The organism is Mycobacterium paraffinicum, assembly GCF_025822865.1.
Taxonomy (GTDB): Bacteria; Actinomycetota; Actinomycetes; order Mycobacteriales; family Mycobacteriaceae; genus Mycobacterium; species Mycobacterium paraffinicum.
This window is the reverse complement of record NZ_JACKUR010000024.1, coordinates 1-56,098: the sequence shown is the minus strand read 5'-3', so window position 1 is coordinate 56,098 and position 56,098 is coordinate 1. Positions and strand designations below refer to the sequence as shown.

At 68.7% G+C, this 56,098-nt stretch carries 56 protein-coding genes and 2 pseudogenes (1 of these 58 cut by a window edge); 38 read left to right on the top strand and 20 right to left on the bottom strand.

From position 1 onward, the window contains the following. Window positions 1-490, bottom strand: partial view of a class I SAM-dependent methyltransferase gene (locus tag H7J89_RS14165; RefSeq protein WP_264044336.1) — the 5' portion only. 332 nt of this gene lie to the left of the window's left edge; the window shows 490 of its 822 coding nt (coding positions 1-490); its start codon is at window positions 488-490; its stop codon lies off the left edge, out of view. Between the two features lie 94 nt (window positions 491-584). On the opposite strand from H7J89_RS14165, the gene fdxA reads away from it, so the two are divergent. The 5 genes from fdxA to H7J89_RS14140 are packed head-to-tail and all read left to right on the top strand — an operon-like array spanning window position 585 to window position 3,373. After that, the gene (fdxA, locus tag H7J89_RS14160; protein ID WP_264044335.1) at window positions 585-941 is read left to right on the top strand and encodes a ferredoxin; all 357 of its coding nucleotides are present in this window, start codon (window positions 585-587) and stop codon (window positions 939-941) included. A 7-nt stretch (window positions 942-948) separates the two neighbouring features. After that, entirely contained in the window at window positions 949-1,629 is a 681-nt protein-coding gene (locus H7J89_RS14155; protein WP_264044334.1) for a helix-turn-helix transcriptional regulator, read from the top strand. Beyond that, window positions 1,626-2,051 (top strand): hypothetical protein, encoded by a 426-nt coding sequence (locus tag H7J89_RS14150; protein WP_264044333.1) that lies wholly within the window; start codon window positions 1,626-1,628, stop codon window positions 2,049-2,051. Before H7J89_RS14155 ends, H7J89_RS14150 begins: the two co-directional genes overlap by 4 nt. A 31-nt stretch (window positions 2,052-2,082) precedes the next feature. Then, the gene (locus tag H7J89_RS14145; protein WP_264044332.1) at window positions 2,083-2,427 is read left to right on the top strand and encodes a cupin domain-containing protein; all 345 of its coding nucleotides are present in this window, start codon (window positions 2,083-2,085) and stop codon (window positions 2,425-2,427) included. A gap of 4 nt (window positions 2,428-2,431) precedes the next feature. Further along, window positions 2,432-3,373, top strand: coding sequence for an NAD(P)H-dependent flavin oxidoreductase (locus tag H7J89_RS14140; protein ID WP_264044331.1), 942 nt, complete (start codon window positions 2,432-2,434; stop codon window positions 3,371-3,373). A gap of 7 nt (window positions 3,374-3,380) precedes the next feature. Here H7J89_RS14140 and H7J89_RS14135 read toward each other — a convergent pair whose 3' ends face one another. Continuing rightward, entirely contained in the window at window positions 3,381-4,088 is a 708-nt protein-coding gene (locus H7J89_RS14135; RefSeq protein ID WP_264044330.1) for a helix-turn-helix transcriptional regulator, read from the bottom strand. 69 nt (window positions 4,089-4,157) lie between these two features. Here H7J89_RS14135 and H7J89_RS14130 point away from each other — a divergent pair, with 69 nt between their 5' ends. Further along, window positions 4,158-4,595 (top strand): Rv2617c family stress response/phage resistance protein, encoded by a 438-nt coding sequence (locus H7J89_RS14130; protein WP_264044329.1) that lies wholly within the window; start codon window positions 4,158-4,160, stop codon window positions 4,593-4,595. 9 nt (window positions 4,596-4,604) lie between these two features. On the opposite strand, the gene H7J89_RS14125 is transcribed toward H7J89_RS14130, so the two are convergent. Next, a complete protein-coding gene (locus H7J89_RS14125) occupies window positions 4,605-5,105 on the bottom strand; it encodes a DUF1990 domain-containing protein (protein WP_264044328.1) in 501 nt (166 codons plus the stop codon). A 57-nt stretch (window positions 5,106-5,162) separates the two neighbouring features. On the opposite strand from H7J89_RS14125, the gene H7J89_RS14120 reads away from it, so the two are divergent. Together H7J89_RS14120 and H7J89_RS14115 are read left to right on the top strand one after the other, a co-directional pair. Further along, on the top strand, window positions 5,163-6,047 hold the full coding sequence (locus H7J89_RS14120) for an aldo/keto reductase (RefSeq protein ID WP_264044327.1): 885 nt from the start codon (window positions 5,163-5,165) through the stop codon (window positions 6,045-6,047). A gap of 31 nt (window positions 6,048-6,078) precedes the next feature. Continuing rightward, entirely contained in the window at window positions 6,079-6,705 is a 627-nt protein-coding gene (locus H7J89_RS14115; protein WP_264044326.1) for a PaaI family thioesterase, read from the top strand. On the opposite strand, the gene H7J89_RS14110 is transcribed toward H7J89_RS14115, so the two are convergent. Further along, window positions 6,696-8,276, bottom strand: coding sequence for an MmgE/PrpD family protein (locus H7J89_RS14110; protein ID WP_264044325.1), 1,581 nt, complete (start codon window positions 8,274-8,276; stop codon window positions 6,696-6,698). The genes H7J89_RS14115 and H7J89_RS14110 overlap by 10 nt on opposite strands. 130 nt (window positions 8,277-8,406) lie before the next feature. On the opposite strand from H7J89_RS14110, the gene thrS reads away from it, so the two are divergent. The 6 genes from thrS to H7J89_RS14080 are packed head-to-tail and all read left to right on the top strand — an operon-like array spanning window position 8,407 to window position 14,878. Beyond that, window positions 8,407-10,569 (top strand): threonine--tRNA ligase, encoded by a 2,163-nt coding sequence (gene thrS / locus H7J89_RS14105; RefSeq protein ID WP_264044324.1) that lies wholly within the window; start codon window positions 8,407-8,409, stop codon window positions 10,567-10,569. Window positions 10,570-10,572: 3 nt separating this feature from the next. Then, window positions 10,573-11,145: an ATP adenylyltransferase gene (locus H7J89_RS14100; RefSeq protein WP_264044323.1), complete on the top strand. Its 573-nt coding sequence runs from the start codon at window positions 10,573-10,575 to the stop codon at window positions 11,143-11,145. 13 nt (window positions 11,146-11,158) lie between these two features. After that, window positions 11,159-11,791 carry a phosphatidylinositol phosphate synthase gene (gene pgsA / locus H7J89_RS14095; protein ID WP_264044322.1) on the top strand — a complete coding sequence of 211 codons (633 nt, stop codon included), beginning with the start codon at window positions 11,159-11,161 and terminating at the stop codon, window positions 11,789-11,791. After that, window positions 11,788-12,729 carry a phosphatidylinositol mannoside acyltransferase gene (locus H7J89_RS14090; RefSeq protein WP_264044321.1) on the top strand — a complete coding sequence of 314 codons (942 nt, stop codon included), beginning with the start codon at window positions 11,788-11,790 and terminating at the stop codon, window positions 12,727-12,729. Before pgsA ends, H7J89_RS14090 begins: the two co-directional genes overlap by 4 nt. Further along, on the top strand, window positions 12,729-13,853 hold the full coding sequence (locus H7J89_RS14085) for a glycosyltransferase family 4 protein (protein WP_264044320.1): 1,125 nt from the start codon (window positions 12,729-12,731) through the stop codon (window positions 13,851-13,853). Before H7J89_RS14090 ends, H7J89_RS14085 begins: the two co-directional genes overlap by 1 nt. After that, complete coding sequence (locus H7J89_RS14080; RefSeq protein WP_264044319.1) at window positions 13,853-14,878, top strand: NUDIX hydrolase; 1,026 nt, start codon at window positions 13,853-13,855, stop codon at window positions 14,876-14,878. Before H7J89_RS14085 ends, H7J89_RS14080 begins: the two co-directional genes overlap by 1 nt. Window positions 14,879-14,883: 5 nt before the next feature. Here H7J89_RS14080 and H7J89_RS14075 read toward each other — a convergent pair whose 3' ends face one another. Then, window positions 14,884-16,083, bottom strand: a complete 1,200-nt coding sequence (locus tag H7J89_RS14075; protein ID WP_276042113.1) for a PE family protein — start codon at window positions 16,081-16,083, stop codon at window positions 14,884-14,886. A 15-nt stretch (window positions 16,084-16,098) separates the two neighbouring features. Further along, window positions 16,099-17,175 carry a PPE family protein gene (locus H7J89_RS14065; protein WP_264044318.1) on the bottom strand — a complete coding sequence of 359 codons (1,077 nt, stop codon included), beginning with the start codon at window positions 17,173-17,175 and terminating at the stop codon, window positions 16,099-16,101. 225 nt (window positions 17,176-17,400) lie between these two features. Between H7J89_RS14065 and pdxS the strand changes: the two genes are divergently transcribed. The 4 genes from pdxS (at window position 17,401) to H7J89_RS14045 (ending at window position 20,724) form a co-directional block, all read left to right on the top strand. Further along, window positions 17,401-18,312, top strand: coding sequence for a pyridoxal 5'-phosphate synthase lyase subunit PdxS (gene pdxS, locus H7J89_RS14060; RefSeq protein ID WP_264044317.1), 912 nt, complete (start codon window positions 17,401-17,403; stop codon window positions 18,310-18,312). 13 nt (window positions 18,313-18,325) lie between these two features. Next, window positions 18,326-19,162, top strand: coding sequence for an acyl-CoA thioesterase II (gene tesB / locus H7J89_RS14055; RefSeq protein ID WP_264044316.1), 837 nt, complete (start codon window positions 18,326-18,328; stop codon window positions 19,160-19,162). Beyond that, window positions 19,159-19,755, top strand: coding sequence for a pyridoxal 5'-phosphate synthase glutaminase subunit PdxT (gene pdxT / locus H7J89_RS14050; protein ID WP_264044315.1), 597 nt, complete (start codon window positions 19,159-19,161; stop codon window positions 19,753-19,755). The genes tesB and pdxT overlap by 4 nt, the downstream gene beginning before the upstream one ends. A gap of 213 nt (window positions 19,756-19,968) precedes the next feature. Beyond that, window positions 19,969-20,724, top strand: a complete 756-nt coding sequence (locus H7J89_RS14045) for a YebC/PmpR family DNA-binding transcriptional regulator (protein WP_067205682.1) — start codon at window positions 19,969-19,971, stop codon at window positions 20,722-20,724. Window positions 20,725-20,731: 7 nt separating this feature from the next. Here H7J89_RS14045 and H7J89_RS14040 read toward each other — a convergent pair whose 3' ends face one another. From H7J89_RS14040 to H7J89_RS14020, 5 genes are read right to left on the bottom strand one after another with little or no spacing between them, the layout of a single operon-like run. Beyond that, a complete protein-coding gene (locus tag H7J89_RS14040; protein ID WP_264044314.1) occupies window positions 20,732-22,318 on the bottom strand; it encodes a polyamine aminopropyltransferase in 1,587 nt (528 codons plus the stop codon). Beyond that, window positions 22,315-22,770 carry a DUF350 domain-containing protein gene (locus H7J89_RS14035; protein ID WP_264044313.1) on the bottom strand — a complete coding sequence of 152 codons (456 nt, stop codon included), beginning with the start codon at window positions 22,768-22,770 and terminating at the stop codon, window positions 22,315-22,317. Before H7J89_RS14035 ends, H7J89_RS14040 begins: the two co-directional genes overlap by 4 nt. A 27-nt stretch (window positions 22,771-22,797) precedes the next feature. Further along, a complete protein-coding gene (locus tag H7J89_RS14030) occupies window positions 22,798-23,229 on the bottom strand; it encodes a DUF4247 domain-containing protein (RefSeq protein WP_264044312.1) in 432 nt (143 codons plus the stop codon). After that, window positions 23,226-23,738: a DUF2617 family protein gene (locus H7J89_RS14025; protein WP_264044311.1), complete on the bottom strand. Its 513-nt coding sequence runs from the start codon at window positions 23,736-23,738 to the stop codon at window positions 23,226-23,228. Before H7J89_RS14025 ends, H7J89_RS14030 begins: the two co-directional genes overlap by 4 nt. 9 nt (window positions 23,739-23,747) lie before the next feature. Beyond that, window positions 23,748-24,359 (bottom strand): DUF4178 domain-containing protein, encoded by a 612-nt coding sequence (locus H7J89_RS14020; RefSeq protein ID WP_264044310.1) that lies wholly within the window; start codon window positions 24,357-24,359, stop codon window positions 23,748-23,750. A 181-nt stretch (window positions 24,360-24,540) separates the two neighbouring features. On the opposite strand from H7J89_RS14020, the gene ruvC reads away from it, so the two are divergent. The 7 genes and pseudogenes from ruvC to H7J89_RS13985 all read left to right on the top strand — a co-directional run bounded on the left by ruvC (window position 24,541) and on the right by H7J89_RS13985 (window position 29,080). Continuing rightward, entirely contained in the window at window positions 24,541-25,095 is a 555-nt protein-coding gene (gene ruvC, locus H7J89_RS14015) for a crossover junction endodeoxyribonuclease RuvC (protein WP_264044309.1), read from the top strand. Beyond that, window positions 25,092-25,691 (top strand): Holliday junction branch migration protein RuvA, encoded by a 600-nt coding sequence (ruvA, locus tag H7J89_RS14010; RefSeq protein ID WP_264044308.1) that lies wholly within the window; start codon window positions 25,092-25,094, stop codon window positions 25,689-25,691. The genes ruvC and ruvA overlap by 4 nt, the downstream gene beginning before the upstream one ends. A 2-nt stretch (window positions 25,692-25,693) precedes the next feature. Then, window positions 25,694-25,768, top strand: a pseudogene (locus H7J89_RS14005) (16S rRNA (guanine(966)-N(2))-methyltransferase RsmD); the annotation flags it as partial. After that, window positions 25,765-26,811, top strand: a complete 1,047-nt coding sequence (gene ruvB / locus H7J89_RS14000) for a Holliday junction branch migration DNA helicase RuvB (RefSeq protein ID WP_264044307.1) — start codon at window positions 25,765-25,767, stop codon at window positions 26,809-26,811. The pseudogene H7J89_RS14005 and the gene ruvB, both read left to right, overlap by 4 nt. 251 nt (window positions 26,812-27,062) lie before the next feature. Continuing rightward, window positions 27,063-27,716: a hypothetical protein gene (locus tag H7J89_RS13995; protein ID WP_264044306.1), complete on the top strand. Its 654-nt coding sequence runs from the start codon at window positions 27,063-27,065 to the stop codon at window positions 27,714-27,716. Between the two features lie 161 nt (window positions 27,717-27,877). Further along, window positions 27,878-28,264: a DUF1304 domain-containing protein gene (locus tag H7J89_RS13990; protein ID WP_067205648.1), complete on the top strand. Its 387-nt coding sequence runs from the start codon at window positions 27,878-27,880 to the stop codon at window positions 28,262-28,264. A 129-nt stretch (window positions 28,265-28,393) separates the two neighbouring features. Continuing rightward, window positions 28,394-29,080: a hypothetical protein gene (locus H7J89_RS13985; protein ID WP_264044305.1), complete on the top strand. Its 687-nt coding sequence runs from the start codon at window positions 28,394-28,396 to the stop codon at window positions 29,078-29,080. A gap of 60 nt (window positions 29,081-29,140) precedes the next feature. Here the strand turns inward: H7J89_RS13985 and car are convergent, their stop codons facing one another. Then, window positions 29,141-32,653 (bottom strand): carboxylic acid reductase, encoded by a 3,513-nt coding sequence (gene car / locus H7J89_RS13980; RefSeq protein WP_264044304.1) that lies wholly within the window; start codon window positions 32,651-32,653, stop codon window positions 29,141-29,143. A gap of 151 nt (window positions 32,654-32,804) precedes the next feature. Then, window positions 32,805-34,145 carry a 4-aminobutyrate--2-oxoglutarate transaminase gene (gene gabT, locus H7J89_RS13975; protein WP_264044303.1) on the bottom strand — a complete coding sequence of 447 codons (1,341 nt, stop codon included), beginning with the start codon at window positions 34,143-34,145 and terminating at the stop codon, window positions 32,805-32,807. 206 nt (window positions 34,146-34,351) lie between these two features. On the opposite strand from gabT, the gene yajC reads away from it, so the two are divergent. The 6 genes from yajC (at window position 34,352) to H7J89_RS13945 (ending at window position 42,528) form a co-directional block, all read left to right on the top strand. Further along, window positions 34,352-34,693, top strand: a complete 342-nt coding sequence (yajC, locus tag H7J89_RS13970) for a preprotein translocase subunit YajC (RefSeq protein ID WP_264044302.1) — start codon at window positions 34,352-34,354, stop codon at window positions 34,691-34,693. A gap of 116 nt (window positions 34,694-34,809) precedes the next feature. Then, a complete protein-coding gene (gene secD / locus H7J89_RS13965; RefSeq protein WP_264044301.1) occupies window positions 34,810-36,612 on the top strand; it encodes a protein translocase subunit SecD in 1,803 nt (600 codons plus the stop codon). 4 nt (window positions 36,613-36,616) lie between these two features. Then, window positions 36,617-37,900, top strand: coding sequence for a protein translocase subunit SecF (gene secF, locus H7J89_RS13960; RefSeq protein ID WP_264044300.1), 1,284 nt, complete (start codon window positions 36,617-36,619; stop codon window positions 37,898-37,900). Between the two features lie 5 nt (window positions 37,901-37,905). Continuing rightward, on the top strand, window positions 37,906-39,555 hold the full coding sequence (locus H7J89_RS13955) for an ABC transporter substrate-binding protein (RefSeq protein WP_264044299.1): 1,650 nt from the start codon (window positions 37,906-37,908) through the stop codon (window positions 39,553-39,555). Further along, window positions 39,537-40,094, top strand: coding sequence for an adenine phosphoribosyltransferase (locus H7J89_RS13950; protein ID WP_264044298.1), 558 nt, complete (start codon window positions 39,537-39,539; stop codon window positions 40,092-40,094). Before H7J89_RS13955 ends, H7J89_RS13950 begins: the two co-directional genes overlap by 19 nt. 43 nt (window positions 40,095-40,137) lie before the next feature. Beyond that, window positions 40,138-42,528 (top strand): RelA/SpoT family protein, encoded by a 2,391-nt coding sequence (locus H7J89_RS13945; protein ID WP_264044297.1) that lies wholly within the window; start codon window positions 40,138-40,140, stop codon window positions 42,526-42,528. 16 nt (window positions 42,529-42,544) lie between these two features. Here H7J89_RS13945 and H7J89_RS13940 read toward each other — a convergent pair. Further along, a pseudogene (locus tag H7J89_RS13940) lies at window positions 42,545-44,268 on the bottom strand (protein kinase domain-containing protein). A gap of 132 nt (window positions 44,269-44,400) precedes the next feature. After that, a complete protein-coding gene (locus H7J89_RS13935) occupies window positions 44,401-45,300 on the bottom strand; it encodes a peptidylprolyl isomerase (RefSeq protein WP_264044296.1) in 900 nt (299 codons plus the stop codon). A gap of 118 nt (window positions 45,301-45,418) precedes the next feature. Here H7J89_RS13935 and H7J89_RS13930 point away from each other — a divergent pair, with 118 nt between their 5' ends. Together H7J89_RS13930 and hisS are read left to right on the top strand one after the other, a co-directional pair. Then, entirely contained in the window at window positions 45,419-46,081 is a 663-nt protein-coding gene (locus H7J89_RS13930; protein ID WP_264044295.1) for an MBL fold metallo-hydrolase, read from the top strand. Then, window positions 46,078-47,340, top strand: a complete 1,263-nt coding sequence (gene hisS / locus H7J89_RS13925) for a histidine--tRNA ligase (protein ID WP_264044294.1) — start codon at window positions 46,078-46,080, stop codon at window positions 47,338-47,340. Before H7J89_RS13930 ends, hisS begins: the two co-directional genes overlap by 4 nt. An 18-nt stretch (window positions 47,341-47,358) precedes the next feature. On the opposite strand, the gene H7J89_RS13920 is transcribed toward hisS, so the two are convergent. Continuing rightward, window positions 47,359-47,583, bottom strand: a complete 225-nt coding sequence (locus tag H7J89_RS13920; RefSeq protein WP_264044293.1) for a deoxyribodipyrimidine photolyase — start codon at window positions 47,581-47,583, stop codon at window positions 47,359-47,361. Window positions 47,584-47,673: 90 nt separating this feature from the next. After that, a complete protein-coding gene (locus H7J89_RS13915; RefSeq protein ID WP_264044292.1) occupies window positions 47,674-48,159 on the bottom strand; it encodes an SRPBCC family protein in 486 nt (161 codons plus the stop codon). Between the two features lie 155 nt (window positions 48,160-48,314). On the opposite strand from H7J89_RS13915, the gene H7J89_RS13910 reads away from it, so the two are divergent. Further along, window positions 48,315-48,734 (top strand): hypothetical protein, encoded by a 420-nt coding sequence (locus H7J89_RS13910; protein WP_264044291.1) that lies wholly within the window; start codon window positions 48,315-48,317, stop codon window positions 48,732-48,734. A gap of 56 nt (window positions 48,735-48,790) precedes the next feature. Beyond that, a complete protein-coding gene (locus tag H7J89_RS13905) occupies window positions 48,791-49,822 on the top strand; it encodes an Rv2578c family radical SAM protein (protein ID WP_264044290.1) in 1,032 nt (343 codons plus the stop codon). Window position 49,823: 1 nt separating this feature from the next. Here H7J89_RS13905 and H7J89_RS13900 read toward each other — a convergent pair whose 3' ends face one another. Then, on the bottom strand, window positions 49,824-51,419 hold the full coding sequence (locus H7J89_RS13900; protein ID WP_264044289.1) for a purple acid phosphatase family protein: 1,596 nt from the start codon (window positions 51,417-51,419) through the stop codon (window positions 49,824-49,826). Between the two features lie 121 nt (window positions 51,420-51,540). Between H7J89_RS13900 and H7J89_RS13895 the strand changes: the two genes are divergently transcribed. After that, on the top strand, window positions 51,541-51,984 hold the full coding sequence (locus H7J89_RS13895; protein WP_067209713.1) for an Rv2576c family protein: 444 nt from the start codon (window positions 51,541-51,543) through the stop codon (window positions 51,982-51,984). Between the two features lie 18 nt (window positions 51,985-52,002). Here the strand turns inward: H7J89_RS13895 and H7J89_RS13890 are convergent, their stop codons facing one another. Both H7J89_RS13890 and H7J89_RS13885 read right to left on the bottom strand, forming a co-directional pair. Further along, window positions 52,003-53,616 (bottom strand): MFS transporter, encoded by a 1,614-nt coding sequence (locus H7J89_RS13890; RefSeq protein WP_264044288.1) that lies wholly within the window; start codon window positions 53,614-53,616, stop codon window positions 52,003-52,005. A 72-nt stretch (window positions 53,617-53,688) separates the two neighbouring features. Beyond that, on the bottom strand, window positions 53,689-54,222 hold the full coding sequence (locus H7J89_RS13885) for a helix-turn-helix domain-containing protein (RefSeq protein ID WP_264044287.1): 534 nt from the start codon (window positions 54,220-54,222) through the stop codon (window positions 53,689-53,691). 51 nt (window positions 54,223-54,273) lie between these two features. Here H7J89_RS13885 and H7J89_RS13880 point away from each other — a divergent pair, with 51 nt between their 5' ends. Continuing rightward, window positions 54,274-55,062, top strand: a complete 789-nt coding sequence (locus H7J89_RS13880; protein WP_264044286.1) for an aldolase — start codon at window positions 54,274-54,276, stop codon at window positions 55,060-55,062. A 33-nt stretch (window positions 55,063-55,095) separates the two neighbouring features. Then, window positions 55,096-55,980, top strand: coding sequence for a dihydrodipicolinate synthase family protein (locus H7J89_RS13875; RefSeq protein ID WP_264044285.1), 885 nt, complete (start codon window positions 55,096-55,098; stop codon window positions 55,978-55,980). Window positions 55,981-56,098 lie beyond the last annotated feature (118 nt).

The window sequence follows — 56,098 nt, the reverse complement described above, 5'->3', positions numbered from 1 at the left end:
TGAGGGCCAATTCGTGGATCGCATACCGGCCCCGCGGCCGGAGCACTCGCGACGCCTCGGCGACGATGGCGTGCTTGGTCGCGTCACCCTGCATGCTCAGCATCGCCTCCCCGATGACGACATCCGTGCTCGCATCCGGTAATCCGGTGGCCGCCGCGTCGGCGACCCGGACGGCGCCGTTCTCGACGCCGAGTTCGGTGAGCACGCCGCGTACCACCGTGGCCGCGTCGGGATCCCCCTCGGCGCCGACGTACGACCGTGGGTGGCGGGCCAGGATCTCGGTGGCGGTGCGGCCCAGGCCGGGGGCCAACTCGACCACGTCGGCGCCGGCCACCTCGGCGCGGGCCAGCAGGGCGCGGGTGAGCTCGACGCCGCCGGGGCGCAGGACGCGCTTACCGAGCCGGGCCAGCAGCCAGTGGCCCGCAACGGCGTCGTCGGCGCGGCCCGCCGCGGGCAGGGGAGCCCGGGAATCGGGTTGCGGCTTGATCATCAGACCGCTGGCCGCGCAGAGTTTTTCAGAGGTGGCATACCCGGTTCTCCCAATCGTCTCGTTTTTACAAGCAATGTTGTGTAAACTCTAGCCCATGACGTACGTGATCGGGAAGCCATGCATCGACGTGATGGATCGCGCCTGTGTGGACGAGTGTCCCGTCGATTGCATCTACGAAGGCGGCCGCGCGCTCTACATACATCCCGACGAATGCGTGGACTGCGGCGCGTGCGAGCCGGTGTGCCCGGTCGACGCCATCTATTACGAAGACGACCTGCCCGAGGAGCTCAGACCGTATCTGGCCGACAACGAGGCGTTCTTCGCCGAAACTCTGCCGGGCCGCGACGCGCCCTTGGGATCCCCGGGTGGGGCGGCCAAGATGGGTCCGCTCGGTGTAGACACGCGTCTGGTGGCCGCTCAGCCGAGGGCCGACCAATCGGAAGGAGCGTGAGGGTCGCGTGAAGTTGTCGCCGACGTCGATCGGGGAATCCGCCAGCCGCCGCCACGCGGTCCTGCGGGTGTTGCGGGCGTCGCCCGATCCCATGAGCATCGCTGCCATCGCCGAGGTGCTGGGCGTGCACCCGAATACCGTCCGCTTCCACCTCGACAGCCTGGTCGGTGACGGGCAGGTGGAGCACGTCGAGCTGGATCGCAAGGGGCCGGGCCGCCCGCCGCTGATGTTCCGCGCGGTCCGGCAGATGGACCGCGGCGGGACGCGGCACTATCGCCTGCTCGCCGAGATCTTGGCCGTGGCGTTCGCCGGCGAGCGCGATGCCGGTGCCAAGGCGTTGGCCGCGGGCCGGGCCTGGGGGCAAAAGCTGGATGCCAGCCTGGAGGCGGTTCCCACGGAATCCGCCAGCGCCGACGACGCCATCGACCACTTGGTCAACATGCTCGACGAGCTCGGCTTTGCGCCCGAGCGCCGGGCGGCCGACGGGGAGCAACAGGTCGGTCTGCGGCACTGCCCGTTCCTGGAGTTGGCCGAAAATCGGACCGCCGTCGTGTGCCCGGTGCACCTGGGCCTCATGCAAGGCGCCATGGAGGCCTGGGGGGCGCCGGTGTCGGTCGATCGGCTCGACGCGTTCGTCGAACCGGATCTGTGCGTGGCGCACCTGGCGCCGCGGGCTGCGGCCAAATGAGCACCGGCCCGGCGATCGCGGTTGCGGTCACCTTCGTGTGGCTCGGCATGGTGCTGGCGATCTCGTTCCTGGAAGCTCCGCTGAAATTCCGCGCGCCCAACGTGACGTTGCAGATCGGGCTCGGCATCGGGCGGCTGGTGTTCCGGGCCCTCAACACCGTCGAGGTCTGCTTCGCCCTGGTCCTGGTGGCGATCGTGGCCGGGGGCCCGACGACAAGGGGCGTCACCGTCGCGATTTTCGTCGCAGCCGGTGCGCTGGCCGGGCAGTTGATCGCGGTGCGCCCCAGACTGACCCGCCGCTCGGACAGGGTGCTCGCCGGGTCGGACGGTCCGCGCTCCCGAGCCCACTACGTGTACGTCGGCTTCGAGGTAGTCAAAGTAATCGCGTTGGTCGTGGCGGGGATACTGCTACTGACGGCCTGATCGTGTCCGTTCAACCGCAAAGGACTCAGCTATGGAATCGATCTCGTTGACCAGCCTCGCGTCCGAAAAACTGGCCGAGGCCAAGGAATCGCACAGCGGGCGGGCCGCCCACACCATCCACGGTGGCCACAGCCACGAACTTCGGCAGACCGTGCTGGCTTTGCTTGGCGGCCATGAGCTTTCCGAACACGACGGCCCCGCGGAGGCAACGCTGCAGGTGCTGCAGGGCCACGTGCGCCTGACCACCGGCGGTGACGCCTGGGAGGGCAAAACCGGCGACTATGTCGCGATCCCGACCGAACGGCACGCCCTGCAGGCGGTCGAGGATTCGGTGGTCATGCTGACCGTGCTGAAGACCATTCCGTCGGTTCACTAGCCGGATGCTTTCCACGCCCTGGTCAAAGGAATTCGGGCTGCGGGTACCGATCGTCAACGCGCCCATGGGCGGCGTCGCCGGAGGTCGGCTGGCGGCGGCGGTGACCGCGGCCGGCGGCCTGGGCATGGTCGGCATGGGCAGCGTCGCCACCAGGGAACTGCTGCGAACCCAGCTGCAGCACGTGCGGGGACCGTTCGGCATCGGCCTGGTCGATTGGGTGATGCGCACCGAGGCGGGCCTGCTCGAGGATGCCCTGGCCGCGGGGCCGGCCCTGCTGTCGGTCAGTTTCGGGACCGACTGGTCGTGGGTCGCCAAGGCGCACGACGCCGGGATCCCCACCGCCACACAGGTATACGACGGTGTCGGGGCGCGTCAGGCGGCCGACGCCGGCGTCGACATTCTGGTCGCCCGGGGGTCCGAGGGCGGCGGTCACGGTGAAACGAAGCTCGCGACGCTGCCGTTGCTCGATACCGTGCTGGACGCCGTCTCGGTGCCGGTCCTCGCGGGCGGCGGTGTCGCCTCGGCGCGCAGCCTGGCCGCCGTGCTGGCCGCCGGCGCGAGCGGGGCATGGGTGGGCACCCGCCTGGCCGCGTGCCCGGAGGCGCTCTCCGGCGACGGCAGCCGCCGCGCGCTGATCGCGGCCCTGGCCACCGACACAGCGGTCACCCGGGCCTTCGACGTCGCCCAGGCCCGGCCGTGGCCCGCGCGATTCCCGTCCCGGGTGCTGACCAACGACTTCGTCGAGCGCTGGACCGGTAAAGAGGACACACTCAATCCGCAGGCCTGCGACGACCTGGCGGCCTCCATCGCCGCCGATGACCGCCGGGTGGCGCCCGTGGACGCCGGTCAGGGCGTCGGGATGATCCGTGACGATGCGTCGGTGGCCGAGGTTATTGACGAAATGTGTTCGGGTGCAAAGCGTTTGCTGAACGCGTGGGGCTCCTAGCGGCCGCCTAGCGGTCGCCGGGGGTGAGCACGACACAACAGCGGTCCGGCCCCGGACACAGGTGGGCGTCGGGACCGTGCGGCGCCAGGGCATCTGCGACGCCGGTGATGAGCGCGTGGTTCATGTTGCAGGCCAGTTCGGTCTGCTCCTGCGCGAGCGCGTGGAACGGGCAGTTGGCGAGTTCGATCCTGCGGCCGACGGCGCGGGGTTCGTAGCCGTATCTGCTCAAGACCTTGACCGCAAGCTTGAGTCCGGCGGCCGGGCTGGTGGGCCGGCGCGGCGTGGCGGCGATGGTCTGCCCGTAGTCGTGCGCGACCCCGTTGAGGAGCTCGACAACGGGCGCACCCGTGGCGGACGATTCGGCGATGGCTTTCGCCATCAAGCGTCCCGCCAATTCGTACTCGCGCTGGGGGAGGCTGACGGCGATGTCGCGGCCCGCCCGGCGATACAGCTTGGACGTCCGCCCCGCGCCCGGTCCGGATCGGCCGGTCACGCGCGCGTAGTCGCTTTCCAGCAGGCCCTCGGCGGTCAGCCGATCCAAGTGAAACTTGGCCTGGTGGTGCGCAATCCCGACCGCGTCGGCCGCCTGGTCGCGGCTCACCGGCGCCGACTGGGCGCACACGAACCGGTAGAGCTCGCGGCGCACCGGGTCGGCGAGCGCCCCGATGCCGGCGGCGTCGCGTTCCAGGAAGTCGTCGTCCACGTCAACAGCCATTTCTAACGGATAAAACTCTTGACGCTTGGTTCTAACGTTCAGATCAATATCTGTTAGAAGGAGGAATCCATGAGCACCACCAACGCCACCCCACCGCTCACCGCCCAATTGAAGGACCCGGCGCTGTCGGCGTACTACGCCCTGCGCACCGTTTTCACCATCGCGCCCATCGTTTTCGGGCTGGACAAGTTCTTCAACGTGCTGACCCACCCGCATCACTGGAGCATGTACCTGGCCGGCTGGATCAACGACCTGGTGCCCGGGACCGCCGATCAATGCATGTACGTGGTGGGCGTCATCGAGATCGTGGCCGGCGTGTTGGTCGCCGTCGTGCCGCGGTTCGGCGCATGGGTGGTCGCGGCGTGGCTGGCCGGGATCATCGTCGACCTGGCCACCGGGCCGGGCTTCTACGACGTGGCGCTGCGCGACTTCGGTCTGCTGGTTGGCGCTATCGCACTCGCCCGGCTGGCGCAGGGCGTGCACACCGGCAGCATCGGGCGCCGGTAATCGGCCGGCTCAGACCCCGCGCAGATAGCGTTTGGCGATGACGCGCTGGGCCACCGAGACAACTGGCCTCGCGGCCTTACTCCACCAGGTCGCGGGCCGCGAGAATGCCGTCACCTCCGCGAACACCGCGGAGGTGACGGGATCGCGCCGGACGACGAAGCGCTCCTCGCCGGACTCCGGATGCCCCGGCAACGTGCCGTAGGCGAATCCACGGATGTCGGGCTCGTCGACGACGTACACCACCCGGCATGGCGCGGGCAGAAAACCCATGCGCACCACCACAACTGTGCCGACCTCCGCGACGTCAGAGCTGGCCCGCACCCGCAGCCCGGCCCCGTGCTGCATGCCCCAGCGCATGACGGCGTCGGCGGCTCGCTCGAAGCGCTGCTGACCCGTGCCGATCTGAGTCTCCGTGCGCAGGTGGCCGTATCCCGCGGGCAAGTTGCCGGATGCGGTCGCCCCCACCTCGGGATAGGTCAGCGGGAGTTCCTCAAGCGCTGCTAAGTCCACCCGCTCAGCTTGCCACGCCGAGATGCACGGCGACATTTCCGGCGTACGGTCGTAAAAGTGACCGCACAAAACTCGAAAACTGTTGCAGAAGCGTCCGGAACGTTCACCCTCGGCGGCGACCTGACCGTCAACCGGCTCGGGTTCGGCGCCATGCGCCTCACCGGCAAGGGTGTCTGGGGCCCGCCGGCCGACCGCGACGAATGCATCCGGGTGTTGCGCCGCGCCGTCGAACTCGGCGTGAACTTGATCGACACCGCGGACTCCTACGGCCCCTACATATCCGAAGACATCATTCGGGAGGCGCTGCATCCCTACGAGGGCCTGGTCATCGCGACCAAGGCGGGGCTGCTGCGCACCGGACCGGACGTCTGGATCCCGCTGGGCAACCCGACGTATCTGCGCCAGGAATGCGAGATGAGCCTGCGGCGCCTGGGCGTCGACACCATCGACCTGTTCCAGCTGCACCGCATCGACCCCGACTTCCCCCTCGCCGACCAGGTGGGCGAGCTGCTGACGCTGAAGAACGAGGGCAAGATCCGCCACATCGGCCTGTCCGAGATCAACGTCGACCAACTCACGGAAGCGCAGCGGACCACCGAGATCGTGTCGGTGCAGAACATGTACAACCTGTCCGCCCGGGGCGCCGAGCCGCTGCTGGACGCCGCCACCCGCCAGGGCATCGGCTTCATCCCGTGGTTCCCGCTGGCCGCCGGGCCGCTGGCCGCGCCCGACGGCCCGCTGCAGCGCATCGCCGGCGAGCACCACGCGAGCCCGTCGCAACTGGCGCTGGCCTGGTTGCTGAAACGGTCGCCGGTGATGCTGCCGATTCCGGGCACCTCGAAGGTGGCGCACCTGGAGGAGAACGTGGCCGCCGCCGAGATCACGCTGACCGACGACGAGTTCGAAACCCTCTCGGCGGCCGGGGCCCAACAGACGGTCTGAGCGCGCCGCGCCTTCTGCCGCGCAATACGGTGTGCGGGTGGCGGAACATCAGCAGCACCGCGGCGGCGGGTTCAACCCGCCGGAGCCGACGGCCAAGGGCGGGCCCGACTACGGCAGGTTTATTGATGCGGTGCGCACTCTGCAGGACCATGCCCGCGCCGTCGACGCGCCCGACGCGGTGATCACCGAGGCCGCCAACCTGCTGGACAAGGTGTCGGCCCTGCTGGCTCCGTTCGACGCCGACGAATGGAACTCCCCGTCGGGGCGCCGGATGGACCTGCCGATGCGCGGCAACATCCTGTCCGTGCCCATGAAGGCCCGCAAGACCGAGGATGGCCGCATCCAGGGCTCGGCCCGGTTCGCCCGGTTTCACCTGGGCCGCAACGGCGCCGTGCACGGCGGCTGCCTGGGCATGCTGTTCGACAGCGTGCTCGGGTTGACGTCGTCGGTGCTCACCGGCGGTCCCTACCAGCGCACGGCCTACCTGAAGATCGACTACCGCCACATCGTGCCGATCGAGAAGGAATTGCAGTTCGACGCCGGCATCGACCGGGTGGACGGGCGCAAGATCTTCGTGTCCGGCCGGTTGACCGACGGCGACACGCTGCTGACCGAAGCCGACGCCCTGTTCGTGCGGCTCAAGCCCGGTCAGCCCTGACGGCCCAGCAGGCGCCACAGGTCGTCGGCGTCGGCGTCGATCGCCTCGAAGATCTCGTGGGTCCGCTCTTGGCCCCACACCGCAGGTCCACTCCCCAAGAGCTTTTCGCGGCTGACGGCGTCGGGACTGGTTTTCACATTGCCGGCTCCGCCGTGGGGAACACCGCATTCGGCCGCTAACTCCTGGCCGTCGCGCAACCTCACCCGCACCCGCGCCGGGAAAGTCATGGTGAATGCGTCAAGCGCTGCCGGCGCCCACAACTGTCCTGTCGCCGCTCGTCCGGCCGCGCCGATTCGGCCATCTCGCAGGGCGCGGAGCAGAGCGATGCCGTCGCCGAGGGCGAAGCGAACGCCCTTGTGTTCCCGGCGAGTTCGCCGGACGGCGCCGAGCAGCCGGCGGGTTGGCGTGCCGACCGTCATGGCGCGGACGGGAAGAAGCGGTGCCATCGCTTCGGCCGTGCGCAGGGTGAGCGACCAGTCGTGCCGCAACGACACCCGGGCGGCGACCTCGGCGAGCTCGCGGTGGTGGCCGGGCAGCCATTCCTCGTTGACTTCGTCCGGCGTGAGCCGGCCGGCGACAAGCGTGGCGGCAACGGTCCACGGGATCGAGAAGTTGATAGTCACCGGTGTGGGCACGCGCTCGGCCGTGTACCCGTGCGACATGGCATCCATCCCGCACGTCAGCACGCCCGCATCGACGACCACCGAGGCGACCTCGTCGGGTGGCGGCGGCCCGAGTTCGTGCAGCGCGTCGACGGTCGTGTCGACATAAGCGCAGCCCGGATACCGCTTGACGCTCAGAGTCCGTGTCGCCCAACCGGTGCCGAGCCCACCGAGAAGTGCGGGCAGCGGCGCGTAGGAGAACGCATCGAAGAAGCCTTGCGGGTGGTCGAGGGCATCCAGGGGACCGGTGACGCCGTTGGCGGCCAGGCGGGCGGCCCGGACGCCGGCCAGAGTCGGTTCCGCTGCCGTCAGCAGCTTCGAATCGGGGGCCATGAACCCCGGCACGGTGGCGCGCGGAGCCTGGTAGAGAGCAAGGGCCAGGGCATGCGCCAGCCGGCCCGCATCGAGTCCAAGCAGCCGCCCGGCGCCGACGGCCGCTCCGGCCGCGTGCACGAACGACCACAACTGACCGTTGAGCGGCCCCAGCAGGCAGGCGCCGCCCAAGCGGGCCTCGAGCTCGTTGGCCGCCACCTGGGCGGTTAGTTGCTCGGCCGCCGAGGCGCCGGTCTCGGCGGCGAGGAGTACCGGTACCCATACGGCGGAGTGGCCGGCGTGCGCGAAGCACATGTAGTCGTCGAAGTCGAGCGCGATCGACAACGCGGCCGCGGCGTAGAGGGCGTCGTCGACGGCAACGGACCGGTGCAGTCCCGGCACCACTGCGGGGCCATCGCCGGCCCAGCTTTCGACACCGGCGAGCACGCGCCGCGACGCGACGTCGCGGGCCGATGCCGCCGTGGCCGCGAACACGGATCGGCGTTGGGAACGGCACAGGTCGACCACCGCGTCGGGGACATCGTCGAGACGCAGGTCAGCGGCCCACCCCGCCAACCGTTCGATGGTGGTGACCACGCTGGCACGGTAGGCGCACTTCGACCGAGGGGTCAATCAGTGGTGGCCCGGCGGTGTGGGGTGGTGGTCGGCCACACGGATAGCATGGTCGCGATCGTTCCGACATGTCCAAGCCTGGAGAATTGACCCGATGAGTGCCGCCGCAAAGCCCACCCCGCAGGCCGATGGCGGCGACCCGCAGCGCCCGGGCGAGCCGGGCTCGCGATCGCCGCGGGCCGATGGCGGCGACCCGCAGCGCCCGGGCGAGCCGGGCTCGCGATCGCCGCGGGCCGAGCTCCGGGTTCCTGCCGGCACCACCGCGGCCGCCGCAGTGCGGGAGGCGGGGCTGCCGGGCCGGGGTTCCCCGGACGCGATCGTCGTCGTGCGCGACGCCGACGGCAAGTTGCGCGACCTGAGTTGGGTACCCGAAGCCGACGTCGAGGTCGCCCCGGTCGCCGCCAACACCGACGAGGGCCGCAGCGTCATCCGGCATTCCGCCGCGCACGTGCTGGCCCAGGCCGTCCAGGGCCTGTTCCCGCACGCCAAGTTGGGCATCGGGCCGCCCATCACCGACGGCTTCTATTACGACTTCGATGTGGCGGAGCCGTTCACCCCCGAGGACCTGGCGGCGCTGGAAAAACGGATGCGCCAGATCGTCAAAGAGGGACAGCTGTTCGAACGCCGCGTCTACGAGTCCAAAGACGAGGCCCGCTCGGAGTTGGCCAACGAGCCATACAAGCTCGAGCTCGTCGACGACAAGTCCGGCGACCCCGACATCATGGAGGTCGGCGGCGACGAGCTCACCGCCTACGACAACCTCAATCCCCGCACCCGGGAAAGGGTTTGGGGCGACCTGTGCCGCGGGCCGCACATCCCGACCACCAAGCACATCCCGGCGTTCAAGCTGACCCGAAGCTCCGCCGCCTACTGGCGGGGCGACCAGAAAAACGCCAGCCTGCAACGCATCTACGGCACCGCGTGGGAGTCCCAGGAGGCGCTGGACCACCATCTCGAGCTGCTCGCGGAAGCCCAGCGCCGCGATCACCGCAAGCTCGGCAGCGAGCTGGACCTGTTCAGCTTCCCCGACGAAATCGGTTCCGGGCTGGCGGTTTTCCACCCCAAGGGCGGCGTCGTGCGCAGGGAGCTGGAGGAGTATTCGCGGCGCAAGCACATCGAGGCCGGGTACGAGTTCGTCAACACGCCGCACATCACCAAGGCCCAGCTGTACGTCACGTCGGGGCACCTGGAGTGGTACGCCGACGGAATGTACCCGCCGATGCATCTCGACGCCGAGTTCAACGAGGACGGCACGGTGCGCAAGCCGGGCCAGGACTACTACCTCAAGCCGATGAACTGCCCGATGCACCACCTGATCTACCGGTCGCGCGGACGGTCGTATCGCGAACTTCCGTTGCGGCTCTTCGAGTTCGGCAGCGTGTACCGCTACGAGAAATCCGGCGTGGTGCACGGCCTGACCCGGGTGCGCGGCATGACTCAGGACGATGCGCACATCTACTGCACGCGCGAGCAGATGCGCGACGAGCTGGCTTCGGTGCTGCATTTCGTGCTCGACCTGCTGGCCGACTACGGGCTCAACGACTTCTACCTCGAGCTGTCCACCAAGGACCCGGAGAAGTACTCCGGGTCTGACGAGATATGGGACGAGGCCACCGAGGTCCTGCGCGACGTCGGCGTGGCCTCCGGGCTGGAGCTGATTCCCGACCCCGGCGGCGCGGCGTTTTACGGCCCGAAAATCTCGGTGCAGGTCAAGGACGCGCTGGGCCGGAGCTGGCAGATGTCGACTATCCAGCTCGACTTCAACATGCCGGAACGCTTCGAACTCGAATACACCGCCGCCGACGGCTCGCGTCAGCGGCCGGTGCTGATCCACCGCGCGTTGTTCGGGTCCATCGAGCGGTTCTTCGGCATCCTCACCGAGCACTACGCCGGCGCGTTCCCGACGTGGCTGGCGCCCGTGCAGGTGGTCGGCATCCCCGTCGCCGACGAACACGTGCCCTACCTGGAAAGCATTGCCGCGCAGCTCAAATCGCACGGTGTGCGGGTGGAGGTGGATGCCAGCGACGACCGGATGGCCAAGAAGATCGTGCAGCAAACCAACCAGCGCGTCCCGTTCATGTTGCTGGCCGGCGACCGCGACGTCGAGGCCGATGCCGTCAGCTTCCGCTTCGGTGACCGCACGCAGATCAACGGTGTGCCACGGGACAGCGCCGTCGACGCCATCGTGGCTTGGATCGCCGATCGCCAAAATGCCGTCCCCACAGCCGAACTCGTAAAAGTGACCGGCGGTGAGTAGACAGTGACCGAAGAGGAACGCGCCGACGACACCATCCTGGACACGGGCGTCGGCCAAACCGACCACCTGCAACGCCTCTGGACGCCGTACCGGATGAACTATCTGGCCGAGGCGCCGATGAAGCGTGACCCCAACTCGTCGGGCAAGACCGAGCAGCCGTTCACCGACATCCCGCGGCTGTCCGACGAGGAAGGCCTGGTGGTCGCCCGCGGCGAGCTCGTCTACGCCGTCCTCAACCTTTACCCGTACAACCCCGGGCACCTGATGGTGGTGCCGTACCGGCGGGTGTCCGAGCTCGAGGACCTCACCGAAGACGAGAGCGCGGAGTTGATGGCCTTCATGCAGAAGGCAATTCGCGTCATCAAGAACGTGTCGCGGCCACACGGCTTCAACGTCGGGCTGAACCTGGGGACCTCGGCGGGCGGGTCACTTGCCGAACACCTGCACGTGCACGTCGTGCCGCGCTGGGGCGGCGACGCGAACTTCATCACCATCATCGGCGGCTCGAAGGTGATCCCGCAGTTGCTGCGCGAAACCCGGCGGTTGCTGGCCACGGAGTGGGCAAGGCAGCCATGAGGCTCGGGCGCTCATGAGTAAGGTGCCGTTCCTGTCGCGGGCGGCGTTCGCGCGGCTCACCACTCCGACCGCCAGGGCGTGTCTGCGGCTGGGTTTGACCCCCGACGTGGTCACCATCCTGGGCACAGCCGGATCTGTGGCGGGGGCGCTCACGCTTTTTCCGATGGGCAAGCTGTTCGCCGGTGGCTGCGTGGTCTGGTTCTTCGTGCTGTTCGACATGCTCGACGGCGCGATGGCCCGGGAGCGCGGGGGCGGCACCCGTTTCGGCGCCGTGCTGGACGCCACGTGCGACCGGATCAGCGACGGCGCGGTGTTCTGTGGACTGCTGTGGTGGGTCGCCTTCGGCCTGCACGACAAGCTGCTGACGGTGGCGACGTTGATCTGCCTCGTCACGTCGCAGGTCATCTCCTACATCAAGGCGCGGGCCGAAGCCAGCGGACTGCGCGGCGACGGCGGCATCATCGAAAGACCGGAAAGGTTGATCATCGTGTTGGTAGGTGCCGGGGTGTCGGACTTCCCCTTCGTTGCCTGGCCGCCCGCCCTGCCGGTGGCGATGTGGCTGCTGGCGGCGGCCAGCGTGGTCACCTGCGTCCAGCGGTTGCGCACGGTGTGGACCTCGCCCGGCGCGACGGAGCGGATGCCGTGATCCCCGGCACGAGTTTGCTCACCACCCCCCGCCGCCTGGCCTCTCACACCGCAAGCGACTGGGGGTACGCGGCCGGCTGGATGGCCGTGCGGGCGATGCCGGAGTTCGCCGCGCGCACCGTGTTCGGGGCGGGAGCGCGCTACGCGGCCCGCGGTGGCGGCCCGGACCAACTGCGCAAGAACCTGGCTCGCGTCGTCGGCGTGCCGCCGGCCGAGGTGCCCGACGCGCTGATGCGGGCCTCGGTGGCCTCCTACGCCCGCTACTGGCGGGAGGCGTTCCGGCTGCCGACGATGGACCTGCGCTCGGTGGCCCGCGAGCTCGACGAGACGTTCCGGGGCGCCGACAATCTGGACGCCGCGCTGGCGAACGGTCGCGGGGCGGTGTGCGCACTGCCGCACAGCGGCAACTGGGACATGGCCGGGGTGTGGCTGGCGCAGACGCGCGGCACCTTCACCACCGTCGCGGAGCGCCTCAAGCCGGAGTCGCTCTACCGGCGCTTCATCGCCTACCGCGAAAGCCTCGGCTTCGAGGTGCTGCCGTCCTCCGGTGGCGACCGACCGCCCTTCGAGGTGCTGTGCGAGCGGCTGCGGGACAACCGGGTGGTCTGCCTGATGGCCGAGCGCGACCTCACCCGCACCGGGGTCGAAGTCGACTTCTTCGGCGAACCCACCCGGATGCCCGCGGGCCCGGCGAAGCTGGCGATCGAGACCGGGGCGGCGCTGCTGCCCTCGCATTGCTGGTTCGCCGACGGCGGCTCGCGGGTGTGGATACAGCCGCCGCTGGACTGCAGCAGCGGCGACGTCCGCGTCATCACCCAGGCGCTGGCCGACCGGTTCGCCGAGAACATCGCCCGCCACCCCGAGGACTGGCACATGCTGCAGCCCCAGTGGCTGGCCGACCTGTCGGATGCCAAGCAGGCGCGGCTCAGGGAGACCTGATGCGGATCGGGATGGTCTGCCCATACTCGTTCGACGTGCCGGGCGGGGTGCAGTCGCATGTCCTGCAGCTGGCCGAGGTGATGCGCCGGCGCGGGCAGGAGGTGAGCGTCCTCGCGCCCGCTTCGCCGCACGCGGTGTTGCCCGACTACGTCGTGTCCGCCGGCAAGGCCGTCCCCATTCCCTACAACGGCTCGGTGGCTCGCCTGCGGTTCGGCCCGGCCACCCACCGCAAGGTCAAAAAGTGGCTTGCCGAAGGCGATTTCGACGTCCTTCACCTGCACGAGCCGAACGCGCCGAGCCTGTCGATGCTGGCGCTGAACATCGCCGCGGGGCCGATCGTTGCGACGTTTCACACCTCAACCACCAAGTCGCTGACGCTGACGGTGTTTCAGGGCATCCTGCGCCCGATGCACGAGAAGATCGTCGGCCGGATCGCCGTGTCCGACCTGGCCCGCCGCTGGCAGATGGAGGCGCTGGGCACCGACGCGGTCGAGATCCCCAACGGGGTGGACGTCGACTCGTTCGCCTCGGCGCCGCCGCTGGACGGCTACCCGAGGTCGGGCAAGACGGTGCTGTTCCTGGGCCGCTACGACGAGCCCCGCAAGGGTATGTCGGTCCTGCTCGACGCGCTGCCCGGGGTGGTCCAGCGCTTGCCGGATGTGCAGCTGCTCGTCGTCGGCCGCGGTGACGAGGACGACTTGCGCGGCCAGGCAGGCGAATTGGTGAAGCACATTCGCTTTTTGGGTCAGGTCGACGACGCCGGGAAGGCCTCGGCGATGCGCAGCGCCGACGTGTACTGCGCGCCGCACCTCGGCGGCGAGAGCTTCGGCATCGTCCTGGTCGAGGCGATGGCCGCCGGCACCGCGGTGGTGGCCAGCGACCTGGACGCCTTCCGGCGCGTGTTGTGTGACGGCGAAGTCGGGTGCCTGGTGCCGGTCGGCGACGGCGTAGCGCTCGCGGACGCCCTTGTGTCGGTGCTAGAAAACGATGTGCTGCGCGAACGCTATGTGGCGGCCGGTTCGGCCGCGGTCCAGCGCTACGACTGGTCGGTGGTGGCCAGCCAGATCATGCGGGTGTACGAGACGGTCGCCGCGGCCGGCGCCAAGGTCGAGGTGGCGAGCTGATGACGTGGCTGATCGTCCCCATCGCGATACTCGTGGGGCTCCTGGCGATATTGGGCGCCTGGGCCTATCAGACGGCCAACCGGCTGGACCGGTTGCACGTCCGCTACGACCTGTCGTGGCAGGCGCTCGACGGTGCGCTGGCGCGCCGCGCGGTTGTCGCGCGTGCGGTCGCCATCGACGCCTACGGCGGTGCCTCGGAGGGCAGGCGGCTGGCCGCCCTGGCCGACGCCGCCGAGGCCGCGCCGCGGCAGGCGCGTGAGTCGTGCGAGAACGAGCTCTCGGCCGCGCTGGCGATCGTCGATCCGGCGTCGCTGCCGGCTGGGCTGATCGCCGAGCTGGCCGACGCCGAGGCCAGGGTGGTGCTGGCCCGCCGCTTCCACAACGACGCGGTCCGAGACACCTTGGCGCTGCGCGAACGATTCCTGGTGCGGACCCTTCGTCTCGGCGGAACCGCCGCGCTGCCCAGCTATTTCGAGATCGTCGAGCGGCCGCATGCGCTGGCCCACGGCGACCACGGGGTGCTCAGCCACCGTACGTCCGCGCGTGTGGTGCTGCTCGACGAGACCGGCGCGGTGCTGCTGCTGCGCGGTTCGGATCCCGCCATCGCCCGCGATCACGCGCCGAGGTGGTGGATCACCGTGGGCGGCGAGGTGCGCAAGGGGGAGCGGCTTGCCGAGGCCGCCGCCCGGGAGTTGGCCGAAGAGACCGGCTTACGAGTGGCGCCGGCGGAGATGATCGGCCCCGTGTGGCGGCGCGACGAGGTGTTCGAGTTCAACGGCGCTTTGATCGACAGCGAAGAGTTCTACTTCGTACACCGCACCCACCGGTTCGAGCCGTCCGCCGCGGACCGAACGGACCTGGAACGCAGCTACATCCACGGCCACCGGTGGTGCGATGCCGCCGAGATCGCCCGACTGGCCGCGGCCGGTGAGACGGTGTACCCGATGCAGCTGTCCGAACTGCTCACCGACGCGGCCGCCCTGGCCGGTGGCCGGGCGCCGGGCCCGCTGCAATCGATCCGCTGAGGCGGTCAGAACCCGCTCGGGAGTCCGTTGGAGACCAGCGGCGGCAATCCCGCAAACAGCGGGTTCCCGACTCCGGACGCAACACCTGGGCCGAGATACCCCGCAATGCTCACCGGACCCGGGAAGAACCCGGGCGCATAGCCCAGGTCGACGATCGGCTTGAGGAACGGTTGCAGCAAGTCTGCCAACGGATTTCCGATGATGGGCAGGAACATGCGCAGCGGATCGAGCAGCGGCAACTGCGTGGTGGGCATGAAATAGAAAGACAGGTTGCCGATCTGCTCGTGGAGGGCGCTGGCGACTTGTGCCGCGGAGAGGAAGGGGACCGTGTGGTGCAGATCCAGGAACCCGAAAAGGGCGTTGAGGTCCGACGGAAGCCACAGCGGATGCAGCGGGAAGTCGGCGATCGCGTCGTATTGCAGCGTGAAAATGGAGGTCGCGTAGGACGTCGTCAGCGGGGTGGCGAAGTGAAACGCCCCGAAGCCCGGAATGAAGTGCGTCAAGATGCCGCCCATCGGATTGTTCGGGTCGGCGAGCAACACGAAGTTCAGCAGGTCCTGACTCGGCCGTAGGGCGGCCGGCAGAGCTTGCAGGTAGCGCATTTCCAGGCTGGCAATGGTCGCGCTCTGCGAATAACCAACGACGACAACGTGATTGCCCGCGGCGGTCTGGGTCAGGATCGCACTGTTCAGCGTTGCCACACCCTGGTAGACCGACTTGCCAAAGGTTTCGCTGCCGAGCCCGGTGATCGGCCAAAATTGTTCAGGCGTACGCAAACTCACCAGGGTGTACCCGGAGTAATTCTGGGCGAGATACGCCTGTTCGATGGACGTCATGTACCTGAGGTCCGGCGACGGGTTCCCGGTGCCGCCCATGATCAGCGCGATCTTGTCCGAACCCGTCGACGACTGCATGGCCGCCGCGTTCGTGGCCTCCGTTTCGGCGTACGCGTTCTTTGCCGTGATCAGGGTCTGCACGAACTGGTTGTGAAACAGTTCCGCCTGCGCGCTGAGCGCCTGATACTGCTGGGCATGCGTGTCCAGCATCGTTGCCACGCGCACCGACACCGAATCCGTTGCCGGCGGTAGCACTCCCGTGGTCGGGGCGGCCACGGCCGCGTTCGTGGCCTCCATGGACGAGCCGATCGATTGCAGCTCGTCGGCGGCCGCGGCCATGGCGTCGGGGTCGGTGATCACGAACGACATCGGCGTTCCGCCTGACTAACTCGGCACCGCGCGCGATGCCAGACCTTCGCGCGTTCCGGCGATCGAATGTGTGGCCGTGGCCGTCCCCCGCCCGGGGATGCCCGTGGAGGGCAGGTGCGGCGTGGTGGGCAGGCTCGCCGAAATGGGGCTGACCGGGGCACTGGGTGCCACCGTGGCCGCGGGAGTTGGGGCCACCGCCGGCGCCGCGTCGGCCCAGGTCGACGGGACGGATAGCGCCCCAATCGAACCGGCCCGGCCCGCACTGGCCGAGACCACGCGCCCGGCGAGCTGCGCGGTCATGGGGCCGCCGGTGCCCGGGCTGACCGTCGACGCCATGACCGGATCCATCGCGGGGACGCTGCCGGCGCCGCTCAGCAACGGATTGGTGCCGGACATCAGCTGGCCCACCATCATGTTCATCGGCTCCATCGCGAACTGGGCGGGCGTCGAGAGCATCTGCAGCTGCGACATCGGGTTCATCAGCTGCTGGGTCAACATCTGGGTCAGGGCCTGAAACAGCTGCTCCCCGAAGGAGGTAAACGTCGGGGTGGGCAGGCTCGTCAGGGTGAGGGGCGGGTTGCTGAACGGCGTCCACGTCGCCTCGGCCGCCTGGGTGCTGGCATCGTAGGCGGTCATCGCCGTCACGTCCTGGGCCCACATCTCGGCGTACTGGGCTTCGGTCGCCGCGATAGCCGCGGTGTTCTGGCCCAGGAGGTTGGTCGCGATCAGCGACATCAGCAGCGCCCGGTTGGCCGCGACGACTTCCGGGGGAACCGTCGCGGTGAACGCCGCCTCGAACGCGGCCGCCGACAACCGGGTTTGGTTGGCCACCAGCTCTGCCTGCGCCGACGTCGCGGTCATCCACTGCACGTACGGGGCGGCGGCCGTCGCCATCGTCATCGAGGCGGGACCCTGCCATGCCCCACCCGTCAGGGTCGACACCGTCGACTGGAAGGCACTTGCCGCAGAGCCCAACTGGGCGGCCAACGCGTCCCACGCCGCCGCCGCTGCCCACATCGAACCCGAGCGCGGTCCGGCATACATCCGCGCGGAGTTGATCTCCGGCGGCAAGAGCACGAAATCCGGCAACATCCTGACTCCTCCTCAGCCAGGTCGGCGGCCGCCATCCCCGTTACCAGGTGGCCCGCTATCCGTCGCGTTCGAAGACCCGATGTGAGCAAACTAACCATGAAGTGTGTAGCAAGGGGTCGATTTCCGGGCCTAGGGCCAATCGGCCCCTTTTATGGGTCCCACAGTGGAAAAACTCGTCTCCCGCCCCCACTAGACTGGGGCGACAACGGTTGAAGGAGATCAGCAGTGGACACCGCCGCGTCACCCAACGGCAGCGGACGAACCGGCACCGCGCGCGTCAAGCGCGGCATGGCCGAGATGCTCAAGGGCGGCGTCATCATGGACGTCGTCACCCCGGAGCAGGCCCGCATCGCGGAGGGCGCGGGCGCCGTCGCCGTGATGGCGCTGGAGCGGGTGCCCGCCGACATCCGCGCCCAGGGCGGCGTGTCGCGGATGAGCGACCCCGACATGATCGAGGGCATCATCGCCGCGGTGACGATCCCGGTGATGGCCAAGGCGCGCATCGGGCACTTCGTCGAGGCGCAGATCCTGCAGAGCCTCGGCGTCGACTACGTCGACGAGTCCGAGGTGCTGACCCCCGCGGACTACACCCACCACATCGACAAGTGGAAGTTCACCGTGCCGTTCGTGTGCGGGGCCACGAATCTGGGCGAGGCCCTGCGCCGCATCAGCGAGGGCGCGGCGATGATCCGGTCCAAGGGCGAGGCCGGCACCGGAGACGTCTCCAATGCGACCACGCACATGCGGGCGATCGGCGGCGAGATCCGGCGGCTGACGTCGATGTCGGAAGACGAATTGTATGTGGCCGCAAAGGAATTGCAGGCGCCTTACGACCTCGTCGTAGAGGTGGCCCGGGCCGGCAAGCTGCCCGTCACCCTGTTCACCGCGGGCGGCATCGCCACCCCCGCGGACGCCGCGATGATGATGCAGCTCGGAGCCGAGGGCGTCTTCGTCGGCTCGGGGATTTTCAAGTCGGGGGACCCCGCGCAGCGCGCCGCCGCCATCGTCAAGGCCACCACGTTCTACGACGACCCGGACGTGCTGGCCAAGGTGTCGCGCGGCCTGGGCGAGCCGATGGTGGGCATCAACGTCGAGCAGATCGCTCAGCCCCATCGGCTGGCCGAACGCGGCTGGTAAGCCGAGGCTATTGGTGGCGATCGAAGAGATCCTTGATCTCGAGCAACTCGAGGTCAACATCTACCGCGGTCGGGTGTTCAGCCCTGAGTCGGGATATTTCCAGCGCACGTTCGGTGGCCACGTGGCCGGGCAGTCATTGGTCTCGGCGGTGCGCACGGTCGACCCGCGCTACCAGGTGCACTCGCTGCACGGTTACTTCCTGCGGCCCGGGGACGCCAACGAGCCCACGGTCTTCATCGTCGAGCGCACCCGCGACGGCGGCTCGTTTGCCACCCGGCGCGTCAACGCCATCCAGCACGGCGAAATCATCTTCAGCATGGGGGCGTCCTTCCAGACCGACCAGGAGGGCATCCACCACCAGGACGTCATGCCGGCCGCGCCGCCGCCCGACGGGCTGCCCGGCCTGGACTCGATCAAGGTGTTCGACGACGCCGGCTTCAAGCAGTTCGAGGAGTGGGACGTCTGCATCGTGCCGCGCGAGCGCCTGCAGCTGTCGCCCGGCAAGGCCTCCCAGCAGCAGGTGTGGTTTCGCCACCGCGACCCGCTGCCGGACGACCCGGTCCTGCACATCTGCGCGCTGGCCTACATGAGCGACCTCACTCTCCTGGGGTCGGCGCAGGTCAACCACCTCGACGTCCGCCAGCACCTGCAGGTGGCGTCGCTGGATCACGCGATGTGGTTCATGCGGGCGTTCCGGGCCGACGAGTGGCTGCTCTACGACCAGTCGTCGCCGTCGGCCAGCGGCGGTCGCTCGCTGTGCCAGGGCAAGATCTTCACCCAGTCCGGCGAGATGGTGGCGGCGGTCATGCAGGAGGGGCTGACCCGCTTCCAGCGCGGATTCCGGCCGTGAGCCGTCCCCTGATCGGGGTGCTGGCGCTGCAGGGCGATACCCGCGAGCACCTGGCGGCGCTGCGCGAAGCCGGGGCCGAGTCGATGCCGGTGCGGCGCCGCGCGGAGCTGGACAAGGTCGACGGGCTGGTCCTTCCCGGTGGCGAATCCACCACCATGAGCCACCTGCTGCTCGACCTCGACCTGTTGGAGCCGCTGCGCGGGCTGCTGGCAGACGGGCTGCCGGCCTATGGAGCGTGCGCCGGGATGATCCTGCTGGCCAGCGAAATTCTCGACGCCGGCGCGGGCGGCCGGGAGGCGCTGCCGCTGCGTGCGATCGATATGACCGTGCGGCGCAACGCCTTTGGGCGGCAGGTTGACTCGTTCGAGGGCGACATACCGTTCGCCGGTTTGGACGGTCCGGTGCGCGCGGTGTTCATCCGCGCCCCCTGGGTGGAGCGGGCCGGCGACGACGTGCAGGCGCTGGCCGAAGCGTCGGGGCACACGGTCGCGGTGCGGCAAGGCGCGAAGCTGGCGACGGCGTTTCACCCCGAGATGACCGGCGACCGGCGCGTCCACCAGCTCTTCGTGGACATCGTCAACGGCAACGCCTGACGCGCCAGTCACAGTGGCACCAACTTCGGGGGATGATGCGATCCCCGAAATTGATAGCGCATGCGATATCAAGTCTGGGAAGAGGCATATCGTCCGGATCTTGTGACTGCTGGGGCGGCTGGGCCGCCAGGGGAGCGGCCGGGCAATCGCCGCCAGCCGTCCACGTAGACTCGTCTGGCGAACTTTCGAAGACAGAAGAGGTAAGAGACACCAATGAGCGGCCATTCCAAGTGGGCCACCACCAAGCACCAGAAGGCCGTCAAAGACGCGCGCCGAGGCAAGGAGTTCGCCCGGCTCATCAAGAACATCGAGGTCGCCGCGCGGACCGGCGGCGGGGACCCGGCGGGCAATCCGACGCTTTACGACGCCATCCAGAAGGCCAAGAAGACCTCGGTGCCCAACGACAACATCGAGCGTGCCCGCAAGCGCGGCGCCGGCGAGGAAGCCGGCGGCGCCGACTATCAGACGATCATGTACGAGGGCTACGGGCCCAACGGCGTGGCGGTGCTGATCGAATGCCTGACCGACAACCGCAACCGCGCGGCCGGCGAGGTCCGGGTGGCGGTGACCCGCAACGGCGGCACCATGGCCGATCCGGGCTCGGTCTCGTATCTGTTCACCCGCAAGGGCGTCGTCACGCTGGAGAAGAACGGGCTCACCGAAGACGACGTGCTGACGGCGGTTCTCGACGCCGGCGCCGAGGACGTCAACGACCTCGGTGAGAGCTTCGAGATCATCTCGGAGCCAACCGATCTGGTCGCGGTGCGCACCGCCTTGCAGGACGCCGGGATCGACTACGAGTCCGCCGAGGCCAGCTTCCAGCCTTCGGTCAGCGTGCCGGTGGACGTCGACGGCGCCCGGAAGGTGTTCAAGCTCGTGGACGCCCTAGAGGACAGCGACGACGTGCAGAACGTCTGGACCAACGTCGATTTGTCGGACGAGGTGCTCGCCGCTCTCGACGAGGAGTGAGCCAGATCTAGTCGTAACCGTGCCGCATGTCGTCGACGATCCGCGGATTGTCCAGCGTCGAGGGTTCGAGCGGGCGGGGGCGGGTGTCGTCGGGAAACACCGTGGCGGCGTCGAGGACGTGCTGGTTCAGGAAACGCAGCGGAGGCGCGTTGGGCGGCACGGTGGGCGTGGGCGCGTTGCCCCCCCGGCGCGCCAGCGCGAAACCCCAGTCACCGAACGTCGGCACGTACACGTGGTAGGGCGTCACGGCGTACCCGGCCGCGCGGATGGACGAGGCGGTGCGCCAGAACGCGGTCTGCGTCGAGAACGGGCTGCCCGCCTGCACGACCATCAGGCCATTCTCGGCGAGCGCGTGCCCGACAAGTGCGTAGAACTCGGTCGAATACAGCCGGCCCAGGACCGGGGTGTCGGGGTCGGGCAGGTCGACGATGACCGCGTCGAAGCCGCCGGGCGGGACGACGTCCGGGTGCGGCGAGCGCAACCAGCGCATCGCGTCGTCGATCACCACCTTGACCCGCGGGCTGTCCAGCGACCCGCCGTTGGCCCTGCGCATCGTGGTGCGGGCCAACTGGATCACCGCGGGGTCGAGCTCCACCTGCACGATCCTCGTGAGGCCCGGCTGACGCAGTAACTCGCGGGCCACCAGCCCGTCGCCGCCCCCGAGGACGAGGACCGATCGCGCGCTCGCCCCGAGCGCGGGGTAGACCAGGCTTTCGGTGTAGCGGTACTCGTCCCGGGTGGAGAATTGCAGGCCCCCGTCGAGGTAAAGGCGCATGTCGTTACCGCGCTGGGTGACGACGATCTCCTGGTAGGCCGAGTGTTGGTAGGCGATGATCGGGTCGGCGTAGAGGCGCTGCCTGCTCGTGGTCTCGATGTCGGCCGAACGCGCCAGCAGCGTGACGAGCAGGGCGAGCGCGGCGGCGAGCGCGCACAGCGCCGTCGCCAGTTGGCGGGCCGAAACCACCCGGCGCAGCACGAAGATCGCCACGACGGCCGCCGCCAGGAGATTGACGATGCCGGTGGCCGCCGCGCCGCGGATCATGCCCAGCTGCGGCAGCAGCAGGAACGGCCACACCAGCCCGCCCAGCAGCGCGCCGAGGTAATCGGCGGCGTTGAGGTTGGCCAGCGTCCGGCCGGTGTCGGGCGCCTCGCCACTGCGGCCGCGCTGCAGCATCGTCATCAGCAGCGGCACCTCGGCGCCGACCAGCCCACCGATCAACGCGGTGCCCACCGCCAGCATCCACATCGACTCGTCGTCGATGAAGGCGAACACCATGTACAGCGCCGCGGCCGACAACCCGCCGACGATGCTCAGCAGCACCTCCACCGCGATGAACGCGATCGCCGCGTGCGCCAGCAGCGGCTTGACCACCAGGGCGCCCACGCCGAGCGCGGCGATGTAGCCCGCGACGATCAGTGACGTGGCGACGATGCCGCCGCCGTTGAGGCTCGCCGCCAGCGTGAGCAGCGCGAGCTCGTAGACGATGCCGGACGCCGCACATGCCGCAACGGCGGCCAGCAGCACGGCGCGCCAGCGCACCGAAGGCTCCGCGGGCCGGCTCACCTCTGGCACCGGCAGATCAACGGACGTCATGACACCGCAGCGGCCGTGACCCCTCCCACGGCGAGCAATATCAGCGCCACCGCGAACGATCCCGGATGCAGCTGCGGCTCGTCGATGTGCTCGTGGAAACTGCCCGGAATCAGCAGGTGCATCGTGAGCAGCGCTATCCCCAGCAGGATCACGCCCATCAGCCCGTACACCGCCACGCCGACGAGCCCCTGGCCCAGCTGGCTATAGCTGTTCGCGATGGCGGTGATGATGACCATGGTCAACGCGATATACATCGCACCCGCGACCATGACGGCGTTGGGGCGGCGGTCGATGAACACCAGTCGGCGCAGATTGCCCGGGGTCAACACGTCGACCGCGTAGAACCCGATAAGCAGCACGGCCATACCGACCAGGAAGTACAAAATCGTTGCGACCGCGCCCTTGAGGACGGGGTTGAGGTCGACGGTGCCGATCTCGACGGCGAGGTACATGGTTTTCTCCTTTGTGGTGGTGAGCCGTCACTTGGTTCCGCCGGGGCCGCCGGGCGTACCTCCGGCGCCGCCCGAGGGTGAGCCGGGGGTGAATCCGGGGCCCAGGAAGATGAAGGCGCCGTGGCTGTATCCGGCGTTCAGGCCTTCCAGGCGGATGCTGCACGGGCGATTGCCGTCGGGGCCGACGATCACGATGTTGTTGCTGTAGCGCAGGTACTCGCTGTCGCCGTTGGCGGCCCGCGCCTCGGGGGCCTGGTACTCGGCGAGCGTGTCGGCCACGTCGTCGGGAGGCCCGCTGCATTCGTAGCGCTTCCCGTTGGCGTCGTGGGAGTACTCGTGATAGTGGCTCGCGATGTAGGAAGCAATGTTCTTCTGCGACAAGATGATTCCGGGCACCAGGAAGGCGACGGCGGCGACGGCCAGCGCACCGGCGATGACGAACAGGCGATTGCGGCTCACGGGTGCCACCGGCTCACCGTGTGGACCACGTCGCCGCCGGATCCAAAAGGGCTGCGCGGGTAGAGGTGCCAGGTCTGCCAATACCAGCCGGTGCCGTCGGGTTCGGCGGCCAAGGCAGTCAGCGCGGCGTCGTCGCCGGGGAAAGTGCCACCGAGCCAACCCTTTTCCCGCGCACACCGGTCACGAAGGTCGCGCGCCATCCGGCGGAAGGCCGCCTCGTCGTAGGAGTCGGTGCGGGATCGCAGGAAGTAGCCGGGCGCGGCCGTGTGCTCCGGCAGGTCGACGCCGAGGCCGCGTGCCGTGCAGGAGACCTCTTCGGAGAACCGGCCCGCGCCGTGCTCGACGGTGACGACGTGCGATGCGCCCAGGACCCCCAGCCGCAGGGCGCCGCCGCCGGGGTGGTGCAGAAGGCAGGTCGCCAGCGGCGGCGGTGCGGGCGCGTTGAGGGCGAGCCCGAGCTTCTGCCCGGAGACGTCCGAAGGGGCCACGGCGAGTTGATGGAGGGGCACCGACGCGCCCTAGGGGGAGGAGGGCGGGGGCGCCGGATACACGGTCAGCTCGCCCGTCAGCACGGGCTTGCCGGTCGAAACCTCCCACGGCATGCCCGGCGCCCAGCGCTCGAACGAGAGCAGCGCGGACTCGTCGGAGTTGGCGCAGTCGACGAACTCCATCTCGCCGCCCGCCGGCAGGCCCGTGGTGCCCTCGGTGGTGAACGAGGCGCGACCGCGTTCGGACTCGTGAAACGTCACCCCGTCGACGACGTAGGAGTCACCCGGCTGCAGCTGGATGTCCTTGCGGCTGACCCACATCGCCAGCTCGAGGCGCCCGTCGTCCTCTTCGACGCTGAACCAGATCGGCTGGTCGCCGCCCTCCAGCAGATGCTCCCACCACACGAACGGGCCTTCGCGATACGTCACCGATCCGCGGACCACGTAGTCGACGCCGCCGTAGCTGACGATCGCGCCGGGGCCGAGTTGCCGAGGGCCGAACTCCGGCATCGCGTTGAACGAGAGGGGATCCTGGCGTCCGCGCGGCGGGGCCGATTGCCTGGGACGCCGCAAAGCGATGACCAACACCACGATTGACGCGATGAACAGCACGATCGCGATAATGACCAGCAGTGATCCCACGCAAACCCTTCCGTTGCCACATTGCTTGAGCGAACGTGGGGTAAAGCTAACAGCTTTTACGCGGGTTCGGCGCTGTAACGTCCCGAGCCGGGAATCGGCGGCGCCGCCGCGTGTCCTCCGCCGAGCCGTCGCCCCCGGCCGCTAGGGTATCGAACAGCTGTTCTACAGGTGGGAGCGGGCAATGCGCGTGATGGGCGTCGACCCCGGACTGACCCGATGCGGACTGTCGGTGGTGGAAACAGGGCGCGGGCGCAGCGTGGTCGCGCTCGACGTCGACGTGGTGCGGACCCCGTCTGATGCGCCGCTGGCCCACCGGCTGCTGGCCATCAGCGATGCCGTCGAGCACTGGCTGGCCACCCATCAACCGGATGTCGTGGCCATCGAGCGGGTCTTCTCCCAGCTGAACGTCTCGACGGTGATGGGCACCGCGCAGGCCGGCGGGGTCGTCGCGCTGGCGGCCGCCAAACGCGGCATCGACGTGCACTTTCACACCCCCAGCGAGGTAAAGGCCGCGGTCACCGGCAACGGCGCCGCGGACAAGGCCCAGGTCACCGCGATGGTCACCAAAATCCTTGCGCTGCAAGCCAAACCGACCCCGGCCGACGCCGCCGACGCGCTGGCGCTGGCGATCTGTCACTGCTGGCGGGCGCCGATGATGGCCCGGATGGCCGCGGCCGAGGCGCTGGCCGAGCAACAGCGGCATAAGTATCTGGCCAAGCTCAAGGCCGCGCGATGATCGCCTCGGTGCGCGGCGAGGTGCTCGAGGTGGCGCTCGACCATGCGGTGATCGAGGCCGCCGGCGTCGGCTACCGGGTGAACGCGACCCCCTCGACGTTGGCGACCCTGCGCACCGGGACCGAGGCCCGGCTGATCACCGCGATGGTGGTCCGCGAGGACTCGATGACGCTGTACGGATTTCCAGACTCCGACACCCGCGACCTCTTCCTGACGCTGCTGACGGTGTCGGGCGTGGGTCCGCGGCTGGCCATGGCGACGCTGGCGGTTCACGACGCCGCGGCGCTGCGGCAGGTGCTGCACGACAGCGACGTCACCGCGCTGACCCGGGTGCCCGGGATCGGGAAACGCGGCGCCGAGCGGATGGTGCTCGAGCTGCGGGACAAGGTCGGCGCCGTCGCTGCGGGCGCACCGGGTGGCGCATCCGTGGTGAACGGTCACGCGGTCCGGGGGCCGGTGGTGGAGGCCCTGGTCGGTCTGGGCTTCGCCGTCAAGCAGGCCGAAGAGGCGACCGACAAGGTGCTGGCCAGCGAGCAGGACGCGACGACGTCCGGCGCCCTGCGCGCCGCCCTGTCGCTGCTGGGTAAGTCGCGATGACCCGTGCCGGCGACGATGCAGCGGGGGTACCGCCCGCTTGCGGGGGACGGAGCGATGAGGAGGAGCGGCGCAAATGACCGACGACTTCGCCGACCGCGAGCTGTCCCCGGCGCTGGCCGTCGGGGAGGGCGACATCGACGTCAGCCTGCGGCCACGATCGCTGCAAGAGTTCATCGGCCAGCCGCGGGTGCGCGAACAGCTCCAGCTGGTGATCGAGGGAGCCAAGAACCGCGGCGGCACACCGGATCACATCCTGCTGTCGGGTCCGCCCGGGCTCGGCAAGACGTCGCTGGCCATGATCATCGCCGCCGAACTCGGGACGTCGTTGCGGGTGACGTCGGGACCCGCGCTGGAACGCGCCGGCGACCTCGCCGCCATGCTGTCCAACCTGGTCGAGCACGACGTGCTGTTCATCGACGAGATCCACCGCATCGCGCGCCCCGCGGAGGAAATGCTGTACCTGGCCATGGAGGATTTCCGGGTCGACGTGGTGGTGGGTAAGGGTCCCGGCGCGACGTCGATCCCCCTGGAAGTGGCGCCCTTCACCCTGGTCGGCGCGACCACCCGGTCCGGCGCGCTGACCGGCCCGCTGCGCGACCGGTTCGGCTTCACCGCGCACATGGACTTCTACGAGCCCGCCGAGCTGGAGCGGGTGCTGGCCCGCTCCGCCGGCATTCTGGGTATCGAGCTGGGCGCCGAGGCGGCCGAGGAGATCGCCCGGCGCTCGCGCGGCACACCGCGCATCGCCAACCGGCTGCTGCGCCGGGTCCGGGACTTCGCCGAGGTCCGCGCCGACGGGGTGATCACCCGCGACGTCGCCAAGTCCGCGCTGGCGGTCTACGACGTCGACGAACTCGGCCTGGACCGGTTGGACCGGGCGGTGTTGTCGGCGCTGACTCGCAGTTTCGGCGGCGGGCCGGTCGGGGTTTCGACGCTGGCGGTGGCCGTTGGCGAAGAGGCCACCACCGTCGAGGAGGTGTGCGAGCCGTTCCTGGTTCGCGCCGGGATGGTGGCCCGCACCCCCCGGGGCCGGGTGGCCACTGCTCAGGCGTGGACCCACCTGGGCATGAGCCCGCCGGCGGGGGCGGCCGGTTTGGGCCAACCCGGTCTGTTCGACTAGCGGCGCAGGCGGGCGAAGCGGGCCGGCCCCGTCGGCGGCCTGGCCCTCGCGGCCAAATCGTGACCTTTCCGCCAGGCCGCTGCGCGCACGCGCGCCGGCGGGATCCGGCCAGCTCAAAGGGCCGCCGCCAGCGCCGCGCGCACCTAGGTGACGGGTCGCAGCAAACCACATGCGCGGCCCGCGGCAGGTTATACGTAGGCGCCGCCGGGTAACCAGGCTCACAACAGCAATACCTGTTGAAGGAGATTCTGATGAGGACCACGCGCTACGACTATGAACGCCCTCGCGCGCTGTACATGCCGCGCACCCGCGGCGCGCTGACCGGCCTGCTCCTGATTCTGTTGGGCGCCTGGGGCGCATTGGTGCCGTTCTTCGGACCCAACATCGATTGGGCGTACATGTCCGACCCGGCCTGGACGTGGACGACGACAAAGGGCTGGCTCGAGGTGCTTCCCGGGGCGGCTACGGCATTGGGTGGCCTGCTCGTGCTGTCGTCCGGTAACCGGGCCAGCGCCGTGTTCGGCGGCTGGCTGGCGGTCGCCGGCGGCGCCTGGTTCGTGGTGGGCCGCGCGTTCGCGTCGACGCTGGGCATCGGGGGCCTCGGTCAACCCGTGGCGTCGACGGACCTGAAGCGAGCCCTGCTCGAGATCACCTACTTCACCGGGTTGGGCGCCCTGATCGTGTTCCTGGGCGGGGCGGCCGTGGCGCGCCTGGCGGTTCGGCACGCACGCGACGTCGTGGTGAGGGAACCGGCGCCGGTGGCGGGCGACGCCGTACCGGCGGGTGAGCCCGCCGTGTACGACGAGACTCGCGGCGTGACGGGCGCGCGCGCGGACGCACCGGCGGCCGAGCCGGAACCCCGTGGGCGGGGCCTGTTCCACCGCCGCCACCACGCCGGCGTGTAGGGCGGCAACCCTCAACTCGGGAGGCGCCGGTAGCCGTTGGCTACCGGCGCCCTTTCGCGTCAGGGCACTCCGCCACCCGCAGATCGGTAGAGTCACCGGCGCCGGGACATGCGGGATGCTTGCGTGACCATCGCGCGGGCCTCGACAAGCGAGGAGGAGCGATGATCGCCGCCGGGTTGGTATTCGCCGCATTGGCGGCGTTATTGCACATCTACATCTTCGTGATGGAATCGTTGACCTGGACCTCGCCGCGCACCCGTGCCACGTTCGGCACCACGGCCGAGGAGGCCGAGACCACCAAGCTGCTGGCCTTCAATCAAGGCTTCTACAACTTGTTCCTGGCGGTGGTCAGCGGCCTGGGCATTGTCGCGATCGTCTTGCGGCACAACGCCGTTGGCGCGGCGCTGATTTTCGCCGGCGTCGGTTCGATGGCGGCGGCCGCGGTGGTGCTGCTCTTGTCCGCGCCGGAGAAGGCGCGGGCCGCGGTGACGCAGGGCATCTTTCCGGTGATCGCGATCGTGTTGCTGCTACTCGGACTTCAGCAGTAACAGCAGCCTCATCAGCACCGATAGTCACAGGGGCGAGGTGGTTTTCGCGCGCCCGATGGGTTACGACTGGAAACCGCCGGGTACCCATCTCCGGCCGGAAATAGGCCCGGTATTCAACGAGGGGAAGTCATGAAATACGCAGAAGACGGCCAAACCCGCGGGCTGAGCATGCCGCGTTCGCGTGGCGCGGTCAGCGGATTGCTCCTGGTCATCCTGGGGGCTTGGGGGGCGTTAATACCGTTTGTCGGACCGCGCTTCAATTTCGCCTACACACCCGACCGGGAGTGGGCGTGGAGTTCGGCTCGTGGGTGGCTCGAGGTCCTGCCGGGAGCCGCGACCGTGCTGGGCGGTCTGTTGTTGATCGTCGCCGGAAATCGGGTGGCGGCCATGTTGGGCGGATGGCTGGCGGTGCTGGCCGGCGCCTGGTTCGTCGTCGGTGGTCAGCTCGCGCCGCTGCTGGGAATCGGCTCCGCCGGTGACCCGGTCGCCGCCACCGAGCGCAAGCGTGCGGTGCTCGAGGTCACCTATTTCTCCGGATTGGGTGCGCTGATCGTCTTCGTCGGCGGTGTCGTGTTGGCCCGCATGGCCGTGCGGTTGGCGCGTGACGTCCAGCCCGTGGCGCCGGTGGCAGCCGCGTCGTCGCCGGGCGTCGAGCCCTACCGCGACTCGGCGTACGAGCCCGCCGAGGTGTCCTCGGGCGCGTTGACCAAGCCGCGCACGGCCGCCGACCCGGAGCCGAAGCGGGGGTGGCGTCGCCATCGCCCGGCGTCGGGTGCCAACGCCGCGTACCTGCGCTGGCCGCATCCTCAGCAATAACTGCGCATCGCAAAGCAATCGCCCAGTCCCGGCCGGGACTGGGCGATTGCCGTCTTGCGCTTAGAGCAGTCCGAGCACCTGCAGGTCGGTGATGTACTTTACGATGATCGGCGCCGTGACATGTGGAATGTCTTTGTCGGGACCGATTTTCGCCTCTTGCACCGCGGCGCGGAAGCGGTCGGTCGGTGCCATCGACCCGTTGATCGGCTTCTCGGGCTGCTGGTAGTTGCGCAGCAACGGCAGCAGCGAGTACTGGCGTTGCCGCTCCGGCAGGGCACGCATGGTGCCCTCGAAACGCCGCAGCCACTCGCCGTAGTCGGCGATGCGCTGGATCCCGTAACCGGCCTCGATCAGCCAGTCGACGTACTCGTCGAGGCCGATGCCGTCGTCGTACGGGTTCATCACGTGGTACGTCTCGAACGTATCCGTCACCTGTGCCCCCAGCGTGGAAATCGCCGCCGCAATAAACTCGACCGGAAGGCCATCGTAGTGGGCCCGCTGCCGGTTGCCGTTCTCGTCGAGCTCGTAGAACGACCCGGGTGCGATGCCAGTGGCCACCAGGCTCAGCATCAGGCGGGTGAACATGTCCGGCAGGTTGAGCTGCCCGGCATAGGTGGTGTCGGCCAGGATCATGTCGCACCGGAACACCGCGACCGGCAGGCCGCATAGGTCGTGCGCCTCGCGCAGCAGCACCTCGCCGGCCCACTTGCTGTTGCCGTAGCCGTTGGCGTAGTTGTCGTTGACCTCGCGGGTGGCGCTGATCTGCCGGATGTCGGCGTCCTCGATGAACTTGCCGGGCTGGATCTGGTCGCCCACGCCGATGGTCGAGACGTACGCGTAGGGCTTCAGCTTGCTGGTGAGCGCGATCCGGATGAGCTCGGCGGTACCGAGCGCGTTGGGGCCGAACAGCTCGCTGTAGGGCAGCACGTGGTTGACCAGGGCGGCGGGGTCGACGATCAGGTCGACGGTGTCAGCCAGCCGCTGCCAGGTCTGCGGATCCAGACCCAGGTTGGCTTCGCCCTTGTCGCCCGCGACGACCTCGAGGTGGTCGGCCGCCAGCTCTTGATAGTGCTGCAACAGCGTGGGGTCTCCGCTGTCGAAGGTCTTGTCCAGCCGTGCGCGCGCCTCCTCGTCAGAGCGGGCCCGCACCAGCGCGATGACCTTGCCGTCGACCATGTCCATCCGCTCCAGCCACTCCAGGGCCAGGTAGCGGCCCAGGAAGCCGGTCGCGCCGGTCAACAGCACCGTGCGCACCTCGGCCGCGGGCTTGGGCAGGTTCGGCGCCGCGGCCAACGTCGCCTCGTCGAGGAACTTGTCCAGCGTCAGGTCGCTGGCGTGCACCTGCTTCGCGTCGCGACCATGCACCGAGGCGAAAGTGGGCCGCTTGGTGCCCTGGCGCTCGGCCTCGATATAGCTCGCGATGGCCTGCAGGTCGTTGGCCGGGCTGACGATGACCCCCACCGGCACGTCGATGTCATAGATCTCGCGCAGCAGGTTGCCGAAGGTCAGAGCCGACAACGAGTCGCCGCCCAGGTCGGTGAAGTGGGCGTCGGGCCGCAGGTCGCTGGTCGCCGTGCCGAGCATGGCGGCCGCGGCCCGGCTGATGGTCTGCAGCACCGGGGCGTCGGCGCCGTTGCGGCGCAATTCGGCCAACTCGTTGGCCTGCCCCTGCGCCAATTCCGCGTACAGCCGTTCCAGCCGCTGGCCGTAGTGCTCCTTCAACTTGGGCCACGCCAGCTTGCGAATGCCGGTCAGCAGACCGTTCTCCAGCGTGAACGGCGTGGTCTCGATGATGAAGTCGCGCGGCACCTCGTAGGACTGCAACCCGGTCTGGCGGGCAACGGTTTGCAGGGAATCGGCGATCTTGGGCTTGAGCGCATCCAGGTCGTACTTGGCCAACGCCTCTTCGGTCGGCACCACCACCGCCAACAGGTAGGGCTGGGAGCTGTTGCCGTAGACGTAGATCTGGCGGACCAGCGGGCTGTTGCCGAACTCGGCCTCCAACTTGGCCAGCGTGACGAACTCGCCCTGCGCCAGCTTGAGCACGTTGTTGCGGCGATCGACGTATACCAACCGGTCGGGAGCGACCTCGGCGAACACGTCGCCGGTCCGGTAGTACCCGTCCTCGTCGAACATGCTCGCGGTGATTTCAGGGCGCTTGTAGTAGCCGGGGAACATGTTGTCGGTCTTGAGCAGCAACTCCCCGCGCGGGTGCGGACGGTCGGTGTTGAAGTAACCCAGGTCGGGAACGTCGACCAGTTTGTAGTCGATCACCGGCGGACGCTGGATCTCGCCGTTCAACAAGGCCATGCCGGCCTCGGTGGAGCCGTAGCCGTCCATCAGTGGCGCCTCCAGGAGGGCCTCGACCCAGCTACGCAACTCGGGGGAGGTGGGCGCCGAGCCCGTCATCGCGAAGATGTACCGACCGCCCAGCTGGTACTGCCGCTGCTCGGCAAGCACTTCGGCCTCTACGGCCTCCCGGGCCTCGGGGTCCGCGGCCTCGGGCAGCCGCCGCTCGACCTGACGCTGGAACTCGCCGAACAGCGTCTCCCAGATCCGCGGCACGAAATTGAGCTCGGTGGGCCGCACCAGTTCAAGGTCCTCCAGCAGTGTCGAGAGGTCACTCTTGGCGGCGAAGTAGGCGGTGCCGCCATTGCCCAGGGTGCCGTAGAGGATGCCACGTCCCATGACATGGCTCAGCGGCATGAAGTTGAGCGTGATCGAGGCGGCGCACTCCCCAAACCAGTTCCTTTTTGATCGCCGCCACATCTTCGCGACGTTGCGCGCCGGGTACATCGCGCCCTTGGGAGCGCCGGTGCTGCCGGAGGTGTAGATGAGGAGGGCCAGCGGGTCGTCGTCCGCTGGGGCCGGAAACTCGGTCGCGGGCAGGCCATTGCCCCGCTCGAGAGTCTCGGCGAAGGTCTCCACCTTCACCTCGGTGTCGGCGAGCCGCGCGATGGCTGATTCGACGGCCTCGCGCTGGTCGTCGACCTCGGGATGATAGTCGAAGACGACCAGCTTGACCGGCCGGTGGCCGCTCAGGATCAGATCCACGGCGTCGGACAACTGGTCGACGCTGGAGGCGATAACGCGGGGCTCAGTCTCGGCGACGATCGGCTGCAGCTGGGCCAGCGCTGCGCTGGTCTGCAACGGAACCGACACCGCGCCGATCAGACCCAACGCCATGTCGATGGTGGCGTAGTCGACGCTATTGAAGCCAAGGACGCAAACCCGGTCGCCGGTTTGCAGCCCCTCGTCGAGCAGCGCCCGCCCGAACGCCGAAACCCGCTCACCGAGCTGGCGGTAGGTGATCGTCTCGAACCGGGTGACCAATTCCAGCGAGGTGCGCCCGGTCGCCGGGTCCTTGACGAACTCGACAACGCGCTGTCCCAGCGCCGGTCGGTCCGCATAGCCGTCCAGCACCATCCGGATGATCTGCGGCAGTCGCAGCCCCGGCTGTTCGAGCGCCGCCTCGACCGCCGGGTCGGGGCGCGCGGCGGCGAACTGCGGGTCGTTGGCGGTCAGGTCCTCGATGCGGCGCTCGAGCCGCTCGTCGCGATTGATGGTCGACATAAACAAATTCCCTTGCAATGAAAGATAGTGAGTCGTTTTCGCGCCGATGCGCTGACGGTTAGAACGTTAGCTAAAGTAACGTTATTCCACCATGGGCGCGCCGCGGTGGACGTTGTGAGATTGCCCACGCGGGCCGATGGGTCCCCAGGTATTACAGGTCGCCCAGGAGCCGGCCGAGGATGTCGAGCCCCTCGTTGAGCAGCTCGTCGCTGATCGGCAGCGGCGGCAAGAGCCGGATGATGTTGCCGAACATGCCGCAGGTCAATACGACGACACCGGCGGCGTGGGCCGCGGTGGACAATTTCTGGGTCAGCTCCGCGTCGGGTTCCGAGGTCCCTGACTTCACCAACTCGATGGCGATCATGGCGCCGCGGCCACGCACATCGCCGATCCGGTCATCGCTGGCCTGCAGCCGCAACAACGGTTCGGTGATCAGCCGTTCCAATTGTTGAGCGCGCTCGATCAGCCCGTCGCTCTCGATCGTGGTGATGGTGGCCAGTGCTGCCGCACAAGCGATTGGGTTACCGCCGAAGGTGCCGCCCAAACCGCCGACGTGCGATGCGTCCATGATCGGCGCGCGGCCGGTGACCGCCGACAGCGGCAGCCCGTCGGCGATGCCCTTGGCGGTGCAGATCAGGTCGGGTTCGATGCCCTCGTGCTCGCAGGCGAACATCGCGCCGGTGCGCGCGAAGCCGGTCTGCACCTCGTCGGCGATGAACACCACGTCGTTGCTGCGGCACCAGTCGAGCAAGGCGGGCAGGAATCCCTCGGCGGGCACGATGAATCCGCCCTCGCCGGCGATCGGTTCGATGATGACGGCGGCGAGGCTGTCGGCACCGACCTGGCTCTCGATCACGTCGATCGCGTGGGCGGCGGCCTTCTCCCCGTCGGTGGCCAGCTCCTTGTCCAGCAGTCCGTCCCGGTAGGGGTAGGACACCGGGGCGCGGTAGACCTCCGGCGCGAACGGGCCGAAGCCGCTCTTGTAGGGCTTGGACTTGGCGGTCAGCGCCATCGCCAGGTTGGTGCGGCCGTGATAGGCGTGGTTGAACGCCACGACGGCGGGCTTGCGCGTGTACGTGCGCGCGATCTTGACGGCGTTCTCGACCGCCTCGGCGCCGGAGTTGAACAGCGCCGAACGCTTCTCGCCGGACCCCGGCGTGATCCGGTTGAGCTCCTCGGCGACGGCGATGTACTGCTCGTACGGCGCGACCATGAAACAGGTGTGAGTGAACTCGGCGACCTGCGCGCGCACGGCCTCCACCACCCGGGGCGCGGAGTTGCCGATGGTGGTCACCGCGATGCCCGACGCCAGGTCGATGAGCCGGTTGCCGTCGACGTCCTCGATGATGCCGCCGGAGGCGCGCGCGACGAATACCGGCAGCGAGACGTTCACCCCATGGGACACCGCAGCGGCGCGCCGTTTGGTCAGCTCCAGCGAAGCGGGACCGGGGATTTCGGTGACCAGCTGGCGAGTCTGCTCGAGGCCGGCCACGATTTTCTCCTCACCGCGGCGCACCTGTCACGTCGCCACTAAAGCCTATCGGGCGCGGCACCGTCGGGCCTCCCGCACACCGCGGCGGTCGGGAGCGACCTGCGGCACTGGCACACTGGCCGGTACGAGGTGCGCGGCCCGCGGGCCGTCCCGGCACCCGGCGACAAGAAATGCCGTAAACGCCACTACGAAAGACAGGCCCGTTCATGGAGAGTTTGATCCTGTTCCTGCCCTTCCTACTCATCATGGGTGGGTTCATGTACTTCGCGTCGCGGCGCCAGAAGCGCGCGATGCAGGCCACCATCGACCTGCACGAGTCACTGCAGCCGGGGGACCGCGTGCACACGACGTCCGGGCTGGAGGCGACGGTCGTCGCGATCACGGAGGACACCATCGATCTCGAGATCGCCCCCGGCGTGGTGACCACGTGGATGAAGCTGGCGATCCGCGACCGGATCCTGCCCGACGACGATGAAGACCTGGCCGACGGCGACGACTCCGGCGACTTGGCAGAATCCGACGAGGGCCGGGTTACCAAGGATTCCTGACGGAAGATCCTGCCGCCGCGGCGGACCGCTTGCGCAACGGGCGCGTGCACGGCACTAGGCTCTGTTCCGGGCTCTGTCCCGGGGTAAGAACCGCTACTCGAGGAGATAGAAGGAACGTGGCATCGTCTTCGGCGCCGGTGCACCCTGCCCGCTACCTGTCGGTTTTCTTGTTGCTGCTCGTCGGCGTCTACCTATTGGTGTTCCTGACCGGGGACAAGCGTGCCGCCCCCAAGCTCGGCATCGACCTGCAGGGCGGCACCCGCGTCACGTTGACCGCGCGCACCCCGGACGGGTCGCGCCCGAGCCGCGATGCGCTGGCACAGGCACAGCAGATCATCAGTGCGCGGGTCAACGGGCTTGGCGTGTCCGGTTCCGAAGTGGTTGTCGACGGCGACAACCTGGTCATCACCGTGCCCGGCAATGACGGCAACGAGGCCCGCAACCTGGGCCAGACGGCCCGCCTCTACATCCGCCCGGTGCTGAACTCGATGCCGGCGCAGGCCGTCCAGCCCAAGCCCGCCCCGAAGGCGCCGCCCCCGGGCCAGGCCCCGCCGCCGGGCCAGCCGGCACCCGGCCAGGCGCCCCCACCGGGCCAAGCGCCGGCGCCCTCGGGCCAGCCCGCACCCGCTCAGCCCGCGCCGCCGGGCGGCCGGCCGCCGGCCCAACCACGGCCCTATCCGCAGGATCCCCCGCCGCCCCCGCCGCCGAGCCCCGCCCCGCCGCCGGCGCCCGCCGGCAACGCCCCACCGGCCGACGTGCCCCCGGCCGAGCAGCCCGCGCCACCCGACCCGCGCAAGGAGCTCGCCGACCGCATCGCCGATGAGAAGAAGTGGCGCCAGAGCACCCGCCAGGGCGTCCAGTTCCTCGCTCTGCAGTTCCAGGCGACCCGGTGCGACAAAGAGGACATCCTGGCCGGCAACGACGACCCGAACCTGCCGCTGGTGACGTGCTCGACCGACCACAAGGTGGCCTACCTGCTGGCGCCGTCGATCATCAGCGGCGACCAGATCCAGGACGCCACCTCCGGCATGAACCAGCGCGGCATCGGTTACGTCGTGGACGTGCAATTCAGGCCGGCGGCCGCGAACACCTGGGCGGACTTCACCGCCGCCCACATCGGCACTCAGACCGCGTTCACGCTGGACTCCCAGGTGGTCAGTGCCCCGATGATTCAGGAAGCCATCCCCGGCGGCCGGACCCAGATCACCGGCGGCGACCCGCCGTTCACCGCCGCAACAGCCAAGCAGCTGGCCAACGTCCTGAAATACGGTTCGCTGCCGCTGTCCTTTGAGGCTTCGGAGGCCCAAACCGTCTCCGCGACACTGGGATTGACCTCGCTGCGAGCGGGGCTGATCGCGGGCGCAATCGGCTTGGTTCTGGTGTTGCTGTACTCGTTGTTGTATTACCGGGTGCTGGGCCTGCTTACGGCGTTATCGCTAATCTCTTCCGGCGCAATGATTTTCGCGATCCTGGTGATCCTGGGCCGGCAGATCAACTACACCCTGGACCTTGCGGGGATCGCGGGTCTGATCATCGGCATCGGTACCACGGCGGACTCGTTCGTGGTGTTCTTCGAACGCATCAAAGACGAGATCCGCGAAGGCCGATCGTTTCGATCGGCGGTGCCCCGGGGCTGGGTGCGGGCCCGCAAGACGATCGTGTCGGGCAACGCCGTCACCTTCCTGGCCGCCGCGGTGCTGTACGCCCTGGCGATCGGACAGGTGAGGGGATTCGCCTTCACGTTGGGCCTCACCACCATCCTCGACATCGTGGTGGTGTTCCTGGTCACCTGGCCGCTGGTCTACCTGGCGTCCAAGTCGCCGACGTTGGCGAAACCGGCATACAACGGCCTGGGCGCAATCCAGCAGGTCGCCCGGGAGCGCCGGGCTTCGTCGAGCGTCAAGACGGGACGGGGATAGCGTGATGGCCTCCAAAGGCAAGGCCCAGACGGACGCGGCCGAAGCGACCGAGATCACCGAAGCCTCCGAGGGCGTCACCGAGTCGACCGACAGCGGCGCCGGCCTGTCGCGTCATAGCTTCCTGTCCCGCCTCTACACCGGCACCGGCGCTTTCGAGGTGGTCGGGCGTCGCCGGTTGTGGTTCGGCATCAGCGGCGCAATCGTCGCCGTCGCCGTATTGAGCATCCTGCTGCGGGGTTTCACCTTCGGGATCGACTTCAACGGCGGCACGACGGTGTCGATGCCCGCCGCGGGCGCAACCGGCCAAGTACAGACGTCGCGGGTGTCCGACGTGTTCCGCAAGGCCATCGGCCGCGATCCGGAATCGGTGGTGGTCGTCGGCAACGGCGCCTCGGCCACGGTGCAGATCCGCTCCGAAACGCTGTCCAACGCCCAGACATCCACGCTGCGCAACGCCCTGTTCGACGCGTTCCAGCCCAAGGGCGCCGACGGAAAACCGAGTAAGCAGGCCATCAGCGACGCGGCGGTCTCCGAGACGTGGGGCGATCAGATCACCGACAAGGCGCTGATCGCGCTGGTGGTGTTCCTGGCGTTGGTCAGCCTGTACATCACGGTGCGCTACGAGCGGTACATGGCCATCTCGGCGCTGACGACCATGGTCTTCGACCTCACCGTCACCGCAGGGGTGTACTCCCTGGTCGGATTCGAGGTCACCCCGGCCACCGTCATCGGTTTGCTGACGATTCTCGGTTTCTCCCTTTACGACACCGTCATCGTGTTCGACAAGGTCGAGGAGAACACCCACGGCTTCCAGCACACCACCCGGCGTACCTTCGCCGAGCAGGCCAACCTCGCCATCAACCAGACGTTCATGCGCTCCATCAACACCAGCCTCATCGGGGTGTTGCCGGTCCTGGCGCTGATGGTGGTGGCGGTGTGGCTGCTGGGCGTCGGGACACTGAAGGATTTGGCGCTGGTGCAGCTGGTCGGCATCCTGGTCGGCACCTACTCGTCGATCTTCTTCGCGACTCCGCTGCTGGTCACGCTGCGCGAGCGCACCGAGCTGGTGCGCACGCACACCCGCCGCGTCACGCGGCGCCGCAAGGCCGGCGCCGAGCCCGAGGAGGCGAAGTCCACCGAGGACGAATCGGCGTCGCCGGAGTCCACGGCGGCCGGCTCGGCACCGTCTGACAAGCCCGCACCGAGCAAGCCGGCGCCGGGTGCGCGCCCGGTGCGGCCGACCGGGACCCGGCGTCCGAGCGGCAAGCGAAACGCCGGCCGGCGGTAGTCGGCATGGCCGCCAGGTATCGCCTCACCGGGGGCGCTATCGGTCTGGCCGCAATGCTCGCGGCGGCGTTCACGCTGACGGCGTGCTCCGGTAGCGCCGCCTCCCAGATCGACTACGTGGTCGACGGCCCGCTGGTCACCTACAACACCAACACCGTCGTCGGCGCCGCGTCGGCCGGGGCGCAGGCGTTCGCGCGCACGCTGGCCGGATTCAGCTACCACGGCCCCGACGGGCAGACCGTCGCCGACCGTGACTTCGGCACCGTGTCGGTGGTGGGCGGTTCGCCGCTGGTGTTGGACTACCAGATCGCCGACAACGCCGTCTATTCCGACGGCAAGCCGGTGACCTGCGACGATCTGGTGCTGGCCTGGGCGGCCCAGTCCGGGCGGTATCCCGACTTCAACGCCGCCAGTCAGGCCGGTTACCTCGACATCGCCAACGTCGAGTGCCTGCCGGGGCAGAAGAAGGCCCGGGTGTCGTTCATCCCGGACCGCGGCATCGTCGACTACAACCAGCTGTTCACCGCCACGTCGATGATGCCGTCGCATGTCATCGCCGACGAGCTGCACGTCGACGTGACCGCGGCCCTGCTGAGCAACAACGCCCAACTCGTGCAGCAGATCGCCAAGCTGTGGAACACCATCTGGGACCTCAAGCCGGGCCTGGACTTGAAGCACTTCCCGTCGTCCGGCCCGTACAAGATCGAACGCATCCTGGACGGTGGCGCGGTGGTGCTCGCGGCCAACGACCGGTGGTGGGGCCCCAAGGCGCTCACCAAGCGGATCACCGTCTGGCCCCAGGGGCCCGACATCCAGGACCGGGTCAACAACCGCAGCGTCGACGTGGTCGACGTGGCGGCGGGCTCCTCCGGAACGCTGACCACCCCGGACAATTACGACCGCGCGGATTCGCCGTCGGCCGGCGTCGAGCAGCTGATCTTCGCGCCGCAAGGCCCGCTCTCGCAGCCCAAGGCCCGCCGCGCGCTCGCCCTGTGCACGCCGCGCGACACGCTCGCGCGCGACGCCGGGGTGCCGATCGCCAACTCGCGGCTCAACCCGGCCGCCGACGACCCCGTCACCGCCGCTGACGGCGCCGCCGAGGCCGGCCAGTTCGGCAAGGCGGACCCCGCCGCCGCCCGCGACGCGCTCGGTGGTGCCCCGATGACGGTGCGGATCGGCTACCAGGGGCCCAACGCGCGCCTCGCGGTCAATGTCGGGGTGATCGGCAAATCCTGTGCCGCGGCCGGCATCACGGTCGCCAACGTCGCCCTGGACACCTCCGGGCCGCAAGCGCTCAAGGACGGGAAGATCGATGCCCTCCTGGCAGGCACCGGCGGAGCCGCCGGCAGCGGGTCCACGGGCTCGTCGGCGATGGATGCCTACGACCTGCACACCGGCAACGGCAACAACCTGTCGGGCTACTCGAATCCGCAGATCGACAGCACGATCGGGGCGCTGGCGGTGTCGGCCGACCCCGCCGAGCGCGTGCGGCTGCTGGGGGAGGCGGCGCCGGTATTGTGGGGCGACATGCCCACTTTGCCCCTCTACCGGCAGCAACGGACGCTGCTGATGTCGAAGAAGATGTATGCCGTGAGCAAGAACCCGACTCGCTGGGGCGCGGGCTGGAACATGGACCGATGGGCCCTGGTCCAGTGACGAGTGTCGACGGGAGCGCCTCGGTGGCCGACGTCATCGCCTCGCTGCTGCGCGAGGTGTCCGACTTTCCCAAGCCGGGGGTGCAGTTTCGGGACCTCACCCCGTTGTTCGCCGATCCGGCGGGGCTGGCGGCCGTCACCGACGCGCTGGCCGAGATAGCGTCGGGCGCCGACCTGGTGGCCGGGATCGACGCCCGCGGGTTCCTGGCCGCGGCGGCGGTCGCCGACCGGCTGCGTACGGGGGTACTGGCCATTCGCAAGGGCGGCAAGCTGCCGCCGCCGGTGTACGCCGAGCATTACGACCTGGAGTACGGCAGCGCGACGCTGGAAATCCCCGCGGACGGCATCGACCTGCGCGGACGCCACGTTGTGATCATCGACGACGTGCTGGCCACCGGGGGCAGCCTCGCCGCTGCGGCCCGGTTGCTGGAACGCACCGGGGCCACCGTGGTGGCGGCGGCGGTGATCCTCGAACTGACCGCGCTGGGCGGTCGTCAGGCGGTCGCGGGGTTGCCGCTGCACAGCCTGAGTCGGCTCTAGCCCGGCCCACCGCGCGATATCCTCGAGGTCGGAGGTGACCAACGTGGCGGACGACAAGAGCGCGGCGCAGGCGCTTGACGCGCCCACTGACGTCGGTGACGCCCTGCTGGTCGGCGAGCCGGTGACGGCGCAGGCCGAGCCGCCGGATCCGCCCACCGAGACGCTGAAAACCCCCAGCAGCGCGTCGCGCCGGGTGCGCGCCCGGCTGGCCCGGCGGATGACCGCCCAGCGCACCACGCTCAACCCGGTGCTCGAACCGCTGGTGGCGGTGCACCGCGAGGTCTATCCGAAGGCCAACGTGTCGCTGCTGCAGCGCGCCTTCGAGGTCGCCGACCAGCGGCACGCCACGCAGTTGCGCCATTCCGGTGATCCGTACATCACCCACCCGCTGGCCGTCGCGAACATCCTCGCCGAATTGGGCATGGACACCACCACTTTGGTGGCCGCGCTGTTGCACGACACCATCGAGGACACCGGCTACACGCTGGAGGCTTTGAGCGAGGAGTTCGGCGAGGAGGTGGGCCACCTCGTCGACGGCGTGACCAAGCTGGATCGGGTGGTGCTGGGCACCGCCGCCGAGGGCGAGACCATCCGCAAGATGATCACCGCGATGGCCCGCGACCCCCGGGTGCTGGTGATCAAGGTCGCCGACCGGCTGCACAACATGCGCACCATGCGCTTCCTGCCGCCGGAGAAGCAGGCGCGTAAAGCCCGCGAAACGCTGGAAGTCATTGCGCCCCTTGCGCATCGGCTGGGTATGGCCAGCGTCAAGTGGGAACTCGAAGACCTGTCCTTCGCGATCTTGCATCCGAAGAAGTACGACGAGATCGTCCGCCTGGTCGCCGGCCGCGCGCCGTCCCGGGACACCTACCTGGCCAAGGTCCGCGCCGAGATCACCAACACGCTGAACGCGTCGAAGATCAAGGCGACGGTGGAGGGCCGGCCCAAGCACTACTGGTCGATCTACCAGAAGATGATCGTCAAGGGCCGCGACTTCGACGACATCCACGACCTGGTCGGCATCCGGATCCTGTGCGACGAGATCAGGGACTGCTATGCCGCTGTGGGCGTCGTGCATTCGCTGTGGCAGCCGATGGCGGGACGGTTCAAGGACTACATCGCCCAGCCCCGGTACGGCGTCTACCAGTCGCTGCACACCACGGTGGTGGGCCCTGAGGGCAAGCCGCTGGAAATCCAGATCCGCACCCGCGACATGCACCGCACCGCCGAATACGGCATCGCCGCGCACTGGCGCTACAAGGAAGCCAAGGGCCGCAACGGCGTTCCGCATCCGCACGCCACCGCCGAGATCGACGACATGGCCTGGATGCGCCAGCTGCTCGACTGGCAGCGGGAGGCCGCCGACCCGGGCGAGTTCCTGGAGTCGCTGCGCTACGACCTTGCGGTGCAAGAGATCTTCGTGTTCACCCCCAAGGGCGACGTGATCACCCTGCCGAACGGGTCGACGCCGATCGATTTCGCCTACGCGGTGCACACCGAGGTCGGCCACCGCTGCATCGGCGCCAGGGTCAACGGGCGGCTGGTGGCGCTGGAACGAAAGCTGGAAAACGGCGAAGTCGTCGAGGTTTTCACGTCGAAGGCGCCCAATGCCGGGCCGTCGCGGGACTGGCAGCAGTTCGTGGTGTCGCCGCGCGCCAAGGCGAAGATCCGGCAGTGGTTCGCCAAGGAGCGGCGTGAGGAGGCGCTGGAGGCCGGCAAGGAGGCCATGGCCCGCGAGGTGCGCCGCGGCGGACTTCCGTTGCAGCGCTTGGTCAACGCCGAGTCCATGGCCGCGGTGGCCCGCGAGCTGCACTACGCGGACGTGTCCGCGCTCTACACCGCGATCGGCGAGGGCCACGTGTCGGCCCGGCACGTCGTGCAGCGGCTGCTGGCCGAGCTCGGCGGGATCGACCAGGCCGAGGAGGATCTCGCCGAGCGGTCCACGCCGACGACCATGCTGCGGCGCCCGCGCAGCAGCGACGACGTCGGCGTCTCGGTCCCCGGCGCCCCGGGCGTGCTGTCCAAGCTGGCCAAGTGCTGCACGCCGGTGCCCGGCGACCAGATCATGGGCTTCGTGACCCGCGGTGGGGGAGTGAGCGTGCACCGCAATGATTGCACCAATGCCGCGTCGCTGCAGCAGCAGGCCGAGCGCATCATCGAGGTGCACTGGGCGCCGTCGCCGTCGTCGGTGTTCCTGGTGGCCATCCAGGTCGAGGCGCTCGACCGGCACCGCCTGCTCTCCGACGTCACGCGGGTGCTGGCCGACGAAAAGGTCAACATCCTGTCGGCCTCGGTCACCACGTCCAATGACCGGGTGGCGATCAGCCGGTTCACTTTCGAGATGGGGGACCCCAAGCACCTCGGGCATCTGCTCAACGTGGTGCGCAACGTCGAAGGCGTTTTCGACGTATACCGCGTGACGTCGGCGGCCTGAGGATTAGCGGTCCCGGCTAGCCGACGCGCACCGAGTTGATGGTGACCGGGTTGGTGGGAGCCCCGCTCTGCCGGTTACCGGCGATACCCGCCTGGGCGACCTTGTCGAGGACCGCCAGGCCCGCCTGGCTGATGGTGCCGAACACCGTGCTCTGCGGCTCCAATTCCGAATCCCGGAACACCAGGACGAATTGGCTGCCGTTGGTGTTGGGCCCCTCGGTGGCCATGATCACGGTGCCGCGCGGGTACATCACCGTCGCCCGGAGCGCGGGGTCGCCGGCCGGGTACTGGTTGGTGGGGTATTCGTCGGCGAATTGATAGCCGGGGCCACCGGCGCCGTCGGCGTCGGGACCGCCGCACAGCAGCGACCCTCCGTCAGTCGAGTTGATCAGCCGGGCGCACTGGGTGCTGTCGAAGAATTGCTGTTTCGCCAGGCTGACGAAACTGTTGACCGTGCACGGAGATTCATTGTTGGCGAGTTCGATGCCGATGTCGCCCAGGTTGGTCGAGATGGTGGCCGGGATCTGCGCGGGTTCGGTGGAGACCCTGCCGGACGGGGGCGGGTTGACCGGCTTGACGATGGCGTCCGGGGCGCTCGGGTATTGGCAATTGGCGCCCAGGTCGGCCGGCGGCGCGAACGTCGGCAGCGGCGGCACGGTCCCCGTTGCCTGCGCGGTCGGTCCGGAATTCGACCCCGGCCGGTTGGGAACGCGGGCGCGGGTCGGGGTGCTCGATGCCGCGGTGTTGGCCGAGTCGTCGTTTTGGGTCACCAGTGCGATGACCAAGGCCACCACCGCGGCCAGCGCCAGGGCCGACGCGCCGACGATGCCCAGCAGCAGACGCCGGGATTGCGTCGGTGGGCTGTACGGCGGCCGCGACTCGGGACTGGCGCCCGTCGGGGGGAAGTCCTGCGTCCGTTCAGGCGGGCCCGGTGGCGATGTCAGTGGCGCCGGCGGGGGACTCCATGCGGCCGTCCCATCCGGGGTGGCCAGTGCCGCCCGGGCCGCTTCGGCGAGTTCCATCGCCGACTGGTAACGGTATTCGGGGTCTTGGGCCATCCCGCGGGCGACCACCGCGTCGAGGGCCGGGGGCACGCCGGCGGAGGTGGCCGACGGTTGCGGCGGCGGCGTGTTCAAATGCGCGTTGAGCTGTTCCTCGAGGCTGTCGCCGGCATAGGGCCGCTTGCCGGTCAAGCATTCGTGCAGGACGCAGGCCAACGAATACACATCGGCACGGTGATCCGTTGTGCCCCTGAACCGTTCGGGCGCCATGTAGGCGACCGTGCCCATCGTGTGCCCGGTCTGCGTAAGCGACGTGTCGGCCAGGTACGCGCGATGCCGAAGTCGATCAGGTAGACGAAGTCGCGCGCCTGGGTGATGAGAATGTTCTTGGGCTTGATGTCGCGATGGATCAGCCCCACCTGGTGGGCACTGTCCAGCGCAGCGGCAACCTGTTCGATCACCGCCACCGCGCGCTCGGGGGACAGCCGCCCGCCGTTCTCGTCGATGTACTGCAACAAGTCGCGACCCTCGATCAGCCGCATGTCGACATAGAGCCGACCGTCGATCTCGCCGTAACCGTGGATCGGCACCACGTGCGGGTCGTTGAGGCTCGCCGCGATGCATGCCTCCCGGCGGAATCGCTGCTGAAACTCCTGATCCTCGGCCAAGTTCGGGGGCAGCACCTTCAACGCGACAACGCGATCGGTGGCGGCGTCGTAGGCACGGTAGACCTGGCCCATGCCGCCGCGCCCCAACACGTCCAGCAGCTGGTATTGCCCGAAAGAATCTGTCCCCACGCAACGACCTTAAGCGGTGGACCGCCCGTTGGTCGCCCGATTCCCGCCGAATCAGCGGCGTTGCGCTGCTTGGCTTTAGTCGAGCAACAGCGAGGTGATGGTGACCTCGGAGGCCGGTGCGCCGTCCTCACCGCCGCCGCCGACACCGGCTTTGGCGATCTTGTCCAGCGTGGCCAGCCCGTCGGGCTGAATGGTGCCGAAGACGGTGTATTGGGGCGGCAGCTGGGAGTCCTTGTACACCATGAAGAACTGGCTGCCGTTGGTCCCGGGACCGGCGTTGGCCATCGCCAGGGTGCCGCGCGGGTAGAGGACTGGCTGTTGTGCCTTCGGGTCGTTCGGCGGGTATTGGTCCGTCGGGTACTCGTTGGCGAATTGGTAGCCCGGGCCGCCGGTGCCGTCGCCCTTGGGGTCGCCGCATTGCAGGACGCCCAGGTCCGGCGAAGTGGTCAGCCGGTGGCATTTGGTGTTGTCAAAGTATTTCTGGCCGATCAGGCTGGCGAAACTGTTTACCGTGCAAGGTGATTCGTTGTTGGCGAGCATCAATCCGATGCGGCCCTGGTTGGTCACCATGCTGGCGCTCACCTGGGCCGGGTCGGTCGGCACCTTGCCGGTGCGCGGCGGCTTGACTTCCTTGGCGGCGGGTTCCGGTGACGCCGGGTACTGGCAGTTGGCGCCCAGATCGGCCGACGGCTTGAACGCCGGCAGCGGCGGAGCGGGCGGTGTCGGTCCGGCGGGCGTCGTGGACCCGGGGGAGCTGGTGGGGGCCGCGGAGGTGGTGCTGGTCGCGGAGTTGCTCTTGTGCTCGTGCTTGGTGTTGATGACCGTGAGCACCACCGCGACGACCACCGCCACGGCCACGGCCGAGCCGGCGGCGATCAACACGATCCGGCGCAGCTTGGCTTGCTTCGCGCGGCGCTCCAGCTGGCGTTCGAGCTTGCGCTTGGCGTTGGCACGTCGCTGTTCATTGGTCGGCACGGCCGTATGCCTCCATGGTCGGTAAGTCGGGTGCCCGGCAAAAGGCGTCGGTGGCCAGCTCAGGCTAATGTGGGCGCCGCGACCGGTGTCAAGTGGGGCCCGTGGGAAACTGGGAACCGTGTTGATCACCGGATTTCCCGCCGGCATGTTGCAGTGCAACTGCTATGTGCTGGCTGAGCGGCCAGGGGCGGACGCCGTCATCGTGGATCCGGGCCAGCGGGCGATGGGCCCGCTGCGGCGCATCCTCGACGAGAACCGGCTGACCCCGTCCGCGGTGTTGCTCACCCATGGGCACATCGACCACATGTGGTCGGCGCAGAAGGTGTCCGACACCTTCGGCTGCCCGACCTACATCCACCCCGAGGACCGGTTCATGCTGAAAGACCCGATCTACGGCCTGGGCCCGCGGGCGGCGCAGCTGGTGGCGGGTGCCTTCTTCCGCGAGCCCAAGCAGGTCGTCGAGCTGGACCGCGACGGCGACAAGCTCGACCTGGGCAGCGTGACCGTCAACGTCGACCACACGCCCGGGCACACGCGCGGGTCGGTGGTCTTCCGGGTGGCGGGAGACAACGATGTGGTGTTCACCGGCGACACCCTGTTCGAACGCTCGGTGGGCCGCACCGACCTGCACGGCGGCAGCGGCCGCGACCTGCTGACCTCGATCGTGGAAAAGCTTCTGGTGCTCGATGACGAGACCGTGGTGCTGCCGGGACACGGCAACGCCACCACCATCGGCGCCGAGCGGCGGTTCAATCCGTTCATCGAAGGCCTGAGCCCGTGACGGAGTTTCACGCGCCCAAGGGGGTGCCGGATTACGTCCCGCCGGACTCCGCGCAGTTCGTGGCCGTCCGTGACGGCTTGTTGGGCGCCGCCCGCCGGGCCGGCTACGGCCACATCGAGTTGCCCATCTTCGAAGACACCGCCCTGTTCGCCCGGGGCGTGGGCGAATCCACCGACGTGGTGTCCAAGGAGATGTACACGTTCGCCGACCGCGGTGACCGCTCGGTCACCTTGCGGCCCGAGGGCACCGCGGGGGTGGTGCGCGCGGTGATCGAGCACGGCCTGGACCGCGGGGCGTTGCCGGTCAAACTGTGTTATGCGGGGCCGTTTTTCCGCTACGAGCGGCCGCAGGCCGGCCGCTATCGGCAGCTGCAGCAGGTGGGCGTGGAGGCGATCGGCGTCGACGATCCGGCGCTGGACGCCGAGGTGATCGCCATCGCCGACGCCGGTTTCCGTTCGCTGGGGCTGGACGGGTTCCGCCTGGAGATCACCTCGCTGGGCGACGAGACCTGCCGCCCGCAGTATCGGGAACTGTTGCAGGACTTCCTGTTCGGGCTCGATCTCGATGACGAGACGCGCAGGCGTGCCGAGATCAACCCGCTGCGGGTGCTCGACGACAAGCGACCGGCCGTGCGGGCCATGACGGCCGACGCGCCGGTGTTGATCGACCACCTGTCCGATGTCGCCAAGCAGCACTTCGACACCGTGCTGGCGCACCTCGACGCGCTCGGCGTGCCCTACGTCATCAACCCGCGCATGGTGCGCGGACTGGACTACTACACCAAGACCACCTTCGAGTTCGTGCACGACGGTCTGGGCGCGCAATCGGGGATCGGCGGCGGCGGCCGCTATGACGGCCTGATGCACGAGCTCGGCGGGCAAGACCTGTCCGGCATCGGGTTCGGGCTCGGCGTCGACCGCACCTTGTTGGCGCTGCGCGCCGAGGGCAAGAGCGTGGGGGAGACCGCCCGCTGCGACGTGTTCGGCGTGCCGCTGAGCGAGCAGGCCAAGCTTCAGCTGGCGGTGCTGGCCGCGCAGCTGCGCGCCTCCGGTGTGCGCGTCGACATGGCCTACGGCGACCGCGGCCTCAAGGGGGCGATGCGCGCGGCCGACCGTTCCGGCGCCCGCGTCGCGCTGGTACTCGGCGACCGCGACATCGAGGCGGGGACGGTCGGCGTGAAGGACCTCACGACGGGGGATCAGGTGCCCGTCGCCACGAATTCTGTTGTCGCCGAAGTTGTTTCAATACTCGACCGGTAGGAGGGTATCCTCGCCGGGTTATTTCTTGCTCGGAATGATGATCACGACGATCAGCGTGAGGATCGAGAAGAATAGGCCGAGAATTCCCCAGCCCAGCGGATTGCGGCCCTTCGTCATGGCGATGATTGCGCAGATGAATGCGGCAATCACGCTGCCGATCGCGACAAAAATTCCCTTGATGCCGCGGAGGATGAAGCCGGCCGCGACGGGGTCCGAGCTCGCCAGAATCACCGAGTGCAACATGTCAGGTCCTTTCGTGAGGGGCCCAAAGGTCATACCCGCCCGAATCCGCAATAAAACCGCGGTCGGGTTAGGCGCTTACCGAAAAGGACGTTATCCGCGCGGATAACCGCGCCGGACCGTCCGGTCCAGAATTCCCAACGTCGCCCGCAATGCGCCTTCGGAGAGAATCGGGAAAATTCCGGCTTCCCGCCACTTGGGATCGATGTTCGACCAGTCGTAAAACGAGGTGACCACGGTCGCCGAGCCGTCTTCGCTCGGGTGGAGTTGATAGCCGTAGACATGGCCGATCGGGGGCTGGATTTTGCCCAGAACGGTCCACGCGATCCGCCGATCCTGTTCGAATTCCGTGATGTCGACGGTGACGTCGTACTTGCCGAATTGCGGAAAGTCGTTCAATGACTCGCGGTCCATGTGCACGACGAATTGGTCACCGACGCCGCCGACCCGGTCGCCTTCGGCGCTTTGAAGCATTCCGGACGAGTCGATCGCGACGTGGCCCTGCGGGTCGCACAGCACTGCGAAGATGTCCTGTGCCGGTGCCGCGATGGTGCGCTGAGTTTCAATGCGTTCGGTCATAATCGCCTCGCAGCCGGTTCAATACGACAGGGTCAGCACTTACTCTACGACCGCGAATTCGCCTTCGGCGATACCCGGTTTCCCACCCGCTCTCGATGCGGCGTGCGATCATAAGCGATGACGCGTCGATATTCGCGTCCGCAAAAGGGGGAGGGATGGTTTCACAAGTCCGCATCGCGCTGACGGGACCGGCTGTGGCCGTTGCGCTTATCGGGGTGGCCTCGGCGGGTGCGACCGCTCCGGCCGCCGCGGCGCCCGCCTTCAGCGCCGTGTCCGGTAAGCCCGCTCCGCTGGACGACCCCGACCCCGGGCCGCCCACCAACCCCTTCGATCCCCGATGTGCGGGGATGCCGGGGTGGGCTCAATGCCAGGGCGGCCCGTACGCCGCGCCGCAGGGTCCGGCGGCCCCCTCCTGCATCAGCATGCCCGCCGACCCGGTATGCGCGGGAGGGCCGTACGCCATCCCGTCGCCGCCCCCGGCTCCGCCGCCGATCGAGATGCCCCCGGCGCCGATCGAGATGCCCCCGCCGCCACCGCCTCCGCCGCCACCCGTCGAGGTCCCCGGTCATATCTGAGCCCGGCCCGCCGCCGCAGTGCTTGACTCGGGATCGAACTAATGTTCGAATAGGTCATGCGCTGGGCGGACCAGGCCGTCGCGGTCAACGGGCAGCCCGTCGATGACGGGGCGCTGCCGGGCTTGCAGCGGATCGGGTTTGTCCGGAGCGTGCGTGCCCCGCAGTTCGAGGGGCTCACTTTTCACGAGGTGCTGTGCAAGTCCGCGCTCAACAAGGTGCCGGACGCTTCCGCGTTGCCCTTCCGGTACACGGTCAACGGCTACCGCGGCTGCTCGCACGCCTGTCGGTATTGCTTTGCCCGGCCGACGCACGAATATCTGGACTTCAACTGCGGCAACGACTTTGATAGCCAGGTGGTCGTCAAGACCAACGTCGCCGGGGTGCTCCGCCGCGAGTTGCGGCGGCCGTCGTGGCGCCGCGAGACCGTCGCGCTGGGCACCAACACCGACCCCTACCAGCGGGCGGAGGGGCGCTACGCGTTGATGCCGGGCATCATCGCCGCCCTCGCCGAATCCGGGACACCGCTGTCGATCCTGACCAAGGGCACGCTGCTGCGCCGCGACCTGCCGTTGATCGCCGCTGCGGCGCAGCAGGTTCCGCTGTCGGTCGCGGTGTCGCTGGCGGTCGGTGACGCGGAGCTGCATCGAGACGTCGAGCCCGGCACGCCCACACCGCAGGCGCGGCTGGGTCTGATCGCCGCGATCCGCGAGGCCGGCCTGGACTGCCATGTGATGGTGGCGCCCGTGCTGCCGTACCTGACCGATTCCGTCGAACACCTCGATCGACTGCTCGGCCAGATCGCGGCCGCGGGGGCCACCAGCGTGACGGTCTTCGGGCTGCACCTGCGCGGGTCGACCCGCGGCTGGTTCATGTCGTGGCTGGCCCGCTCGCATCCCGAGTTGGTGGGCCGCTATCGCGAGCTGTACCGGCGCGGGGCGTATCTGCCGGCCGGCTACCGCGAGATGCTGCGGGGGCGGGCGGCGCCGCTGGTCGCGAAATACCGGCTGGGTGGCGACGAGCGTTCGTTCCGTCAGCCCGTTGCGGTAACCCGGGTGGAGCCGGAACCCCTTCAGGCGACGCTTTTTTGAACTACGCCGGCCGGTCGGCGCGCGGCTTGGTCAGGGTGAATCGGTCTACCACGGTCACCGCGCCGAACGGCCCGCTCAGCGCGTAATGCGTGGCCTTGATCGACGTATTTCCGCCGGGGTTGCCGGGGTCCACCTCGAACGCCGCGAAGCCGTAGGGATTGTCCCGGTCGCGGAAGGCGGACCACGGCGCGTCCTCCAAGACGTAGATCGGAGCCTTGCGCCCGAGCCCCGGGTCGAAGGCGCCGACTCCGGTCAACACGCGGCAGCGCGGCTCGGGGAAGAAGAACCCGTTCGTGGGCGCCGACGTGCCACCGCCGCCGATGACGACGTGCACCGTTCCCTTGGTGGAGTCGATGACGTCGTCGCGGGTGGTCACGGGTATCGGCGTTCGGGTGTCGGTCTGCAGCGTGCCGCGCAACGGGTGCGATCGCTCGTAGTGGTGTTCGTGGCCGCACACCACCAGGTCGACCTGGTACTGGTCGAACAACGGGAGCCATTCCTCGCGGATTCCCAGGTCGGCGCCGTTGGCCTTGTCGGCGGTGGAGATCGCCGTCTGGTGCATGCACACGACGATCCAATCGATGTCGGGGTCGCGCCGCGCGGCGGCGAGTTCGTTTGCCAGCCAACGCTTCTGCTCACCGCCCGAGTAGCCGTGTACGTAGAAATTCCCGCCGTCCTGGAACGCCACGTCGTCGTTGTTCAGGCTGATCACCCGCACCGAGCCGGCCGTGAACGAGTACCACAGGCCGCGGGTCTCGGGACTGGATCCCGAATCGGGCACCTCGAAGTACGCCTGATAGGCGCCGTAACCGATTGGACCGTTGCCCAATTCGTTTTCGTGGTTTCCCGCCGCGGGCATCCAGGGCCGGTAGCGCGCCGACCGTGTGTTGTTCTCGAACCACGCCGACCAGGTCCGGATGCGGTCTTGGGCGAGGTTGGCATAGCACAGGTCGCCGTTGACGAGGTTGAACAGCGGCGCCATCCGCTCGACGGCCAGGGTGGTGTCGGCGGATGCGGGCGAGCCGATGTTGTCTGTCCCGTATGTGCCGTCCGGCAGCCTTTCCAGCGTCGGCGTGGACTGGTCACCGAAACTGGTGAAGCGAAAGGGCTTTCGCCCAGACGGGGCGGTCCGGATGGTGCCCATCTCCGGCTCCGCGCCGTCGTGCACCGCGGCGTACACGTAGTCGGTGTCCGGGGTGAGGTTCGTCAGGCGGGCGTGGTTCACCCGAACCTCGGTGTTGGACTTGGCGTCGCGGTAGGTGCGGGTTTCGGCCGCCGCCGTCTGCCCGAGGCCCGACGTCGGCGTGCCGAACATGACGCGCGGATTCCGGACGGCTTCCACGGTGTGCCAGGACACCACCACCTCGGAGCCGGCGTGCCGGCCGAATTGCAGGTGCAGTCCCGTCACCGGTGGGGCGCCGTTGCGGCTCGGCTGATACCAGAGGGCGGGCGCGCTGGGGCGCGACCACAACAGGGCGGCCCCGCCGCCCACGCCCGCCCCGAGGGCGGCCGAGACCGCGCTGGTCGTCAACAACCTGCGGCGGCTGATGCCGGAGGAGGGGTCAGGGCCGCCAGGGTGTGCGGGATCGTCGACCACTTCTGCTTCATACCCGAGGGCGGTGAACGTCCGCGGAACGGGCGCCCGCTAGTGGCGGTGCGGGCAAATCCGGCCGCCTTTCCATGCGTAGCCCCGTAACGAATTGGGTAGCGTTTTCGATATGACGAACGTGCGAATAGTGACCACGGGGGTCGCAGTGGCGACGTTTGCGGCAGCCGCAGCGCTGGCCGTCACGCCGGCGACCTCATCTGCGGACCCTGCCGGCCACCAGGTGACCTACACCATCACCACCACCGGAAATCTCACCGGCAACGTCCGCTACATGAACACCGATCCGCCCAGCCAGGCGGCCTTCAACGCCAACTCGTCGCAGTACTTGAACAGCGTGCAGACGGCGTTCAGCGCGGGGCAGCCGCTGGTGTACAACACGACGCTGGCCGACCCGAATCAGTGGGCGTTCGTGAACGCCAGCGGCGGGTGTCACTGGCCGGACTGCGATTCGTCGAACACGCCACAGATTCAGTGCCAGATCGCCGTTGACGGCCAGGTCGTGGTGACGCAGAGCGCCACCACCGGGGTCACCTGCTCTACCCGGCCCTGGTAGCGAACAGGTCGACACGCCTCATCGGTGCACTCGCAACGCGAGGTAGTACTCGTGCCGCCGGGTGTTGTCGACGGTGTAGCCCACCGCCTTCGTCACCCCGTCGTGGTCGGATTCCAACCAGCGTTCGCTGTGTTGCCGGCTGAATTCGGTCCACGACGGCACGGTGAACCTCTCGAGGACCGTGTCGGGATGTTCCAGGCTGTGGTACAGCCCCCAGCTATGGCCTCCCGTTCGCAACCGTGAGCGCCTGACCGCGCTCATCGCCTCCACGAAGTCCTCGAGGGTGTCCGTCACGACTCGATAGCGGACGGTCACCAGCACGGGTCCGTCGTTCGGGCACGGTTCGAACACGACCATCGGCGACGGCCAGGCCCGCGAAATGTCGCGGCTGAGCTTCCCGGTTTCCGGCCGCAACCCGAGCGGCACGACGCTGAGGGCGGTGACGCCGAGCAACGCCGCCGACAACGTCAGCGCCACGCCCAATCCTTCCCGCGTGGCGACCACACCCCAGAGATACGAGCCGACCGCCTGCGAGCCCGTGAAAACCAGCAGGTACATCGCCAACCCGCGGGCCCGGACCCAGCGTGGCAAGTGCAGCTGCGCCGCGGCGTTCAACGTCGTCAGCGTGATCAGCCAGGTCATCCCCGACAACACCAGGAAGGGCGCCGCCGCGGCGAACGGCAGCCAGACGACCGCGAGCGTGGCGGCGCCGTACGCGGCCGCGCAGCCGGCCAGCAGCGTGTTGGGCGGCAGCCTCTGACGTAACGGTGCGGGGACCGCGACGGCGAGCACCGCACCACAACCGATGGCCCCCAGCGCCGCACCGTAGCCACTGGCTCCCAAGTGCCAGCTGTCGGCGGCGGTCACCGGCAAGAGGGCCAACAGGGCCGAGGCGGGGAAGACGAAAAGGGCGGCGCGCAGCAGGATCCGGCGAAAGATCGGGCCGTTGATCGCGTAGGCCAACCCGGTGAGGATCGCCTGGCCGAGGTGTTCTCGTTCGACGGGCGCGATCTGTTTCGGCCGTCGCCAGGCCGCCAGGGCGATGATGATGCCCACGAACGAGATCGCGTTGATCGCGAAGACCGCGGCCGGACCGACCAGCGCCAGGACGACGCCGCCGATGGCGGGTCCGACCACCCGGGCGATGTTCACCGAGACGCTGGCCAAAGTCGCGGCGGCCGTGATCTGCTCGCGCGGAACGACCTCGGGTTGAATCGCCTGCCAGGCCGGCGCGGTCAGCGCGGAGGCGACGCCGATGGCCAAGGTGAACAGCAGCAGTGCCGTCGGGGTGAGTCGGCCGAAGTAGGTCAGTCCCGCCAGCACCAGCGCCACCACCACCGCATACGACTGCAGCACCATCAGCAGGCGCCGCTGGTCGAACACGTCGGCGAGCGCGCCGGCGAACAATCCCAACAGGAGCGTCGGCCCCAGACTCGCGGTCTGGACCAGTGCCACGACGGTGGCGCTGCTGTGACCTTCGACCAGAAACCATTGCGCCGCAACGCTTTGCATCCAGGTGCCGACGTTGGAGACGAACTGCGCGATGAACAGGGCGCGGAAAACCTGGATGCGCAAGGGCGCCCAGACCGACACCTCCGCGGTGTCGGTGCGCTCTTGCGTCAGATCCGACATACGAGCCTTTCGCGTCGTGCGGCGGGGTAGAAGTCTAAGACACGCCCCCGACGCGCGCATGGTGGAGCGGTATCAGCGCCGGGTTCGGGCCCCGGGCTCGTGGGCGACGACGACGACCTCCGCCGGTTGGGCGCCGACGGTCCGGATCGTGTGGCTGACCGACGCGTCGAAATAGGCGCTGTCGCCCGCGTGGAGCGTGAACGTCCGGTCGCCGTAATCGAGTTCGACGCTGCCGGCGTGCACGAACATGAATTCCTGCCCGCCGTGCTCGGGGTGCGGATCGTCGGCCGGCCCTTCGGTCGGTCGAACCACGAACGGCGACATGGATTTACCCAGCATCGACGGCGCCAGCACCCGATAGCGCTGACCGTCGTCGCCGCCGGGCGCCCGGTCGACGGCGATCTTCTCCTGCGCCGCCTCGTCGGAGAACAACCGCCCCACGTCCACGTCGAGGGCCTTGGCCACCTTGAGGGCCACCGCGATCGACGGGGTGCTCTGCCGGCGTTCGATTTTGGACAGGTAGCTCTTGGTCAACCCGGTCTGTTCGGCCAGCGCCTCGAGGGTGAGGCCACGTTGGGTGCGGACCGCGCGTAGCAGTGCTGTCACTGACGATCCCTCCGATGACACAAGGTTTCCTATGGTGTTACATTGTGTCATATGGCCAGCACGTTCACCGACTCCAAAGCCGAACTGATGCGTCGCGCCGCCGAGCAGCTGACGGCCTCGCAAGTCTCCGATGCCCAGCTGACCACCCGGCAGAAGCTCGCCCTGACCTGTCGCGCGTTGTTCGACGCCGGGCACGACTCGGGGCTGGCGGGGCAGATCACCGCCCGGGCCGAGGCGGACGGCACCTACTACACCCAGCGGCTGGGCCTTGGGTTCGACGAGATCACCGACGCCAACCTGCTGCTGGTGGACGAGGATCTCAACGTCCTCGACGGTAACGGAATCCCTAACCCCGCCAACCGTTTTCACAGCTGGATCTATCGCGCCCGGCCCGACGTGCAATGCATCGTGCACACCCACCCGTTCCATGTGGCGACCCTGTCGATGCTGGAGGTGCCACTCGTCGTCTCCCACATGGACACCACCCCGCTCTACGACGACTGCGCCTTCCTCGCCGAATGGCCGGGTGTGCCGGTCGGCAACGAGGAGGGGGAGATCATCACCGCGGCCCTCGCCGGCAAGAAGGCGGTGCTGCTGGCGCATCACGGCCAGGTGGTGGCCGGCGCCAGCATCGAAGAAGCGTGTTCGTTGTCGGTGCTGATCGAGCGCGCCGCCAAGCTGCAGCTGGCCGCCATGGCCGCCGGCACCGTCAAAGAGCTGCCCGAGACACTGGCCCGCGAGGCCCACGACTGGACGCTGTCGCCCCAGCGCAGCCGCGCCAACTTCGCCTACTACGCCCGGCGGGCCCTGGCTCGGCATCCGGATGCGCTCACCGATTAAGGCCCTGTACAACGACATTCGAGGAGTTCGCCCGTGCCCGACATCCACGGCATCATCGCCTACCCGGTGACTCCGTTTTCGGACGCCTTAGGCGGTCCGAACGGAGTGGCCACCGAGCGGCTGGCCGCGCTGGTCGATCGGCTCGTCTCCTCCGGCGTCCATGCCATCGCGCCGCTGGGCAGCACCGGTGAACTGGCTTATCTCGACGAACCGGAATTCGACGCCGTGGTCGACACCACCATCGCCACGGTCGGCGGTCGGGTGCCCGTGATCGTCGGTGTGTCAGATGTGACCACCGCCAAGACCATTCGCCGTGCCCGATACGCCGAGCGGGCCGGCGCCGACGCGGTGATGATCCTGCCGGTGTCCTACTGGAAGCTCCGCGAGCACGAGATCGTCCAGCACTACCGCAGCGTCAGCGACACGATCTCGATCCCGATCATGGCCTACAACAACCCGGCCACCAGCGGCGTCGACATGCCACCCGAATTACTGGTCCGCATGTTCGAGACCATCGACAACGTCACCATGATCAAGGAATCCACCGGCGACCTGACCCGCATGCAACGCATTACCGAGCTGTCCGGCGGCCGGCTGCCGTTCTACAACGGCAGCAACCCGCTGGTCCTCGACGCCCTCAAAGCCGGCGCCTCCGGATGGTGCACGGCCGCACCGAATCTGCGGCCCCAGCCCTGCATCGACCTGTACGAGGCGGTGCGCGCGGGCGACCTGGATAAGGCTCAGGTGCTCTACGACGACCTCGAGCCGCTGCTGCAGTTCATCGTCGCCGGGGGACTGGCCACCACCGTCAAGGCCGGCCTGGATTTGCTCGGCTTCCCGGTCGGGGATCCGCGCGCGCCGCTGCTGCCGCTCGACGAGGAAGGCCGCGCCGAGCTGAAGGGCATGCTGGCCGGCTAGGAGCCTGCTGAATTAGTGGTGTTTGGGGCGAGGCGCCTCGAGCCGTCTTGCGGCGTTGTGGAAGTCAGACCCTGAGGTCGACAGGAGAGGTCGCCCCGCCGGTTTGAGAGTGGCACGG

What these genes read in the sequence shown, in the direction of transcription:
- H7J89_RS13950 (WP_264044298.1), top strand. Translation starts at nt 39,537, where the DNA reads ATGGGCCCTGGTCCAGTGACGAGTGTCGACGGGAGCGCCTCGGTGGCC.
- car (WP_264044304.1), bottom strand. Translation starts at nt 32,653, where the DNA reads ATGTCGACCATCAATCGCGACGAGCGGCTCGAGCGCCGCATCGAGGAC.
- H7J89_RS13895 (WP_067209713.1), top strand. Translation starts at nt 51,541, where the DNA reads ATGACGAACGTGCGAATAGTGACCACGGGGGTCGCAGTGGCGACGTTT.
- H7J89_RS14035 (WP_264044313.1), bottom strand. Translation starts at nt 22,770, where the DNA reads ATGTACCTCGCCGTCGAGATCGGCACCGTCGACCTCAACCCCGTCCTC.
- pgsA (WP_264044322.1), top strand. Translation starts at nt 11,159, where the DNA reads ATGAGTAAGGTGCCGTTCCTGTCGCGGGCGGCGTTCGCGCGGCTCACC.
- ruvB (WP_264044307.1), top strand. Translation starts at nt 25,765, where the DNA reads ATGACCGACGACTTCGCCGACCGCGAGCTGTCCCCGGCGCTGGCCGTC.
- H7J89_RS13890 (WP_264044288.1), bottom strand. Translation starts at nt 53,616, where the DNA reads ATGTCGGATCTGACGCAAGAGCGCACCGACACCGCGGAGGTGTCGGTC.
- H7J89_RS13910 (WP_264044291.1), top strand. Translation starts at nt 48,315, where the DNA reads ATGGTTTCACAAGTCCGCATCGCGCTGACGGGACCGGCTGTGGCCGTT.
- H7J89_RS13920 (WP_264044293.1), bottom strand. Translation starts at nt 47,583, where the DNA reads ATGTTGCACTCGGTGATTCTGGCGAGCTCGGACCCCGTCGCGGCCGGC.
- H7J89_RS13985 (WP_264044305.1), top strand. Translation starts at nt 28,394, where the DNA reads ATGAAATACGCAGAAGACGGCCAAACCCGCGGGCTGAGCATGCCGCGT.
- H7J89_RS13990 (WP_067205648.1), top strand. Translation starts at nt 27,878, where the DNA reads ATGATCGCCGCCGGGTTGGTATTCGCCGCATTGGCGGCGTTATTGCAC.
- H7J89_RS14145 (WP_264044332.1), top strand. Translation starts at nt 2,083, where the DNA reads ATGGAATCGATCTCGTTGACCAGCCTCGCGTCCGAAAAACTGGCCGAG.
- fdxA (WP_264044335.1), top strand. Translation starts at nt 585, where the DNA reads ATGACGTACGTGATCGGGAAGCCATGCATCGACGTGATGGATCGCGCC.
- thrS (WP_264044324.1), top strand. Translation starts at nt 8,407, where the DNA reads ATGAGTGCCGCCGCAAAGCCCACCCCGCAGGCCGATGGCGGCGACCCG.
- ruvC (WP_264044309.1), top strand. Translation starts at nt 24,541, where the DNA reads ATGCGCGTGATGGGCGTCGACCCCGGACTGACCCGATGCGGACTGTCG.
- H7J89_RS14065 (WP_264044318.1), bottom strand. Translation starts at nt 17,175, where the DNA reads ATGTTGCCGGATTTCGTGCTCTTGCCGCCGGAGATCAACTCCGCGCGG.
- H7J89_RS14130 (WP_264044329.1), top strand. Translation starts at nt 4,158, where the DNA reads ATGAGCACCACCAACGCCACCCCACCGCTCACCGCCCAATTGAAGGAC.
- secF (WP_264044300.1), top strand. Translation starts at nt 36,617, where the DNA reads ATGGCCTCCAAAGGCAAGGCCCAGACGGACGCGGCCGAAGCGACCGAG.
- H7J89_RS14040 (WP_264044314.1), bottom strand. Translation starts at nt 22,318, where the DNA reads ATGACGTCCGTTGATCTGCCGGTGCCAGAGGTGAGCCGGCCCGCGGAG.
- H7J89_RS13905 (WP_264044290.1), top strand. Translation starts at nt 48,791, where the DNA reads ATGCGCTGGGCGGACCAGGCCGTCGCGGTCAACGGGCAGCCCGTCGAT.
- yajC (WP_264044302.1), top strand. Translation starts at nt 34,352, where the DNA reads ATGGAGAGTTTGATCCTGTTCCTGCCCTTCCTACTCATCATGGGTGGG.
- H7J89_RS14080 (WP_264044319.1), top strand. Translation starts at nt 13,853, where the DNA reads ATGACGTGGCTGATCGTCCCCATCGCGATACTCGTGGGGCTCCTGGCG.
- H7J89_RS13915 (WP_264044292.1), bottom strand. Translation starts at nt 48,159, where the DNA reads ATGACCGAACGCATTGAAACTCAGCGCACCATCGCGGCACCGGCACAG.
- H7J89_RS13955 (WP_264044299.1), top strand. Translation starts at nt 37,906, where the DNA reads ATGGCCGCCAGGTATCGCCTCACCGGGGGCGCTATCGGTCTGGCCGCA.
- H7J89_RS13880 (WP_264044286.1), top strand. Translation starts at nt 54,274, where the DNA reads ATGGCCAGCACGTTCACCGACTCCAAAGCCGAACTGATGCGTCGCGCC.
- H7J89_RS14140 (WP_264044331.1), top strand. Translation starts at nt 2,432, where the DNA reads ATGCTTTCCACGCCCTGGTCAAAGGAATTCGGGCTGCGGGTACCGATC.
- ruvA (WP_264044308.1), top strand. Translation starts at nt 25,092, where the DNA reads ATGATCGCCTCGGTGCGCGGCGAGGTGCTCGAGGTGGCGCTCGACCAT.
- H7J89_RS14135 (WP_264044330.1), bottom strand. Translation starts at nt 4,088, where the DNA reads ATGGCTGTTGACGTGGACGACGACTTCCTGGAACGCGACGCCGCCGGC.
- H7J89_RS14085 (WP_264044320.1), top strand. Translation starts at nt 12,729, where the DNA reads ATGCGGATCGGGATGGTCTGCCCATACTCGTTCGACGTGCCGGGCGGG.
- H7J89_RS13995 (WP_264044306.1), top strand. Translation starts at nt 27,063, where the DNA reads ATGAGGACCACGCGCTACGACTATGAACGCCCTCGCGCGCTGTACATG.
- H7J89_RS14150 (WP_264044333.1), top strand. Translation starts at nt 1,626, where the DNA reads ATGAGCACCGGCCCGGCGATCGCGGTTGCGGTCACCTTCGTGTGGCTC.
- H7J89_RS14045 (WP_067205682.1), top strand. Translation starts at nt 19,969, where the DNA reads ATGAGCGGCCATTCCAAGTGGGCCACCACCAAGCACCAGAAGGCCGTC.
- H7J89_RS14075 (WP_276042113.1), bottom strand. Translation starts at nt 16,083, where the DNA reads ATGTCGTTCGTGATCACCGACCCCGACGCCATGGCCGCGGCCGCCGAC.